The 57,671-nt window shown below is 28.4% G+C and carries 52 protein-coding genes and 1 riboswitch (1 of these 53 running past the window's edge); of the genes, 32 read left to right on the top strand and 20 right to left on the bottom strand.

Features of this window, described 5'->3' with window-relative positions:
• The 3 genes from IC174_RS15740 to IC174_RS15730 all read left to right on the top strand — a co-directional run.
• Positions 1-221: the final stretch of a PRD domain-containing protein gene (locus IC174_RS15740; RefSeq protein ID WP_227483371.1), read on the top strand. The gene continues 628 nt to the left of window position 1, outside the view; 221 of the gene's 849 nt are visible here — the last part of the coding sequence; the start codon falls outside the window, past its left edge; its stop codon occupies positions 219-221.
• A 426-nt stretch (positions 222-647) separates the two neighbouring features.
• Positions 648-1,127, top strand: coding sequence for a GyrI-like domain-containing protein (locus tag IC174_RS15735; protein ID WP_227483370.1), 480 nt, complete (start codon positions 648-650; stop codon positions 1,125-1,127).
• A 312-nt stretch (positions 1,128-1,439) separates the two neighbouring features.
• Positions 1,440-1,796 (top strand): VOC family protein, encoded by a 357-nt coding sequence (locus tag IC174_RS15730; protein WP_227435351.1) that lies wholly within the window; start codon positions 1,440-1,442, stop codon positions 1,794-1,796.
• Between the two features lie 204 nt (positions 1,797-2,000).
• Here IC174_RS15730 and IC174_RS15725 read toward each other — a convergent pair whose 3' ends face one another.
• The gene (locus tag IC174_RS15725) at positions 2,001-3,323 is read right to left on the bottom strand and encodes an MATE family efflux transporter (RefSeq protein ID WP_227483369.1); all 1,323 of its coding nucleotides are present in this window, start codon (positions 3,321-3,323) and stop codon (positions 2,001-2,003) included.
• A 146-nt stretch (positions 3,324-3,469) separates the two neighbouring features.
• Between IC174_RS15725 and IC174_RS15720 the strand changes: the two genes are divergently transcribed.
• From IC174_RS15720 to IC174_RS21435, 4 genes are all read left to right on the top strand, one after another.
• Positions 3,470-4,336 carry a LysR family transcriptional regulator gene (locus IC174_RS15720; protein ID WP_227483368.1) on the top strand — a complete coding sequence of 289 codons (867 nt, stop codon included), beginning with the start codon at positions 3,470-3,472 and terminating at the stop codon, positions 4,334-4,336.
• A 341-nt stretch (positions 4,337-4,677) separates the two neighbouring features.
• Positions 4,678-5,532, top strand: a complete 855-nt coding sequence (locus IC174_RS15715) for a helix-turn-helix transcriptional regulator (protein WP_227435346.1) — start codon at positions 4,678-4,680, stop codon at positions 5,530-5,532.
• 251 nt (positions 5,533-5,783) lie between these two features.
• Positions 5,784-7,901 (top strand): 3'-5' exonuclease, encoded by a 2,118-nt coding sequence (locus tag IC174_RS15710; RefSeq protein ID WP_227483367.1) that lies wholly within the window; start codon positions 5,784-5,786, stop codon positions 7,899-7,901.
• A gap of 114 nt (positions 7,902-8,015) precedes the next feature.
• The gene (locus IC174_RS21435) at positions 8,016-8,294 is read left to right on the top strand and encodes a DUF4368 domain-containing protein (RefSeq protein ID WP_413927197.1); all 279 of its coding nucleotides are present in this window, start codon (positions 8,016-8,018) and stop codon (positions 8,292-8,294) included.
• On the opposite strand, the gene IC174_RS15700 is transcribed toward IC174_RS21435, so the two are convergent.
• The 4 genes from IC174_RS15700 to IC174_RS15685 all read right to left on the bottom strand — a co-directional run bounded on the left by IC174_RS15700 (position 8,278) and on the right by IC174_RS15685 (position 13,013).
• Entirely contained in the window at positions 8,278-8,631 is a 354-nt protein-coding gene (locus IC174_RS15700; RefSeq protein ID WP_227483366.1) for a hypothetical protein, read from the bottom strand. The genes IC174_RS21435 and IC174_RS15700 overlap by 17 nt on opposite strands.
• A 59-nt stretch (positions 8,632-8,690) precedes the next feature.
• Positions 8,691-9,476 carry a type II CAAX endopeptidase family protein gene (locus IC174_RS15695; protein ID WP_227435340.1) on the bottom strand — a complete coding sequence of 262 codons (786 nt, stop codon included), beginning with the start codon at positions 9,474-9,476 and terminating at the stop codon, positions 8,691-8,693.
• Positions 9,477-9,532: 56 nt separating this feature from the next.
• Complete coding sequence (locus IC174_RS15690; protein ID WP_227483365.1) at positions 9,533-10,198, bottom strand: TetR/AcrR family transcriptional regulator; 666 nt, start codon at positions 10,196-10,198, stop codon at positions 9,533-9,535.
• A gap of 571 nt (positions 10,199-10,769) precedes the next feature.
• Positions 10,770-13,013: an excinuclease ABC subunit UvrA gene (locus IC174_RS15685; protein ID WP_227483364.1), complete on the bottom strand. Its 2,244-nt coding sequence runs from the start codon at positions 13,011-13,013 to the stop codon at positions 10,770-10,772.
• A gap of 335 nt (positions 13,014-13,348) precedes the next feature.
• Between IC174_RS15685 and IC174_RS15680 the strand changes: the two genes are divergently transcribed.
• The 4 genes from IC174_RS15680 (at position 13,349) to IC174_RS15665 (ending at position 18,664) form a co-directional block, all read left to right on the top strand.
• Complete coding sequence (locus IC174_RS15680) at positions 13,349-14,065, top strand: hypothetical protein (protein WP_227483363.1); 717 nt, start codon at positions 13,349-13,351, stop codon at positions 14,063-14,065.
• A 28-nt stretch (positions 14,066-14,093) separates the two neighbouring features.
• Positions 14,094-15,029, top strand: a complete 936-nt coding sequence (locus IC174_RS15675) for a penicillin-binding transpeptidase domain-containing protein (RefSeq protein ID WP_227483362.1) — start codon at positions 14,094-14,096, stop codon at positions 15,027-15,029.
• A gap of 294 nt (positions 15,030-15,323) precedes the next feature.
• Positions 15,324-16,007, top strand: coding sequence for an ABC transporter ATP-binding protein (locus tag IC174_RS15670; protein ID WP_227435330.1), 684 nt, complete (start codon positions 15,324-15,326; stop codon positions 16,005-16,007).
• Entirely contained in the window at positions 16,004-18,664 is a 2,661-nt protein-coding gene (locus IC174_RS15665) for an ABC transporter permease (RefSeq protein ID WP_227483361.1), read from the top strand. The genes IC174_RS15670 and IC174_RS15665 overlap by 4 nt, the downstream gene beginning before the upstream one ends.
• A gap of 129 nt (positions 18,665-18,793) precedes the next feature.
• Here IC174_RS15665 and IC174_RS15660 read toward each other — a convergent pair whose 3' ends face one another.
• The 4 genes from IC174_RS15660 to IC174_RS15645 form a co-directional block, all read right to left on the bottom strand.
• Positions 18,794-19,975 (bottom strand): sensor histidine kinase, encoded by a 1,182-nt coding sequence (locus IC174_RS15660; protein WP_227483360.1) that lies wholly within the window; start codon positions 19,973-19,975, stop codon positions 18,794-18,796.
• On the bottom strand, positions 19,975-20,637 hold the full coding sequence (locus tag IC174_RS15655; RefSeq protein WP_227435324.1) for a response regulator transcription factor: 663 nt from the start codon (positions 20,635-20,637) through the stop codon (positions 19,975-19,977). Before IC174_RS15655 ends, IC174_RS15660 begins: the two co-directional genes overlap by 1 nt.
• Before the next feature lie 114 nt (positions 20,638-20,751).
• Complete coding sequence (locus tag IC174_RS15650; RefSeq protein WP_227435321.1) at positions 20,752-20,949, bottom strand: hypothetical protein; 198 nt, start codon at positions 20,947-20,949, stop codon at positions 20,752-20,754.
• A gap of 161 nt (positions 20,950-21,110) precedes the next feature.
• A complete protein-coding gene (locus IC174_RS15645; RefSeq protein ID WP_227483359.1) occupies positions 21,111-21,749 on the bottom strand; it encodes a TetR/AcrR family transcriptional regulator in 639 nt (212 codons plus the stop codon).
• 166 nt (positions 21,750-21,915) lie between these two features.
• Here IC174_RS15645 and IC174_RS15640 point away from each other — a divergent pair, with 166 nt between their 5' ends.
• The 5 genes from IC174_RS15640 to IC174_RS15620 all read left to right on the top strand — a co-directional run bounded on the left by IC174_RS15640 (position 21,916) and on the right by IC174_RS15620 (position 26,009).
• Positions 21,916-22,524 carry an MBL fold metallo-hydrolase gene (locus tag IC174_RS15640; protein ID WP_227483358.1) on the top strand — a complete coding sequence of 203 codons (609 nt, stop codon included), beginning with the start codon at positions 21,916-21,918 and terminating at the stop codon, positions 22,522-22,524.
• Positions 22,525-22,621: 97 nt separating this feature from the next.
• A complete protein-coding gene (locus tag IC174_RS15635) occupies positions 22,622-23,353 on the top strand; it encodes a PadR family transcriptional regulator (RefSeq protein ID WP_413926960.1) in 732 nt (243 codons plus the stop codon).
• A 101-nt stretch (positions 23,354-23,454) separates the two neighbouring features.
• Positions 23,455-24,213, top strand: coding sequence for an ABC transporter ATP-binding protein (locus IC174_RS15630; RefSeq protein WP_227483357.1), 759 nt, complete (start codon positions 23,455-23,457; stop codon positions 24,211-24,213).
• A gap of 3 nt (positions 24,214-24,216) precedes the next feature.
• Positions 24,217-24,957, top strand: a complete 741-nt coding sequence (locus tag IC174_RS15625; protein ID WP_227483356.1) for an ABC transporter permease — start codon at positions 24,217-24,219, stop codon at positions 24,955-24,957.
• On the top strand, positions 24,957-26,009 hold the full coding sequence (locus IC174_RS15620; RefSeq protein ID WP_227483355.1) for an ABC transporter permease: 1,053 nt from the start codon (positions 24,957-24,959) through the stop codon (positions 26,007-26,009). Before IC174_RS15625 ends, IC174_RS15620 begins: the two co-directional genes overlap by 1 nt.
• A 129-nt stretch (positions 26,010-26,138) precedes the next feature.
• On the opposite strand, the gene IC174_RS15615 is transcribed toward IC174_RS15620, so the two are convergent.
• Both IC174_RS15615 and IC174_RS15610 read right to left on the bottom strand, forming a co-directional pair.
• The gene (locus IC174_RS15615) at positions 26,139-26,798 is read right to left on the bottom strand and encodes a CatA-like O-acetyltransferase (RefSeq protein ID WP_227435303.1); all 660 of its coding nucleotides are present in this window, start codon (positions 26,796-26,798) and stop codon (positions 26,139-26,141) included.
• Complete coding sequence (locus tag IC174_RS15610; protein WP_227483354.1) at positions 26,791-27,369, bottom strand: TetR/AcrR family transcriptional regulator; 579 nt, start codon at positions 27,367-27,369, stop codon at positions 26,791-26,793. The genes IC174_RS15615 and IC174_RS15610 overlap by 8 nt, the downstream gene beginning before the upstream one ends.
• Positions 27,370-27,713: 344 nt before the next feature.
• On the opposite strand from IC174_RS15610, the gene IC174_RS15605 reads away from it, so the two are divergent.
• Entirely contained in the window at positions 27,714-29,792 is a 2,079-nt protein-coding gene (locus IC174_RS15605; RefSeq protein WP_227483353.1) for a penicillin-binding transpeptidase domain-containing protein, read from the top strand.
• A gap of 428 nt (positions 29,793-30,220) precedes the next feature.
• Here IC174_RS15605 and IC174_RS15600 read toward each other — a convergent pair whose 3' ends face one another.
• Together IC174_RS15600 and IC174_RS15595 are read right to left on the bottom strand one after the other, a co-directional pair.
• Positions 30,221-32,023, bottom strand: a complete 1,803-nt coding sequence (locus IC174_RS15600; protein WP_227483352.1) for a BlaR1 family beta-lactam sensor/signal transducer — start codon at positions 32,021-32,023, stop codon at positions 30,221-30,223.
• Between the two features lie 2 nt (positions 32,024-32,025).
• Complete coding sequence (locus IC174_RS15595; protein ID WP_227435294.1) at positions 32,026-32,412, bottom strand: BlaI/MecI/CopY family transcriptional regulator; 387 nt, start codon at positions 32,410-32,412, stop codon at positions 32,026-32,028.
• 261 nt (positions 32,413-32,673) lie between these two features.
• Here IC174_RS15595 and IC174_RS15590 point away from each other — a divergent pair, with 261 nt between their 5' ends.
• From IC174_RS15590 to IC174_RS15580, 3 genes are all read left to right on the top strand, one after another.
• A complete protein-coding gene (locus IC174_RS15590; protein WP_227483351.1) occupies positions 32,674-33,351 on the top strand; it encodes a flavodoxin family protein in 678 nt (225 codons plus the stop codon).
• Positions 33,352-33,362: 11 nt separating this feature from the next.
• Positions 33,363-33,788 carry a MarR family transcriptional regulator gene (locus tag IC174_RS15585; protein WP_227435289.1) on the top strand — a complete coding sequence of 142 codons (426 nt, stop codon included), beginning with the start codon at positions 33,363-33,365 and terminating at the stop codon, positions 33,786-33,788.
• A gap of 69 nt (positions 33,789-33,857) precedes the next feature.
• Positions 33,858-34,637 (top strand): EFR1 family ferrodoxin, encoded by a 780-nt coding sequence (locus tag IC174_RS15580; RefSeq protein WP_227483350.1) that lies wholly within the window; start codon positions 33,858-33,860, stop codon positions 34,635-34,637.
• A gap of 155 nt (positions 34,638-34,792) precedes the next feature.
• On the opposite strand, the gene IC174_RS15575 is transcribed toward IC174_RS15580, so the two are convergent.
• Positions 34,793-35,416: a uracil-DNA glycosylase family protein gene (locus tag IC174_RS15575; RefSeq protein WP_227435286.1), complete on the bottom strand. Its 624-nt coding sequence runs from the start codon at positions 35,414-35,416 to the stop codon at positions 34,793-34,795.
• Between the two features lie 372 nt (positions 35,417-35,788).
• On the opposite strand from IC174_RS15575, the gene IC174_RS15570 reads away from it, so the two are divergent.
• Positions 35,789-36,304 carry a hypothetical protein gene (locus tag IC174_RS15570; protein WP_227483349.1) on the top strand — a complete coding sequence of 172 codons (516 nt, stop codon included), beginning with the start codon at positions 35,789-35,791 and terminating at the stop codon, positions 36,302-36,304.
• Positions 36,305-36,658: 354 nt separating this feature from the next.
• On the opposite strand, the gene IC174_RS15565 is transcribed toward IC174_RS15570, so the two are convergent.
• Positions 36,659-39,133 (bottom strand): ABC transporter permease, encoded by a 2,475-nt coding sequence (locus tag IC174_RS15565; RefSeq protein WP_227483348.1) that lies wholly within the window; start codon positions 39,131-39,133, stop codon positions 36,659-36,661.
• 2 nt (positions 39,134-39,135) lie between these two features.
• Entirely contained in the window at positions 39,136-39,804 is a 669-nt protein-coding gene (locus tag IC174_RS15560; RefSeq protein ID WP_227483347.1) for an ABC transporter ATP-binding protein, read from the bottom strand.
• 593 nt (positions 39,805-40,397) lie between these two features.
• Here IC174_RS15560 and IC174_RS15555 point away from each other — a divergent pair.
• Positions 40,398-42,386, top strand: coding sequence for a sensor domain-containing diguanylate cyclase (locus tag IC174_RS15555; protein WP_227483346.1), 1,989 nt, complete (start codon positions 40,398-40,400; stop codon positions 42,384-42,386).
• 342 nt (positions 42,387-42,728) lie between these two features.
• Here the strand turns inward: IC174_RS15555 and IC174_RS15550 are convergent, their stop codons facing one another.
• Both IC174_RS15550 and IC174_RS15545 read right to left on the bottom strand, forming a co-directional pair.
• The gene (locus tag IC174_RS15550) at positions 42,729-43,889 is read right to left on the bottom strand and encodes a sensor histidine kinase (protein ID WP_227483345.1); all 1,161 of its coding nucleotides are present in this window, start codon (positions 43,887-43,889) and stop codon (positions 42,729-42,731) included.
• Positions 43,877-44,551 (bottom strand): response regulator transcription factor, encoded by a 675-nt coding sequence (locus tag IC174_RS15545; protein ID WP_227483344.1) that lies wholly within the window; start codon positions 44,549-44,551, stop codon positions 43,877-43,879. The genes IC174_RS15550 and IC174_RS15545 overlap by 13 nt, the downstream gene beginning before the upstream one ends.
• A gap of 263 nt (positions 44,552-44,814) precedes the next feature.
• Here IC174_RS15545 and IC174_RS15540 point away from each other — a divergent pair, with 263 nt between their 5' ends.
• On the top strand, positions 44,815-45,597 hold the full coding sequence (locus IC174_RS15540) for an EFR1 family ferrodoxin (RefSeq protein WP_227483343.1): 783 nt from the start codon (positions 44,815-44,817) through the stop codon (positions 45,595-45,597).
• Positions 45,598-45,708: 111 nt separating this feature from the next.
• On the opposite strand, the gene IC174_RS15535 is transcribed toward IC174_RS15540, so the two are convergent.
• Positions 45,709-46,536, bottom strand: coding sequence for a carbon-nitrogen hydrolase family protein (locus IC174_RS15535; RefSeq protein ID WP_227435271.1), 828 nt, complete (start codon positions 46,534-46,536; stop codon positions 45,709-45,711).
• Positions 46,537-46,753: 217 nt separating this feature from the next.
• Positions 46,754-46,859: riboswitch (guanidine-I (ykkC/yxkD leader) on the top strand.
• A gap of 72 nt (positions 46,860-46,931) precedes the next feature.
• On the opposite strand from IC174_RS15535, the gene sugE reads away from it, so the two are divergent.
• Positions 46,932-47,252 (top strand): quaternary ammonium compound efflux SMR transporter SugE, encoded by a 321-nt coding sequence (sugE, locus tag IC174_RS15530; protein ID WP_227435269.1) that lies wholly within the window; start codon positions 46,932-46,934, stop codon positions 47,250-47,252.
• A gap of 270 nt (positions 47,253-47,522) precedes the next feature.
• On the opposite strand, the gene IC174_RS15525 is transcribed toward sugE, so the two are convergent.
• Positions 47,523-48,203, bottom strand: coding sequence for a phosphoribosylaminoimidazolesuccinocarboxamide synthase (locus IC174_RS15525; RefSeq protein WP_227435267.1), 681 nt, complete (start codon positions 48,201-48,203; stop codon positions 47,523-47,525).
• Between the two features lie 397 nt (positions 48,204-48,600).
• Between IC174_RS15525 and IC174_RS21430 the strand changes: the two genes are divergently transcribed.
• From IC174_RS21430 to IC174_RS15485, 8 genes are all read left to right on the top strand, one after another.
• Positions 48,601-49,653, top strand: coding sequence for a galactitol-1-phosphate 5-dehydrogenase (locus IC174_RS21430; protein ID WP_227483342.1), 1,053 nt, complete (start codon positions 48,601-48,603; stop codon positions 49,651-49,653).
• A gap of 54 nt (positions 49,654-49,707) precedes the next feature.
• Positions 49,708-50,124 (top strand): PTS sugar transporter subunit IIA, encoded by a 417-nt coding sequence (locus IC174_RS15515; protein ID WP_413927196.1) that lies wholly within the window; start codon positions 49,708-49,710, stop codon positions 50,122-50,124.
• Positions 50,125-50,152: 28 nt separating this feature from the next.
• On the top strand, positions 50,153-50,626 hold the full coding sequence (locus tag IC174_RS15510; protein WP_227483340.1) for a PTS sugar transporter subunit IIB: 474 nt from the start codon (positions 50,153-50,155) through the stop codon (positions 50,624-50,626).
• Positions 50,627-50,669: 43 nt separating this feature from the next.
• Positions 50,670-51,428, top strand: coding sequence for a PTS mannose/fructose/sorbose/N-acetylgalactosamine transporter subunit IIC (locus IC174_RS15505; RefSeq protein WP_227435258.1), 759 nt, complete (start codon positions 50,670-50,672; stop codon positions 51,426-51,428).
• 24 nt (positions 51,429-51,452) lie between these two features.
• Positions 51,453-52,292, top strand: a complete 840-nt coding sequence (locus tag IC174_RS15500; protein ID WP_227435256.1) for a PTS system mannose/fructose/sorbose family transporter subunit IID — start codon at positions 51,453-51,455, stop codon at positions 52,290-52,292.
• A gap of 480 nt (positions 52,293-52,772) precedes the next feature.
• Positions 52,773-53,420 carry a response regulator transcription factor gene (locus tag IC174_RS15495; RefSeq protein ID WP_227483339.1) on the top strand — a complete coding sequence of 216 codons (648 nt, stop codon included), beginning with the start codon at positions 52,773-52,775 and terminating at the stop codon, positions 53,418-53,420.
• Complete coding sequence (locus IC174_RS15490) at positions 53,413-54,798, top strand: sensor histidine kinase (protein WP_227483338.1); 1,386 nt, start codon at positions 53,413-53,415, stop codon at positions 54,796-54,798. Before IC174_RS15495 ends, IC174_RS15490 begins: the two co-directional genes overlap by 8 nt.
• Before the next feature lie 472 nt (positions 54,799-55,270).
• On the top strand, positions 55,271-57,671 hold a 2,401-nt coding region (locus IC174_RS15485), incomplete at its 3' end, for a cell wall-binding repeat-containing protein (RefSeq protein ID WP_227483337.1).

Here is a 57,671-nt window from a genome sequence, read left to right as displayed (position 1 = left end):
AGGCTTTTTCTCAAAGATTTCTGGCTAATGAACCATCAAAAGAAAAGATAGATTTTATATATAATCAAGTGCGTAAAAATTGTAAGGAAGAATATGAATGTGTAAAGAAAATAGGAGCCTATATACACAAGGAATACTCTAGAAAATTGCCTCGTCAGGAGGAATTATATTTAATGATTCATATTCATAAGATTCTAGGGGAGCTAGATGAAAACTGTTAAAATGTTTTAGTATATTAGTAACTTGATAATAAAAATAAGATTTAGTTAAATTTAAATAGTAGAATTATTTTAAGAGATAGCTATTAAACTATCTCTTAATTTTATGTAAAAAATGACTCTAAAAGTAGTAACCTAGAAAATATGTTTAATTCTAATGTTATTTATATATTAGAAGAACTACAAGATTAATATTGATTTTCTTTATGCATTTCAAGGATGAATACTAGTGATTTATAATAAGCAGTACTATTTCTTATTTGAGTTATTCATTATTTTCAATCCATTTGTATTTACTCAAAATAAGAGCACTGTGTGACAAGCATCATAATATTGGTTTTGTTATACTGTTAATATAAAGATGCAACTAAGAATAAAAACTACGAAACAGAGGCTAAGAAATAAAAATAAAGTAATGGAGGATATGAAATGGCTAGAATATCTAATATAACGATGTCTGAACAGCCTTCGTATTGCATTTTAGCAATACGAAAAACTATTGACTTTATGGTAGAATTTTCAGAGTTTTCACAGCAAAGTTTTCGAAAAATTTCCAACTATCTGGAAGAAAAGGGAATATTGTCTGCAGGAGCACCAATTGTATGCTTTCATAACATGGACTTAGAAAAATTAGATGTTGAAGTAGGTTTTCCTGTAGCTAATCATTCTGTATTTAATAATATGGATACAGAAAATGAAATTTTGCAAAAGATTGTTCCAACACAGAAAATAATAACTGCAATTGATTTAGGACCATATGAACTGCAAGACCCTACACTTGAAGAATTATTTTTGTGGGCTAAGGATAGTGGATATGAACTTCATGGAGATATCTATTATCAGTACTTGAATGATTTAAATCGTCCTGAAAGTGAGTATCTCACTAAAATGATGTTACCTATTCTATAAATAACAAAACAGAATAGAAATTCTGTGGATACATAGGTTTAGCTGTAATAAAAAACAAGTTAACTACCATTTTACTATGAATGGTAGTTAACTTGTTTTTTATATGGATTGTTTATGATATGACAGATTGAATTGTTACTTAATGAGTGACTAATAGACGTTTTTATTGAAAGTTACTACCTGTTATGTGATAATAAGGACTTGTTAGGGTAATTATTATAGTTGTGGTTTAATGATTGAGATATTATCATAATATTTGCAAAATGATATAATCGAGAAGAAACAAGACAGATAAATAAAGGAGTAAATAATATGAAGATATATGATGTATTAACACGTTTTTATATTAAGGATATAGAAAATGCAATTCCTTTTTATGAAAATCTTTTAAAAGATAAATGTTCTTTACGTTTTTCTTATAAAGAAGTGGGGTTAGAGTTGGCTCAAGTAGGAAATGTTTTGCTGTTATCTGGTTCTGATACTGCTCTTAAGCCATTTATAGAAACGAAAGCTACTTTTATGGTTGATTCTGTGGATGAATGGAGAAGTCATCTGCTACAAAGTGGAGCAGTAGTAATAAGAGATAAGAAAAAAGTTCCTACAGGATATAATATGACAGTAAAACATCCAGATGGCACAATTATAGAGTATGTTCAGCATACAAAATAAAATTAGCTCAAAATATGGGATTAACTCAAACACAGGATTAACTTTAAAATAGAGTTATTAATAAATAGCTTAGGGTAATATATTATATACTCAAAAGTTTAATTTGTTAATCTTAACTCTGATATATTATAAATTAGATTAATATGTATCAAAATAAAAAAAGTTATTTACATAAAAGGTGAACTTTGGATAGAGTTCACCTTTCTATTTTTTTGACCTACAAAAAATAATATACTGAAATGTCACAACAGAAACCCATCCTATGCCAGTAGCAAATGCAATTGTCTTTAAAGCAAATTGTTGAATAAACAAATAAGAAATAATAACACGAATTGATATATGTAAGACGGTTCCAATTACAGGAATATTTACTTTTCCACTTCCTCTATACCATCCAACAAATGCACTTCCTATAAAACATAAAACATAGAAAATAGCGATAGTTTTCATGTACTCTATGCCATTTACCATAATTCTATCATTGGCATTATTCATCATAAATTTAATACCAGCCTTAGCAGAAAAATACATTATCAAAGATAGCCCAATTCCTAGACACAATAGGATAATCAATCCTGTATAAAATCCTTGCTTTGCTCTTTTTCTATTTTCATTTCCAAGATTTTGTGCGACAAATATAGAGATAGCCTCAGCACCACTATCACCAAAAGAATTAGCAAAGCCTTCAATTTTTGTTGTAGCAGTGTATGCTGTAATCATGTCTGCTCCCATTAGATTTACAGCTCCCTGTACTAGTAATTTTCCAATATATAAACTGGATTGATGAAGAGCTGAAATTAGACTATAGGATAGAGTTAATCTTAATAATTTCCATTCAAACTTCATATCTTCCTTTCTAAACAAAAGAAATGAAATGTTTTTTCTTATATAAATAAAACAAAGAATTGATGCAAGAGTCTGTGAAAGCACAGTTGCAGAAGCTGCTCCTTGGATTCCAAAATCACATACTGCAACAAAAACTATATCCAAAACAGTATTTATTATCATTGAAAGCATTAAGATAATTAGGGTAGCTTTAGTATTCCCAACAGCTCTCAAGGCTGCTGATAATAAATTATAAAAATATGTTGCGATAAGTCCACAAAAAATAATATTTAGGTATGGTATCGCGATATTTGAAACTTCTTGTGGTGTATGAATTAGATTTAGTAATGGAGAAAGCATAAATATTGAACATATACTTAATCCTAAAGTTAATGTAATGCCAAAGATAGTTGCTAGAAAAGATTCTTTTCTAAATGAAGATAAATCACTAGCTCCATAAAAATGTGCAAATATAATTGATATACCTGTACAACTTCCACTTAGTACAAATATAAAAAGGTTCATAATAGTTCCAGCTACACCTACAGCAGCAAAAGCAGTTTGACTTACAAACCTACCAACTATAATAGCATCAATAGTATTGTAAAGTTGTTGGAGTATATTTCCTAAAAGTAATGGGAACATGAGTATGACCAACTCTTTCTTTATGTAACCTTCTGTTAAGTTAGTTGTATATTTCATAATGGCACCTCGTTAAATTTTAAGATACAATTAGTTTACAGTCATATTAAATAATTGTAAAATGCTGTTTTTATCCATATAATATAAATAAATGTTTATATTATGAATTGGGGTAAGATTATGACAGAACTTGAGATACAAGCTTTTTGACTATTATAAAGCTGGGAAGCATTTCTGCTGCTGCTGAAAGTTTATATGTTACTCAGCCAGCTTTAAGTAGACGCATATATGCATTAGAAGCTGAATTGGGATACAAATTAATTAATCGAAAAAAGGGAGTACGAATATCAGAGTTGACAGAAGAAGGGAAGGCATTTGTTCCAATTGCGGAAAAATATAAAACTCTCTTACAAGAAGCTAAGTATATAACTAAGATTGATAGAAGTAAAATTATAAATATATCCTCTATAGGAAGTGTTAGCTCATACATACTTCCAGATGTATTTTCCTGTTTTATGAATACATATCCAGAGTATAATGTAAATTTTTATAACTATCATTCTTATGAAGCATATGATTATGTTTCCAAGGGGGAAGTTGATATAGCTCTTATTTCAGATGATATGTTTTTTAATGACATAGAAACAATACCAATATTTAAAGAAGCCATGTTACTGGTAACAAGTTATGGCTCAAAATACAATGGAGAATTGCATCCATCTGTTTTAGATGTTGCCGATGAAATAAGACTTCCATGGAATCCTGAATATGATTTGTGGCATAATTTTTGGTTTCGTTCAACTCTTCAACCTAAAGTATTTTTAGACCAAATGTCTCTTTTAGAGTATTTTATGAGACAAGAAAATGTATGGGCCATTGTGCCAGTATCAGTAGCATATCACCTTAAAGAAATATCTAATATCGAGATACATTACATAAAAGATGCTCCACCAGATAGGTTTATTTATTATTTAGTTAAAGAATCTAATAAACAGGAAATAATAGATAAATTTTTAGATTTATTAAACGAAAAACTATTGAAAATTAAAGGATTGGAGTCTTTAATTAAATAATAGAAGAGAAGATAGTAAATCTTAAAGTTAAAAGTTTATTTAGAGTTAAATAAATTAAGTGTATATTTAAAAATAAAGAAATATTTATATAAAGAAGAGTATTTCAAGAGAATATTAAGAATCTCAAATGAAATACTCTATTTTTCTTTTTTAATGATTATATTATATGAAAAAATGTATATTATTAAGTTAGAAATATGTAAGAAAATTGAAAAATAGGTTACAAGATGAGATAAACATATAAAAAATAATTTTCACATTATAAAAAATAGCAAGATTTATTAAATATGACTAAGAAGTAATTGATATAATGTCTCATGGATAAAAGGAGGAGAGCTGCAATGTTTTATAAAGTAAATAATGTTATAACTGCTATTGATTATATAGAGGAGCATTTATCAGAAAAGCTGGATTTAGATATAGTTGCTAATGCTGTTCATTATTCAAAATATCATCTACATAGAACTTTTACAACTTCTGTTGGGTTGACAATGCATGATTATATAAAACGAAGAAAACTCACAGAGGCAGCAAAACTATTAGTATTTTCTAAAAAAACAATTATTGAAATTGCATTGATAGCTGGCTATGAAAGTCAACAAGCATTTACTTCTGTATTTAAAGATATGTATAAAAAATCTCCAAATAAATATCGAAAAGAACAAGAATTTTATCCTTTGCAGCTAAGATTTGTTTTGAAAAAAGAAAATCTATTTTCAAAAGATATATCGGAATTAGAAAAAGATATTACACTTGCTAAAATATCTGATATACCATCATGGATGAGTTTAGTGAGATTAGTCATAGATGGATTCCCAAATTTACAGGAGGAAGAATATATCTCTCAATTAAAACAATATATTTTGGAAGAAAGAGCCTTGATATTAAAATTTAATAACATTGCTATTGCAAATATGGTATTTAATAAAGAAACTGGGAGCATTGACTTTTTTGGAATACACCCTCAATATCGTAATTCAGATATTGCACAGGTGTTTCTAAAAAAGGTTATTGAGAATTTTTTGATAGATAAATCTATCTCAATCACAACTTTTAGAGAAGGAGATAAAGCTGATACAGGACATCGGAATATGATAAAGAAGTTAGGTTTTGCAGAAGCTGAATTATTGACTGAATTTGGGTATCCTACTCAAAAATTTATTCTGTCTTCTGAAAATGAAAAAGACACTGAATAGTACTAATAATCTATTGTATTAAAAAATAATTTTACATTTTTAGGTGTATTTATTTTGCTGTCCATGTTTCTCATAACTTTGATTATAAATATAAGAAAATGTATTTTTTATTTAAAAAGAAATATAAATTTTGAGGCTGAAATTTAAAACAAAAACTAAATTTGAATCAAAGAGCAAGAATGATTAAAAAATATAAAATTCAATTCAGTATAATGATTTAAGATAATACTTAATTGGCAAGGAGGATTCAAATGTCTAAAAATCAGCAATTAGAAAGTTGTAATTCTATTACATCCAATCCTAAACATAATATATCTGGACAAGAGATGGAGTTAGCAACATCTTTTCCAGATGAGATTGCATATCTTATAGATATAAATAATAAGCTGGATAATGCTTTGGAGAATGCAGAAAATTCAGTTGATAAACTAGATAAAGATTACATGGATGCTAAATTATATATGGTAAAAAATCGTGGAGAGATAGACCCACATGAAATGTTCCAAAATGAACTGGCACTAAAGCAAATAGATAGTTATGGGGCTTTTATGGTAAAAGTTCGAGACAAGATTGCTAAAATGAAAGATTCGCCATATTTTGCTAGGATAGATTTTCAACTAAAAGATGAAGGTTATGATTCAAAGTATTATATTGGTCGATTTGCATTTGATTATGAAAATGAACTTCTAATACTAGATTGGCGTTCTCCAATGGCCAGTATGTTTTATGATTGTGAGATAGGACCAGCAGGGTATAATGCACCACTTGGATGGATAGATGGAGAAATAACACGTAAACGACAGTTTAAAATTAAAAATGGAATACTGGAGTATGTACTTGAAAGTTCTATGAATATACAAGATGATATTCTTCAACAGGAACTTAGTAATACTTCAGATGAAAAGATGAAATCCATTATTTCAACAATACAAAAAGAGCAGAATCAAATTATTAGAAATGACAAGGCTGACACCCTCATTATTCAAGGAGTAGCTGGTTCTGGAAAAACATCTATAGCCTTACATCGAATTGCTTTTCTTCTTTATCGATTTAAAGATAAGATATCAGCAAATAATGTAATTATTCTATCACCTAATAAAGTCTTTGGTGACTATATTTCTAATGTACTTCCTGAACTAGGAGAAGAGCCTCTATGTGAATTAAGTTTTGAAGATATAGCAGAAGTTCAATTAGAGAGGATTATTGATTTTGAGGGAGAAAAAGATTCTCTGGAAGTAAATGATGTACAATGGGAAAAAAGAGTGCGTTTCAAGTCTACACTTGATTTTTTAAAGCTTATGGATAAATATATAAAGCAAATGCCAAATATGGTCTTTATTCCTAAAGATTACACTTTTGGAGGTTTTATAGCTAAAAGTGACTGGATACTAAAAAGATTTGATGCATATAATAAATATCCAGTTAAGCGAAGACTGGAGATGGTAGCAGAAGATATTCATTATAGATTTGAATCAGATAATATTATGGAAGATGACTTACCAAAAGTAAAAAATATACTGAAAAGTTTAAATAGAATGCTAACAATAAAAAATACTCTAACAGTGTATAAGGACTTCTTCAAACAGATGAATATTCAAGATATGTTTGTAATGCCATCAAAGAATACTCTTGAGTGGGCAGATGTGTATCCATTTATATATCTTCATGCTGCATATGAGGGATTACAAGAAGACAAAGTGATAAGACACATTGTTATTGATGAGATGCAGGATTACACTCCTATTCAATATGCTGTAATAAACTTGCTTTTCAAATGTAAAAAAACTATTCTTGGAGATTTTGGACAACTAATCAACCCTAATCATTTACATACATTAGATGATATGGTACAGATTTATGATGGTGGAGAGTTAGTAATGTTAAACAAGAGTTATCGTTCTACTTTTGAGATTATTAATTTTGCCAAGAAAATTCAAAATATAACTTCGCTGGAGGCTATTGAAAGACATGGTGAGGAGCCTGTTGTGATTAAATGCAGTAACGAATCAGATGAGATAGAGAAGATAAAAATGGAGATTGAGCAGTTTGAGGAAAGCAACAATGCTACCCTTGGTATTATACTAAAAACCAACAGCGAGGCTAAAGCAATATATGATGTTATTAAGCAAGAATATGATGTTAATTTAATATCTCCTGAAAGTTCTAGTTTTATAAAAGGTGTATCAATTACTTCTATTAAAATGTCAAAGGGGCTAGAGTTTGATGAAGTTGTTATTCCTTCAGTAAATAATAAAACATATTACAATGATTACGACCGTAGTTTATTATATATTGCCTGTACACGGGCTATGCATAAACTTAAGCTTACATACACTGGAAATTTAACACAGTTGATAGAACTTAATTGAGATATATAGTTTACATTGTAAAGATTGATTTTTCTAACTTATTATGAGGTATCACACCTTGCCACTCAATTACTTGAAAATCTTATTTCATGTGCTTTTCCGCTTGTGCTCTTAATGGGGGAGCTTATTGACCTCATTGACAAATACAAAAACTTTGACACCATGACAGCAACTATGCTTAATGAGTTTGTTGAAAAAATTCTTGTTGTGCATGAGCGTTACCGCAAGGGTAGCCAAGAAGGTAGTCCTCCAATCCGAGGATATGGCTGGCTAAGGGCGTATATGCCCTTACCAGAAGTTTATCAAGGCAGGAACCCGTGTCGCCATTATTTGAAAGAAACTGGGGTAGCATTTACGCTTCTCCAGTTTCATCAATTTATTTTATCGTGTTAATAAGTTTTTTCGTTGATATTATATCTGTTTGAATAATTTGTGCACTGTGCTTGACGTTGCAAATAATATATGTAGGCAAGTCTTGGGATTTCAAAATTTCTATTTGATTTGAAGTACCTATATTGCTTTTTTCAAGATATTCTAATCGTTTTGTAAGAATATCAACTGCTTCTTTTCTATCTAAGAATTTAATAAAAAAAATAGCAATCATAAAAGGAACAAGGTTATAATTAAAAATTTGAATAAATGATACAAGTGTACCTTTCAACTCAATATAACCTGTCTTAGAAAGCAAATAAACGGTTTTGTCAGGTATATTTGCATTTTCTTTAGCCATATGAACTCCTTACAGCTCAGCAAACTTGCGTTTCGATATGAAGCATTGTATCTTCTGAGTTACTTCCAAGACAAATTCATCTGTATGTAAGCAATCATAGCTAAAATAACTTGGAGACCCAGCAGCACAATTGATTTTGCTTGTATTGGCTGGATAAGAAGGTCCATTGTGAATAGACCACCAATCGCATTGCACCACGCATGAAAACACACACAGATCATGACACTTCCAGTCAGCCTGTATAAGACTGCCAACATAAAAGACATCGCGATACACCAACACAAAAACGAGATGAAGTTCATGGAGGATTGGTTTGCGTTCTGTAGCAACCAGAGCGGAAGATGCCAAATGGCCCATATCACGCCTGTGAGAAGACATGCAGCAAAAAAAGGGAGTTTTTGCTCTAATGCTGGCTGCAAAAAACCGCGCCAGCCAAGCTCTTCCAATCCGCCGCCTATAATCATGAATGGAAACATAAGGAGTATCGTATACCAAGGCTTTCCTAGATATCGATTGCAAAGGATATTGATCACAATCTGGCTGGCAAAGAAAATAGCAACAATCAGGGCGCGAGAGCTGGATATATGATTGGTTCTGACGATACGTTCACAAAGTTCTTTAATCCCGTGAATCTGTCCGCTTTTTTTAAGAAGAATCGTAACAGCATAAGCTGGAGCAAATCCAATTGAGAAACCAACTAGTAAGTAGTATACGACAGTTCCAATCGGTTCTGCAAACCATTCAAGCCGTTCGCCTATTATGACGATTGTTGTAGCACTCCATGCAATTAAAAATACAAGCAATAAGTATTGTAGTATTGGTTTTTTCTCATAATAATTCCACATCAGCATAACCTCCTCATTGTAAATAAACTATGGACTCATTCTTGTTGTCCTTATTTTCAGACTGACTGGTTACTGCTTCCCAACATGAAAAGGACAGATGTACACAGGCTGAACAGTAATCCATCCGTATTCAACTGAATATATTGCATAGCAGGGTAGCACCTTGTTAGAATCAAGTCTCTTTCGATTCCGCTGAGACATACTGTAATGAAAGAATATATTTCATCTAACGTCTGTTTAGGAGAGAAATAGCCTTTTTGTATTTGCTCTTCAATATATTGATATGCTTGCGTTTGTAAATAATCGCTATGGGATGCAACCTTTACATTTGCCCGAAACCTCTGATAATATTGCTGGTCGCTGGCAAGCGTAGAAAGCATTTCATTTAAAATCTTACCGTACCCAGTGATGCCAATCATAATCGCATCAAAATATAGCGAAAACAGCTGCTTTACAACATCTTCTGGAGAATGTCCTGAGTGCAGTATTTCATCAACTTTAGCAGACACGTCAATAATTGATGTGTCTCTGTTAATGAGGGCAAATAGGATATCCTCCAAATTAGTAAAATAACGATATACAAGCCCGTGACTAAAGCCTGTTTTCTCAATAATATCTTTCATTTTAACTGTATATACTGGCTTGGACATGCAAACATCAAATGCAGCATCCAGTATCTGATCCCGTTTTTCCTCCAAATACTGTTCATTTACTTTTGGCATTACATAAACCTCCCTTAAAATGACTTTATCGTCATTATTATATGATATACTATACTCTCTTTTCTATGTCATGTCAATGTTAAAATGACGAATGTGTCATTTTAATATTGTGGATGTGGTCCAGTCAATCGCAGGCAACATAGCTGTTAATAAAACTGCGGCTGGTATCAGGTAGAACGAAGTGGGAATAGGAACCGAAAACGACGTGAAGACAAATGATTGTGTGGTAAAGTAAGTCGGAACATGAAGCTTAGCACTAATTAAAGCAATGTATCCGCTACTATATCAAGGAGGAGGCACTTTAAACTACGCCAGCACTGGATAAAACGATTTTTCCCTTGTTGATTTCTGATAGGGGAAATACTGAGATTTTGTTAATCATTTTGTTAATTCTATAGATTAAAGTGTCTTCTATAGAATTAACAAAATATCAGAAGTACTATTTGAGGTAATTAGAACTGTACAAGCCATAAATAAAATATATAATTATGTGTATTTTTATTCCATACTTTAATAGATATTTTTTAAAATAAAAAGCATTTTTTCTGTAGTTTTATTTACACCATTGTTCTTATTTTTTTATTGATTTTCTAAGAAAGTCTGATGTTATAGTATTACCTTTTTTTAACATTTCTGATGGAGTACCTTCAAATACTACCTGACCACCATTTTTACCACCATCAGGTCCAATATCTATCACCCAATCTGCTTGCTTTAAAACATCTAAATTATGTTCAATGATAATAATTGTATTACCTATGTCTACTATTCTTTCAAAAATCAACATAAGCTTGTCAATGTCAGACATATGAAGACCAGTAGTTGGTTCATCTAGAATATATATAGTACCTCTTTTATTAAGATTTTTTGCTAGTTTAATTCTTTGACATTCTCCGCCAGATAGTGTACTAAGTGGCTGACCTAAAGTCATATAAGATAATCCAACATCTTTCATAGTTTGTAATATTTTACAAAGTTTCTTTTCCGTAAAGAATTCAAGTGATTCATCTACTGTCATGGAAAGAACTTCAACTATATTTTTACCCTTATACAATTTTGACAGGACTTCTTCATTATATCGAGTACCTCTACAAGCTTCACATATATTAATAACAGGGTCCATAAATACCAGTTCTGTAACAAGTACTCCTTTTCCATTACAAATAGGACAAGCCCCTTTAGAATTAAAGCTGAATAAACTTTCACCAACATTATTTTCTTTAGCAAAAAGTTTTCTTATTTCATCAAAAAAACCAAGAAATGTAGCTGGCATAGAGCGATTTGTAGTCGTGATAGGGTTTTGGTCAATTTTAATAACATCTTTTTCATATTTTTTTGCAAAAATACTAGAAATCAAAGTACTTTTTCCAGAACCAGCAACTCCAGTAACAACTGTCATGATTCCAACCGGTATATCTATATCAACATTTTTTAGATTATACAAACAAGCTCCTCTAATGGGAAGAAAGTTTTTTGGTTTACGAGTATTAGATTTTAGAGATAATGACAAATTCATAGCTTTTGAAGTAAGTGTATTTGCTAGAAGTAATTCATTATAGGTACCTTGAAATATAATATTTCCCCCATGTTTACCAGCATTTGGACCAATATCTATAATCTCATCTGCTATAGATATGACATCTTTATCATGTTCTACCACCAGAACTGTATTTCCTCTGTCTCTAAGTCTTTTTAATAATTGATTCATACGATGTACATCTCTTGGGTGCATTCCAGTGCTGGGTTCATCAAAAATATAGGTTAGACCTGTGAGGCTACTTCCCATATAGCGTACAAGTTTTAATCTCTGAGCTTCTCCTCCAGATAGAGAAGTTGATTCTCTATTTAGATGTAAATAAGGAAGTCCAATATCAATCATTCTTTTCAAGCCATCAGTAAGAGTATCTACAACAGTTTCAACTCTATCATCATTTATTTGAGAGAGTAAATTGTAAAGTTCAGTAAATTCCATATTACTCATATCTGCTATAGAATACCCTAAAATAGTGCAGTTAAGAGCATCTTTATTTAATCTTTTTCCATGACATTCAGGACATTCCTCATCAGTTATAAGTCTTTCTGACTTTTCTTTGGTGTGTTTGCTCATATTGCTAATATCTCGATTTAGATATGTTTGATTGTATTTATTAAAAATACCTTCAACTTTTGAATTTTCAGGTTTGCTTTTTCCATCTTTTGAGCCATATAGCAATAAATTATATTCCTCCATAGAATAATCCTTCAGAGGTTTATCTAAATCAAATAGTCCAGATTCAGCATACTGTTTCCAATACCATGAATTAGGTTTAAATAGAGAGTCATTTACACAACCTGCATTCCATGAATTTTCAGGATTTAGAATAGACTCAATATTAATCGCTTTGACTCTACCAATTCCAGAACAGTTTTTACACATACCATTTGGGTCATTAAACGAAAAATATGATGTTGTTCCTATATATGGTTTGCCAATTCTAGAAAATAATAATCTTAGTGAAGAATACAAATCGCTTATAGTTCCTACTGTAGAACGTGCATTGCCACCAAGAGGAGACTGGTCCACGATTACAGAAGCAGTTAAATTATCAATCAGTTCTACATGAGGTTTTTTGTATTTTGGAAGTCGACCTCTAATAAATGCTGAATATGTTTCATTCATTTGTCTTTGTGATTCTGCCGCAATTGTGTCAAATACAATACTTGATTTTCCAGAGCCAGAAACTCCAGTAAAGACAATGATTTTGTATTTTGGAAGTTTAAGTGAGATGTTTTTTAAATTATTATGTGTAAGTCCCTTTATTATGATATCTGACATAAATACTAAGCCCTTTCTTTATATATTTTAGTAGCATAATTATATTATGTAGTTATATTATAATAAGGTTAAAATTTATTTTCATGATATATTCTGCTATATTACAGATATTATTTTTAAATTTACTTACAGTGTAAACAGTATTAATTAGTATGCTACATATAAAAACAAAACTCCTATTATAAAACTTATTTAGAATTTAGTAAAAATAAGCTAGTTTAAAAGATTTAAATAACTTGACTTTTAAAACTTACTATTGTAATATTTTAAATATTACAATGGTAAGTTTTAGGTGTATACTCAGACATAATTTTACTACTTGAAAGGAGAGAACAATGTTACTGATAGTTATAATAGCTGTTTTTATAATAGCTTTAATCAACATAATTATATTAGGTAAAGAAAATATAAAAGGAATAATTATTCCTGTAGCTTTATTTCTTGTAAGTGACTTCTTATTTCTTTGTGGAAATATTATATTGAGAGGAGGAGTGATTTTACTATTCATAGGATTATTTGCAATACCATTAATGTTGATTGCTTTCATATGGATTTGTGTACATATTATTAAGCTACATCTTAGAAAAGATTTAAATAAAAGAAAAGTAATCGGATGTATAGTTTGTACTTTTATAAGTATATCTACTATATTTCTTCCTAGACCAAGTGAAAGTTTTAGATTCCAACTTTACAAAAAGGATTATATAGAGGTTGCACAAGCAGTCTTAAAAGCATGTGATGAAAAAAAGTTAAATTCTGAATATAATCTAAATATTAAACTTGGCAAAAAGGAGTTAGAAAATATTTTTTCCGAAGAAGTAGTAAATAAAATAAATAAGTTAAATAGAAATGTAGATGTAACTAAGATAGTTGGTAATAAAAAATCAGTTTGTTTTTTCTTTGGAGCTGAATTACAATCTGTTGATGGGATTGTATTCTTTAAAGATTTAAAAGGAAATAAGCCAGAGTTAGATTTTACAAATAAACACATTCAAGCTCCACGTTTAGAGTATATGGCAGATGATGTCTATTATTTTAAAGGAGGATTATAAATATACATATATAGGGAAGGAGTAAGATATGAAAAGAAAGACAAGTTTTATTTTAATAATTATTCTATTAATCATTGCATTTATAGCAAAACATTCAATGGAAAGTAATCAAAAGAGTAAAGAACAAGATATTAAGAGTAACAATACAAATTTTAAATCAAATGAATTGGATAGTAAAGATAGTACACAACAGAAAAAAGATAAAGTTAATGTAGTTGATTATAGTAATTGTTTTAAAGATGTTAGTGGAGGGGCTGTTTTTTATAGTAGTAAAAATAAAGAATATAATATATACAATAAAGAGTTAATTGAAACAAGGGCTTCACCTTGTTCTACTTTTAAAATAATTTCAACATTAATTGGTTTAGAAAAAGGAATAGTAAATTCAAAAGAATCAGTTATGGGGTATAATGGCACAATTTATGAGATTGAAGATTGGAATAGAAATCTTAATTTGGAAGAAGCATTTAAAGTATCTTGTGTTTGGTATCATAGAAAACTGATGAATCAAGTTGATGCTAAATTTGTTCAAAATACACTAGATAATCTAAAATATGGGAATTGTGACATTAGTGAGTGGGAAGGAAATTTAAAAAATGGAAGTAAAGATTTAAATGGGTTCTGGTTAGAATCTTCATTAAAAATCTCTCCCAAAGAGCAAACACAAGTATTAACTAAAATTTTTGAGGGTGATACAAGTTTTAAAAAAGAGAATATTAATCTCTTGAAGGAGATTATGAAAATAGATACAAATGATAAGAAAATAAATGTATATGGTAAAACTGGAACAGGATTTGATGAAAAGAAGCAATGTGTTGATGCATGGTTTGTTGGGATGGTAGAAAATGAAGATGATAAATATTACTTTGCTATTAAATCAGATGATTATAATAAAAAAATCGGAGGACCAAAAGTAAAAGAGATTGCAATTGATATAATTAAGAAATATTACAATACTATATAATAGACATAACTTTATACTAAAATATTAGGTAGATTTAAGGAACTATGCAATGAATTGATAAATATATTGCATAGTTTTTATTTTATTTATATTATTTTAAGTATATGTAAAAGGATATGAGCAAAATTTTAATAAAAAATAATCTTATATTGGTTAAAATTTATAAGGTGTTTATGTAAAGTATCATATTTAATTGAAAAAAGTATTTTGAGAGAGAGTCAACATTTAGTTTGAAGTGTCACTATAATGTCATTTTGGATTGCTAAACTTTAACTATAAAGGAGATGATTATATATGGAAATACTAAAATGTGAAAATTTAACAAAGACATATGGCTCAAATCAAACTATGGTGACGGCTCTTAATAATTTGAATTTATCAGTTCAAAAAGGTGATTTTGTATCCATAGTAGGAGCCTCTGGTTCTGGAAAATCTACATTACTCCATATGCTTGGAGGAGTAGATAGACCTACATCTGGAAAAATTTATATTGAAGATACTGAGATAGCAAGCTTAAAAGAAGAAGCATTGGCAATTTTTCGACGCAGAAAAGTAGGGCTTATATATCAATTTTATAATCTTATACCTACTCTTGATGTTAGAAAAAATATATTATTACCAATGTTACTTGATAAGAGGAAAGTGGATGAAGATAGGTTTTCGGAAATTGTATCTACCTTGGGATTAACTGATAGGCTAAAACATCTTCCAGGTCAACTTTCAGGTGGGCAACAGCAAAGAGTAGCTATAGCTAGAAGTTTAATATATAGACCAGCTATTTTATTAGCAGATGAACCAACAGGTAATCTTGATAGAAAAAATTCTGAAGAAATTGTAGATTTACTAAACTTATCAAATAAACGATTTAATCAAACAATACTTCTTATTACTCATGATGAAAAAATAGCATTAGAAGCAAATCGCATTATAACTATGGAAGATGGTATGATAGTTTCTGAAAAGGTGGTGAAGAAATGAATATTCTTCAAGAATACACCTTAGATTTTGTACGTCGTAATAAGCGTAGTAGTATAGCTATAATGTTGGCTATATTACTTACTACAACTATGATGTCTTCTTTATGTGGATTATTATATACAATGTGGAGTGATTTTATAAGACTTTCAGTTGAGAAAGAAGGTAATTGGCATGGAGAATTATTTGATGAAACTCATGGAAGTGACTTATCATTAATTGAAAATTTCTCTTCAGTTGATGATGTGATGATTAAAGGACCATGGTATGTAGGTAAAATTAATGATGATAAAAGGGATTACATAATTTATAGAAATGCCACATCAGAATATTGGAATTCTATGCCAGAAAAAGACACTATACTAGAGGGGCGTCGACCAAATAATGCTAATGAAATTGCACTCTCAAAACAATATTTTGAAAGTAATCCAAATGTAAAAGTTGGTGATAAGATTACTATCCCAATAGGAGATAGGGTTTTAAATGAAAATTATATTGTACCTACAGCACCAACAGCAAAAGGTGAAAGTTTTAGAAAGATTTCAGAAACTGTGTTGACAATAGTAGGGAAAATAGATGTTACTACTTCATCAGTTGTACCTGCATATACAGCTCTTGGTTATCTTGATAGATCAAGTATAAAGCCTAGTGATAATATTACTGTATATTTGCGATTTAAAAATATTAGAGGTACATATAAAGAGCTTCCAAAGCTTGCTAAATCATTAGGATGGAAAATGAATGAATATGGAAAATACAATCTTAAGTATAATAGTAATTATCTTTTAAAAAAGTTAGTCTTTTCTCCAGAACAGAAAGCATCTATGAACAGTATAGAAAAATTTTCAACACCTCTTATGTATTTAACAATAGCAATCTTTACAGTGGCTGTATTTGTAATGGTGATTTATAATGCTTTTGCATTATCAGCAAATGCTAGACTTACTCAATTGGGCATACTAGCTAGTATTGGAGCATCTCCAAAGCAGATTAAAAAGTCTGTAGTTTTTGAAGGTTTTTTATTGACAATTATTCCTTTACCTATAGGCTTATTTTTAGGGTGGGCATTGTGTAATGGCCTTGTAAGTTATATTAATTCAGTAAATATTAATATTGATAATCAACAGGTAATCTTTACTTATGGTATTCCTGCTTTCTTACCAGCTGTTTTACTTACAATAATAACAGTATGGGTTTCCGCACTGATACCAGCACGTAGAGTATCAAAACTAGCACCTATAGAAGCAATCAGACAAGGTGATAGTGTTAAAATTAAAAGTTCCAATAAATACTCATTAACAAGGTTATTTGGTATAGAAGGAGAACTTGCAGTAAATGCGCTTCGTGCCCGTAAAAAATCTTATCGTACTGCAACAATATCTTTAACACTTTCTTTTTTATTATTGACAAGCTTTCTAAATATAATTGCATGTCAAAAAGGTGCAGAGAGTGTTTATGGTAGTGATATTTATGCGAGTCAAAGGGATATATCATTGTATTTGGAAAATAGTGAACCTACAGAAAAACAGTTTTTAGAGCAATTAAACAATACACAAGGTGTAGAGAGTTCATTATATTATCTAAAAATGTCTGCAGCAACTTGGTTAACTGAAAAAGATGCTTCAAAAGAGCTTGCAAAGAGTGGAGGATTTAAAAATATAGTCTCAGCTAAAAAATATTCTCCTATAGAACGTGATGGTAAGTTTCGTATCACTTCAACTATGATTGGACTTGATGATGAGAGTTTTGCAAAATATTGCAAACAACTTTCTATAGACCCTAAACCATATTATGATACAAAAAATCCAATTTCAATTGTATATAATCGTGAGGAAGATGTTGAGCGTAGTACACGTAGGGATAAAGTATATATAGATTATTTAAATCTTTCTGTAGGAGATAACATTACATTGAATGAAAAAGTATATGATGAAGATGAGGGAAATTATACTTTTAACATGAAAGTAGGAGCTATTACAGATACACTTCCACAAATAGCAGAAAGGCTTGGTAGATACACACTAATTCAAGTAGTACCAATGTCTACAGTACAAGATATGTCTAAAAATTACCATGAAAATCGTAGATTAAAATCAAATAGGATAACAGGGCTATTTAAAATAGATAATCATGATAATATTTCTAAAGTAAGAAAAGAGTTTGAATCTATTTGCAACCAATATTATGGGTCAGGTGATTATAGGATTAATGATGTTGTAGAAAATGAAGAGTTAAGTGATAGTGGACAAATAACTATGAATTTAATAGTAGGATTTATTACAGCATTGTTAGCTGCAATTGGCTTATCAAATGTATGGGCGACTGTTTCAGGGAATCTTAGAAGTAGGCGACAAGAATTTGCTATGTTACGTTCTGCAGGATTGTCTCCAAATGGCATGAAAAAGATGATTATCTTAGAAGGATTATTTTTTGGTCTTACACCATTATTACTCAGTATTCCTGTGCAAATAGCTATATTGTATGCTTTCATCCATATAAATGAAATAAGTTTTATGGAGTATTTATTATTTGCACCAATATCCATAGTGACGAGTTTTACCATATTGATACTTATTGTAGTAATAGCATCGTATATTATGGGATGTAAACAATTAAATAATGAAAACATAGTAGAATCTATAAAAAATGAGACAATATAAACAAGATTTATTTGAATATTTTTTAAAAGCAACTTTAAATAATATTGTGTGTAAGTTATAAATAATGTATAAATGATAAATAAGATATAATGTAACTGGATTATAGGTGTTTTCCTATAATCCAGTTTTTTATGTATAAAACTTAATTATGAATTTTGCACCACCATGATGACAATTTTCTGCATGTATAGTACCATTTTGATTTTCGATAATAGACTTTGATAGAGCAAGACCTATACCAATGCTGTATTTGCTAGCATTTTTACCACGATAAAATCGATTAAAAATATATGGCAGGTCTTCTTGAGCAAAACCTTTACCATTATCTTCTATAATAATTTCAATGTATAGAGGATTTTTACTATAATAAGCAACAATCTGTCCACCATCTTCTACATGTTCACTACAGTTTTTAAGAATATTTAAAAGAGCTTCCAAAGTCCAGTTAATATCAATGTTAAATTCTACAAACGAAGAGTCTTCAATAAGAAATGTCTGGTTTTTTTCTTTTAAAATTTCTTCTATAGGTTCAACTGCATGAGTAAGAAGAGAATGGACATCTATAAGCTTACTTTCAAATATTAAAGTACTTGCATCTAACTTTGACAAAGTAAGTAAGGATGACACCAATCTTTCTAATCTTAATATTTGATTTGTAAGTCTGTTGAGGTAATCTATTTCTTCCTTGGGACAACTTTCTGCAAGTAACTGTGCCATGAGCGACATAGAAGTAATTGGAGTTTTAAGTTGATGTGCGATATCTGCAAGATTATCTGAAAGAGTTTGTCTTTCTTTTAAAGCAAATTCTTTTGAGCAACGAAGTTCTCCCACAGTTTTGTATATCTCGTCTTCAAGATGTGAAAACTCATCTTCACAACGTAAAAGTACAGATTCTTTTCCTAAATTTACTTCTTCTAAATAGCTCGTAAGCATATTTATTCTATTCATATTTTTTCTTTTTTCTCTATACTGAATTATAAACATAACTATAGCCATTGTTGACACTATAATAAAGGACACTATCATGAAATAAAAAAAGTTTTTATACCAAAATGTATTTTTAGTATAACCATGTTTTAATAAAATCTCATTTCCCACATTAAAGTCATGAGAATCTGAATTTTTTAGTGATTCTAAAATATGTTCTGTAGATTTAGGATTAAGTTGATAGGATGTACCAATGGTTTTAGCTATCATATTATATTCTTCAGAAGAAGTTACAGTTGTTAGAATTATACTTAACAAAATAGTAATAACTAAACAGAATACTATAAAAATAACAGTATTATTGATATATTTTTTTATTTTCACTAGCTGTCCTCCATTCTGTATCCTATACCTCTCAAGGTTTTTATACAGGATGGATTTTTTAGTTTTTCTCTAAGTCGCTTTATTGTAACAGTAAGAGTATTATCATTTACAAAGTTGCCATCTATATCCCAGAGCATTTCTAAGAGTTTTGCACGAGTAAGTGCTTTATTTTTATTCTCCATTAGACTTAGGAGTAGTTTGTATTCTCCTGCTGTCAAAGAGATTTCAATATTGTCCAAATATACTTTGACTTCATCTTTATTCAATCTTATATTTTCACATGTAAGAGTGCTAGTAGTGTTAGAATGAGTACGTCTAAGTACAGCATTAATTCTAGATTGAAGTACTGAAAGTAAGAATGGCTTAACCACATAGTCGTCTGCACCCATATCCAAACCTTGTACAATATCTTTTTCATCATCGCGCACTGTCAAAAATATCACTGGAATATCTCTTATATTTTTAACATATTTACAAAATTCATATCCAATCCCATCAGGTAAATTTAAATCAAGTAGAATTAAATTGATATCTTTATCAAATTTTTTCTTAGCTTCAGTGATTGTACTATAACAACAAACTACATGGTTTTTCTTTTCTAGGGAAGCTTTTATCCCAAATGCAATTGTATCATCATCTTCTAAAAGAAGTATTTTTGCCATTTATTTTCAGTCCTTTCATTTAAAAGAAATTATAGTGTAAAAATATGGTTATCAGCATAAATAACTAACTGCTTGTGTGATATTGAATATTCAGTTACCAAACTGGAATTTGTTTTAATCTTTACTATTGCTCTTTTCTATAATAGTTCCAAGACCAGCTCCTACTATCATTCCAAATACTAATCCATAACACATAGATATTCCAGTTTTTCCTTGAGAGATACCAATCGCAAAACCGATAGCAATACCAATACCTGCACCTATAAACATAAATAAAGTAACATAACTATTTCTTTTATCTTTTTCTTCCATACACAGCCCTCCAACGTAAATTTCTATTTATACAGATATTATACAGATACACAAAATCATACACAATGGAAATCCTTGTTCTACAACAAAGTTATCATTTTATCCTCTAGATTATCCTGCACAGAAAATAAAATTCCTGTCAAAAAACTTATAAATTAAAACTACGCTTTAAGTGAATCTATCAAAAGACCAAGAGTGGTTTCAATAAATTTTTTTTCTTCTATATTAAAATTGTTGAGATACGATTTTCCTGTTATAGATAATAAATTAAAAAATCCTGTAAGTGTAAATATTGATGAATACATAAGAGTGGGTATCTCAATATCTGACCTAATACTTCCATCAACTTTTCCTATTTCAAATAGTTCTTGTATTTCTTCAAACATAAATTTATTGAAAGAAAAAAACTTTTCTTTAAAAGGTATCTCTAAGTCTGAGTTTTTAGATTGTACAAGTCCAATCATTCCCATTAAAGCTAGTAAAGAAGGCTCTTTACAGTAGAATTTATGAAATGCAGAATATGAAAATTTTAATCTTTCAAATCCAGTTTTACCTTTTGAACTTTCTATTTTAACACTATCCCAAAGTCTTTTATACCCTCTTAGTACAACAGCAAAAAACAAATCTTCCTTGCATGAGAAATATTTATATATAGTACGTTTTGTATATTCTGTTTCCTTTGCTAGTTCATTCATAGAGGTGTTATCAAATCCATTAAGACAAAATAATTTTTCTGCTTTGACAACAATTTCATTTTCTCTTTGGATTTTTTCTTTATCTCTTTTTGATAATTCTGGCATATAAAACACTCCTTTTTACTGATTCCATTGATAAAATAGTATACTAGTGGCATACTTATATAACAACGGTATACTATTGCGAATAAAATTAATGTAAAGCACTATAATTTATTATAACTTTACTAATTAATTATATAGGTAAAATATAAAAAAGGGGGATTTATTTATGCAAATAAAAGAAAATATCTTGTTGTTAGATAGTACTCGTGGTGCAAATTGTTTTATTGTGTTTGATGAAGAGATTACATTGATAGATACAGGACTTCCTTTTATGGGGAATGGTATAATTAAAGAATTAAAAACACTTGGGATTCAACTAACTGATATTAAGCATATTTTACTGACTCATCATGATGTTGACCATATGTCTAATATTAAGTTATTGAAAGAATATACAGGAGCAAAAGTGTGGGCTCATATGGAAGATATCCCATTTATTATAGGAGAGAAGGATAGACCTGGATTCAAAAAATTTATTGGAAAGACAATTGCAAAAAGAATTATTAAAGATATAGAGCCTTATAGAGACAATATGCAAGTTGGAAATATAAAAATTATTCATACACCAGGACATACACCAGGACATGTTTGTATGCTTTTTGAAGATGTTTTGTTTGCAGGAGACTTAGTTAAGAATAAGAACGGAAATATAATTCCATATCCTAATCTGTGGAACTGGGACTCTGAAAAAATGATGAAATCTGTAAATGAGTTAGAAAATTTAAAATACAACTGGATATGTATGTCTCATGGAAGCCCTTGTACTAAAGAATAAAAATAATAACTTATGATACATTATTTAAAATAATAACTATTGACTATATACAACGTTGGTGATAGTATAATATCCAAGATAGAGTATAAGGTGGTGAATTTTTCTGATACGTACTTTAATTTTATATTATTTAAATATTAAGCCAACACATGGATATGAAATTCAAAAATTTTTACAAGTTTCTGGTGCAGATAGATGGACCAAAATACAATCTGGTTCAATCTACTATGCTTTGACAAAGTTAGAAAAAGATGGATTAGTTAGAGTTTTGAGAGAAGAAAAAAATGGTGCTAGAATTCGTAAGATTTATGAGATTACACAAAGTGGTAAAGTGGAGCTAAGAGAAGAACTACAAAAAGAACTGCAAATGCCTATAGTTCCAATAGGTTCAAATAAGTTTTTGTTGTATAATATTTTAGATGTATTACCAAGAGATACTATACAAACCAATCTTGAAAAGCATATAAAGCATCTGATAGAGCAGAAAAAGTATTGGGAAAACTGGAAAGAAATTAAAAAGATTGATAAAAAAAGCCTTCCAACAGAAAGAATTGCCTTTGATATGACAATTGATAATTTGAATTATCAAATACTATGGCATGAGGAAATACTAAATAATATTGATAAGTACATATCTGTTGGTTATGAAACACAGAACGTCATTAAATCTATAGATTTTTCAAATATAGAAGAAGATTTTTTATTTGCAAATGAGGCAACAAGTGAACTATTAGAGGTTCAAAAACTCAGAGATGAAATAATTAATAATCCAGACAAAGCTATAGAAAATATAGATAAAATAATACTAAAATTACAAAATAAAAAATAAGTTTATTCATAATAACACGGGTCAAAGACTCGTGTTTTAAAAAAACAATATATACAACATTGGATATATAATATTTGTTAAAATATTAGGAGGTTTTATAAATGGAAAATGTACTATTAGAGATTGAAAAGTTATCTAAAAGATATAAAAATAAGGAAGTTGTATCAAGGGAGAGTTTTAAAATACTAGAAGGGGACATTTTAGGTTTTATTGGGCCAAATGGAGCAGGAAAAAGCACCTCTATTAATATGTTTACTACGATTTTATCTCCAGATAGTGGCGATATATATTATAAAGGTAAAAGTATCAAAAATCAGCAAAATGTTTTTAAAAGTGCTATTGGTGTTGTGCCACAAGAACTGGCAATATATGAAGATTTAAGTGCATATGATAATGTTAAATTCTTTTGTTCATTGTATGGTTTTAGAGGAAACGAACTCAAATCTCGAACTAAAGAGGCCTTAGAGTTTGTTGGACTTTGGGGTAGACACAAAGAACTTCCATCAAAATTTTCTGGAGGAATGAAACGCAGATTAAATATAGCTTGTGCAATCGCACATAGTCCTAAAATTCTCATTATGGATGAGCCAACAGTTGGAATTGACCCTCAATCGAGAAATAAAATTATGGAAGCAATTAAAACGATTAATAAGAATGGTACAACAATTATTTACACTAGTCACTATATGGAGGAAATAGAAGCTTTATGTAATAGGATTATTTTAATTGATGAAGGAGTAATTTTAGAAGACTTAGATAAGAGCGTATACAAAGATAAGTATTTAAAACTTGGTTTCAAGACCTTGGAGGATATTTTTTTATATCTTACAGGTACAAATTTGAGAGATTCGGAGGAATAATATATGAGATATTTTTTACCATTGTTTAGATTAGGAATAAAGAGAAGAAGTAAAGATTTTTTTATTTTATTTTATAATATTGTTTTTCCATTAATAATCATAATGTTATTAGGATATTTAACATCAAAATCTTATGGAACAGAATTTACATCATATAACTATTATACTATTGTCACAATACCATTTTGTGTACTTATGGGAATTATTAGTGTTTCATATGCGGCACAAGATGAGAAAATTTCTAGTACATCATATCGTTATATGATTTCTCCTATTTCTATAACAGCACTAGTACTTTCAAAACTTTTTTCTTGTACAATTATACTTTCACTGTGTAATGTAATAACTTTAATGATAATAAAAAGTGTTTTTCAGATAAGTTTTGGTGGAAATTTTTTAGTTATTATTTTTCTTTTAGTGTGTGAATCAACTGTAGTATCAGCTATAGGTTTATTTTTAGGTCTTGCATGCAAAACCTTAGATATACTACGTAATATCATTAATATACCAATAGTGATTTTTGGTTTCTTAGGAGGAGTATTTTTTCCAGTTAGTTCATTAAACCCAATTGTTTCATTAGCAATTAATATATCACCATTGACTTGGGTCAATAGGAGTATAGTTACTTGTATTTATGATAATAATTTTCAACCTATTTTTTATATATCATCTATATTTGTAATGATAAGTATTTTAATTACAGTACTTACAGTTAAATTTTTTAAAAAGGAGGCATTTATATAGTGAACCTAATAGGTATTTTTAATAATAATTTTAAAAGAAATATAAATAAAAAATCAGGATTTTTAGTAACACTCTTATTTCCAATAATTATAGTAATACTTGGAGTAATGGCAAACTACATAAGTAAACCACCTTTTAATATTGGTATTTTAAGTGAGTATAAAAATGAGCAAGTTTTAAATGAATCTGAAAAGAATATTTATACAGATATGGTTAAGGCATTAAAAAGTACTCAAGGAATTGATGTTGAAACTGCAGATTTTAAAACAGTTAAAACTGATATTATAACTGGAAAATATTCTGCTGTTATATATTTTAATAAGGGTAATTTCGAACTTTATTCTATAAAAGATAAAAGTACAAATAATATATTAGAGTATTTAATAGAATCATATAAAGAAGATTCAACACCTATAAATATAAGTAAACTACAAGAAAATACATTAGGGGTTTTGCAAAGAATAATTGCTTTTATTGTATTATTTTTAATGATAACATCTACTATTACAGCATCAATGATTATTAAAGATAAGAATTCAGGTACATTTACAAGAATATTATATTCACCACAAAATATAAGAGGATATGTGTTAGGGAATATGCTATATAACTTTGCAATCACATATTTTCAATATCTAGTTTCTATAACTATTATTAAATTATTTAATATTGATATTAGTATCAGTTATATAAATTTACTTTTAATGGGTGTATGGATATCGGCTTTGGCAACTTCTTTTGGAACATTTGTATCTTCCTTGTTTAATAAAGAGATGTATGCAAATTTATTTGCTACTGGTATATCTCTTATATTATCACTTGCTGGTGGTTCATTTATTCCAATTGATAAAATGCCTACTATGTTGCAAAATATGAGTATCATAAGTCCTATACGATGCTTTATAAGTATTTCCACTTACATGGAAGATGGGAAAGGATGGTTTTCTAATATGAACTATATTTATATTTTAACAGCAATAATAGTAGCTTTAATTTTGTTAACTGTGGGATGCACTAAAAGAGTAAAATATTTAAATAAAATTGAGAACTAAATAAAATTAAAGAAAAAATAAATAGTTATAATTAAAATAAGTAAACAATCACATTATCCTATCAGTGCAATGTGATTGTTTATCCTAGATTATAAATATTATAATACATGGTTATAATACAGATGTTTTTTAGAATAGCCATGTATCAGTATTAAAGCACATTTTTTGTATATCATCAATAAAACAACTTACATGGTATCCATCAGTAGCTGCATGATGTACTGTTATAGAAAGAGGGAGAAGTATTTTTTCATCTTTTTGATGATACTTACCTGATTCAACTGTAGGGAAATAATAATTTTCAAGACCATGATTATGTACAGTAAAGCTTTTAAAACTAATCCATGGAAGACATGAAACAGTATAGCAATTTTTTGGAGGATTAGGTTTTGCTAAAAAACCATAATTTTTTCCATATTGTTCAACATCATTTAAGTAACTCTTATAGAATATTGAAAAATCTTTATTGTATTCTGTCCATATTGATGAAAAAGTTTTATTATCATCATGAAAAATTGCATAGAATGGAGTTAAAGTATCCCAATATCCTAGTTCATTTTCATCATATGCAATCTTTAGTTCTTTATATCGATTTAAACAAGTTGTTACTATATATAGATATGCTGGATAAAATTTGATATTTTTCTTTTTCGTTTCATCAAGTAAATGAGTAATATCTATTTCTATAGTTAAATCAAATCCTACATTTGTCATCTTTGAAAAATAATAAAAATGTGTATATCGTTCCCAGTTTTGTAAGTCAATTTTATGGAATTGTTGTTTATTCATATAAAATCACCATATCCTTTATAAGATTTATTTGATTATCAATATCGTTATCTGTAAGTATTAAAACAGGTGCGGATGTCTTCATACTATCAAACAAGAACATTATGTGTGTTGCAAGTATTGTAGAATTACATTTTTTAAATTCATTTTTAGATTGTCCATAATCTATTAACTTCGAAAGCATTGTAATAGCTGAGTTATATCTTTTGTTCATATAATCACGCTGGTCTTTTTCTACAAAAGCAAATTCATGGATTGCAAAATCTAGTCCAGAATATTCACTTTGTATTTCTGACTTTTGTTGATTAAGAAAATACTCTAACATTTGCCTAGCTGATATATTTTCTTTGATACTTTCATCTAATAAATTTTTAGCATTGTCTTTATGAGAATTTAGCATATCAATAAAAATTTCTTTTGTTGAATTAAAATGTCTGTATAGACCACCACGACTTAAATTACATGCTTCACAAACATCTTTCATAGTTACATTACTGTAGCCTTTTTCAGAAAATAACCTTATTGAAGTATCAATAATAAATTGTTTAGTTTGTATTCCCTTTGTTGCCATAGATTTTCCTCCTTTGCGACATGCGTGTCGCTTTTGATTATAAGACACTTATGTCGCTTTGTCAATTTAAATTTATATAGTATAAAACAGTTAGGTGTAAGATAACTTAATTTATTTTAAATTAAGAAAGAAATTTATTAAAGATAGTAATAATAATATTGACTTTTAAAACTTACATATGTAATATATAAATTACTATCAATTATAATATTTAAGATACATATTTTTTATGAGTATATTTAAAAACAATAGACCAATAAAAAAGTATATAATTGATATATTTATGGGCTTATTTTAAATTTAAAGCTTACATATGTAATATATTGAAGAATAAGGGGGTTTGTATGAAAAAAAAGATAAAAACAAAGAAATTACTAATCCTTGGAGCTTTAATCTGTTTAGTTACAGTTATTATTGGTCTTACAATTAATTTTGTATTGAATGGATTTAATAAAATCAAACCAGATGAAGTATTAAAACAGTATATGTCTTTCGCAAATGAAAGACAATATGAAAAAATGTACAATCTATTAGATGAGAAAAGTAAACTAGAAAACAAAAAAGAAGATTTTATCTCTAGAAATAAAAAAATATACGAAGGAATTAGTGCACACAATATAAGTATTGATATTAAGGGCATTAAAAAAGATGAAGATGAAGGTACAAAAATAAATTATGATTCTAAAATAAACACTTTAGCAGGAGAAATCTCATTTTCAAATGAAGTATTGTTGACTAAAGACAAGCAAAAAAACTATAGAATAAGATGGCAGTCAAAAGTTATATTTCCAGAACTTGAAAATGATAATAAGGTTCTAGTATCAACACTTAAAGCTAAAAGAGGAAATATTTTAGATAGAAATGGTGAAGTACTTGCTGGTCAAGGTCTTGCATCTGTTATAGGATTAGTGCCTGGAAAGATGAGTAATAATGTAGAAGACCTAAAAAAACTATCTGATTTACTAGATATACCAGTTGAGAAAATCCAAAAAAAATTAGATGCATCTTGGGTAAAAGAAAACTCAATGGTACCTATAAAAACTATTGAAAAAATAGAAGAAAATCCAGATGGATCTGTAAAAGAAAAAGATAAATCATTACAAGAATCATTACTTAGCATTTCAGGAGTTAAAATATCTAATACAGAGGTAAGAGCATATCCACTAGGTGAAAAAGCTGGTCATTTAACTGGGTATGTTCAAAATGTGAATGCAGAAATATTAAAAGAAAAAAAGGGAAAGAACTACAATGTTAATAGCATAATAGGTAAAATTGGTTTAGAAAGTTTATTGGAAGACAGAATACGTGGTATTGATGGATGTGAGATTATCATAGCTGATAGATATGGAGATAAAAAAGAAACTTTAGCAATTGTTCCAAAGCAAGATGGGGAAGATGTCAAACTGACCATTGATTCGAAGATACAGAGTAAATTATATGACCAGTTGAAAAATGATAAAGGTTGCGCAGTAGTTATGAATCCTAAAACAGGAGAGATTTTATCTCTTGTAAGTAGTCCATCATACAATCCAAATGAATTTATACTAGGTATGTCAGGGGATAGATGGAAGGAACTCAATGAAAATGAAAATAAACCAATGTATAATAGATTTAAAGCCAGACTATGCCCTGGGTCTTCTTTCAAACCAGTTACTGCTGGTATTGGTATAACAACAGGAAAGATTAATCCTAATGAAAATTTTGGACATAGTGGTCTTAGTTGGCAAAAAGATTCTAGTTGGGGAAGTTATAAGGTAACTACATTAAAGGATTATGGAAATACTGTAAATATGAAAAATGCATTGATTTACTCTGATAATATTTACTTTGCCAAAGCAGCATTAAAAATAGGTGAAAATGTATTATCAAAAGAATTGTTAAAACTGGGATTTGAAGAAAGTATACCATTTGAATTTGGATTAGCTTCTTCAAAATTTGGTATTGACAATAAATTTGATACAGAAATACAATTAGCAGATAGTGGGTATGGTCAAGGTAAAGTACTTGTAAATCCAGTACATATGGCATCAATATATTCAACTTTTGTCAATGATGGAAGTATGATAAGGCCTTATCTTGAATTTAAAGAAAATCCACAGGCTGAATTCTGGAAAAAAGATGTGTTTTCTAAAGAGTCTGTGAAAATTATTCGTGATGATTTAATTCAAGTTATTGAAAATCCAAATGGAACAGGCCATAGTGCTAAAACTGAAGGAGTTACTATTGCTGGAAAAACTGGTACAGCAGAAATTAAAGCATCAAAAGATGATACTACTGGAACAGAGCTTGGATGGTTTAATGCTTTTACAGTTGATGAAAATAGTGACAAACAGTATTTAGCATTAGCTATGGTTGAAGATGTGAAACATCGTGGAGGAAGCCATTATGTTATACCTATTATAAAATCAGTATTTGAAGATTAATATGATGTATTAGAGATTATATTTTTGGCTTATTTTTAGATAAAAGTCAAACTAATAAGAGACTTCACTATATAGTGAAGTCTTTTATTAGTTCAAAAAATAAAATAGTGGCAACAATTGAGGATGTGAGGGAGAGTTGCCACTATTTGTATAGGGTATTATATTATGTTTTTAAGCTAGTTTTACTATCTTCTATGTTTATATAATAAACCTTGTATATGAATTTTATAGAGAATTAATTTGAATATTGTATGAAGTTTTTAAATCTTAAAGAAAAAGTATTAGGTTTTATGTAAATAAATAAAAACTTACATAAATATTTAAACTATTTATAAATAAAATCACATATTTAGAGTATTTATATAGATATATGTGAACAAATTACAACCATCAAATTTTTTTATTGTAATTTTAAAAGTATATTTGCATTAATTTGTCTTATATATTTTTTTATCATTTAAAATAGATAATGTTATTTTGGCTGCTGTGATACCATTAGAATAATCTTTACTTTGAATGTTTGTTGCAAATAAATAAGTATTTCCATTTTTTTCTACATAGCCTATAAACCAACCATTTACATCTTTTCCATTTATATTAGCAGTACCAGTTTTTCCATAAAGCGATACTCCAGCTTCTTTAGATATCAATAATGAATCTTTTACAATTTTTATATTGTCATCTTTAAATTCAAATTTATTTGTATAAAAATCTTTAAGTAAATTTACCTGTTCAATAGGTGAGATTTTCAAAGAAGATTCTAACCAATAGTTTGATATCCCAGATGAAACATCACAATTTCCATAGTTAATTTTTTTTAGATAAGTTTGTACTTTCTTCATACCATTTTTTTTGTCTAAATCTTGAAAATACCAGTTAACGGAGTTTTCCATAGCAGAAAATAAGTCATGGTCTTTATTCCAAGAATCATTAGTAGAATACTTCCCATCCCAATGAATGTATGAATTATCTCTTGTTATCACACCATTTTCTAATCCCAACAAAGCACTATAAATTTTATAAGTGGAGTCTGGTGAAATTCTCGTTTTACTTTTTTCTTCATTATAAATATGATACTGATTTGACTCTAAATCATACATTACAAAACTTCCATCAAAACCCTTGAAATACTGACTTAAATCTTCATATAAAGTTTGATTACTTGTAATATTATATTTTTCATTGACATCTGCCATAATGGATAGTGTAGGGCTACTTCCAAATACAATTAAAGCTATTATTGTAAAAATTAAAATACTTTTAAGTTTTAAAGCTTTTGACTCAATTTGGAAATCTGTTATCTTTAATATACGTCTTTTTATTTGCTTTTTTGAACCACCAATATCTGAAGTAAGTGTGAGATTAGATGGCTTTGATAGATTGTCTATAAAATTTATTATGGTATGTCCATATTCTATGTAGCTATTCTCATCAAGTCTTTTTAAAACTGAAATATCACATGCAATCTCACGGTCTAATCTCATTTCTTTAAGTGCATACCAGATAAGAGGATTAAACCAATATAATATTTGGAAAAAACACATTAGATAATTTACTAAAATATCTTTGTTTTTAGAGTGTTGTAATTCATGAAGTAAAATATATCTTATGTCTTTTAAAGATAATTTAGATATAGATTCGCTTGGTAATATAATATGTGGCCTAAAGTATCCAAATGTAATAGGTGTATTTATAATAGATGATTTACATAGTATAAAATTCTTATCTAAACCTATATTTTCTTTACAGTGCTTAAAAAGTGAAAGTATCTCTTCATCTTCTAAAATTTGTACTGATTTTTTTATATTTCCTATTTTAAAATTACAATGAACTGTAATAATTATCATGGTTGTAATTCCAATTATCCATAATGTTAGCAATAAAATATTTAAATTATCGAAATTAGATTGACTCAAAGATACTGAAAAATCTTTTAATGCATTTGAATTATTAATTATACTGTCTGAAGAGTTTTTTACAATAGAAGTATTTGCTGTATTATTTTCAATCTGAGTAAAACTAGATATATAGCTAAATATATTTAAATGATTAATATATTTAAGCGGAATAAATGGGATTATTAACATTATAAGTATCATAAACCCGATATTGTATTGATACATTGCAGAAATATGTTTTTTTAATATTTTTTTAGCAAGCAAAATTATAATAATTAAAAAAGATAAGGTTATTGTGCTAAGCAAGAATCGAATAAAAAATGGAGCATACATACTTACTTATCCTCCTTAGTTTTCCTTTTATCTAAAATATGTCTTAATTCTTCTATATCATCTTCTGATAATTTATCATTCTCTAAAAAATTTAGTACCATAGAATTAAGTGTTCCATTATAAAAGCGATTTAAAAAAGAACTACTTTCTGTAGATACATACTCTTCTTCTTTAACAATTGGAGTATAAACAAAGACTCTACTATTTTTTTCATATGCCAAAGCTCCCTTTTTAACCAAACGCAACAACATTGTCTGAATAGTCTTAGGACTCCACTTACTTGTTTTTACTAGCTTTTCAATCACTTCATTCGTACTAATAGGAGCATATTTCCAAATGATTTTCATTACTTGATATTCTGCTTCTGAAATCTGTGGTAGTTTTTTCATAAGATACCTCCTTATACTTACATTTGTAATACATAAAGTATATTATCATTAGTTCGCTTTGTCAATTTTTTTAAATAGTTCATTTTTAGTCATCTAGAAAGTACATGTATTTAAACATAAATAGTATTAATTAAGCTGTATATCTATGACTAATTAATCTGTATGTATGGTAAAAAATTAAATATAAGGATTATATTGACAGTTAAAAAAATGGTTGATATACTTATTGTTGATATAACAACTAAAATGGAGGTATAAATTATGATAATTACAGTTATAAATGGAAGCCCTAGAAAAAATGGGGCAACATCAAAGGTTTTGACTCAGTTATGCAAAGATATAAAAAAAATTAAACCAAATGTCAAAATCAATTTTTTTAATCTAAGTGAAGTCAATCCATCATATTGCATTGGTTGTTTAAATTGTTATAAAATAGGTAAGTGTATTAATCAAAATGATAAAGTAGAGCATATTCATGATATAATTACTAAGAGTGATGGCGTTATATTTGGTAGTCCAACTTATGGAAGTAGTGTAACTGGTCTTTTTAAGGTGTTTACAGATAGAGCTCATATGATGTTAGAGCGATTATTGTATCATAAACCATGTATAGCAGTTACAACATATGAAAATGCTCGTGGTTCAAAAGCTATTTCTTTTATGAAATCAATGGTTTCAGATTCAGGAGGTTATGTTTGTGGTCATTTATCTGTAAAGGTTGGATTTAATCAAAATCCTATAGTTGAAAGAGTAGAATCAAAGATACAAAAGGTATCTAAAAAATTTGTTTATTGTATAGAGGAAAAGAAAAATCCACCTGTGTTTTCTCAAATCTACGTTTTTATTGCTATGAATATTATTTTAAAGCCAATGGCATTTAAAAATATTGAGCAATATAAAGGAATAATTGATAGATGGGAGGCGCAAGGTATTATTTAGATGGAGGTATTATGAGAGATTTTGAGAAATTATATGAAGTTACAAGTAAGTTAATAAGTACTTCATTGAAAGTAAAAGAAGATTTAAAAAAGATGTTTAAGCAAAATGGGTATGATATAACAACTGATCATTATGCTTTATTAAGATTTCTATGGGAACAAGATGGAATTTCTCAAATAGATTTGTGCGAAAAATCATGTAAGGATAAATCTAATACAACAAGAATTTTAGATGTTATGAAAAATAAAGGCTTGATTGTTCGTAAAGTAGATGTTAAAGATAGACGAAAATTTCAAATATTTTTAACAGATGTAGGCAGAGAATTAGAAGAGCCATTAAATAAAATTGCAGATATATATGCAACAGAGACATTTAAAACTATTTCAGATGAGGAGCTGTCTTTATTTACTGAAGCTTTAGATAAACTCAGTAAATAAGTATAAACTATGTTTTAAGAAGTCTTTTTAACTCATTGATGATACAAAACAATAGAAAGAGGGATAGGGATGAGTTCTAAGATTTATTATTTTTCTGGAACAGGAAACTCTTTAGTGGTTTCAAAGACTTTAAAAGAAATGTTAAATGAAAATGGGGAAGTAATACCTTTAGCTATACATAGAAAAGAAAGACATATAGACGTAAATGAAGATATATTGATAATTGTTTTTCCAGTTTATTTCTCTGATGTTCCTGATATAGTAAAGTTTTTTATAGATAAGTTGAATTTTAATAGTAATACTCATATATATGCTATTGCCACTTGCAATGGGGTGGCTGGACACAGTTTATTTACTATAGATAAATTACTTAAGAAAAAGGGTAAAAAATTATCTGCTGGTTTTTTAATTAATATGCCTGGAAATGCTTTGATAACACCTCCAGATGTTGAAGAGGAAAGATTGAGAAGTCAAACTAATAGAGTAGCTGAAGTTGCAAAATGTATCAATAACTTGGAATTTGGAAATATAGAGGGAAAAAACAATTTAAAGTCACATATAGATAGTGTTGTACTTCATCTAGTAGGTAAAAACATGCAGATTGCCACCACTAAATTTTTTGCAGAAGATAATTGTAATGGGTGCGGAACATGCAAAAGAGTTTGTCCATTAGAAAACATAAGTATAGTTGACAGAAAACCAAAGTGGAGTAATGAGTGTGAAAGATGTTTAGCCTGTTTTCATTGGTGTCCAAAAGAGGCTATTAATATAAAAAAATCGTTTTTGACAGATAGAAAGAAGTATCACCATCCAGATGTTACAGTAAAGGATATATTTTTAGAAAAATAGATAAGTTTGATTTGTTCAATGATGGACAATATTAAAGGTTAGTGATAAATAATATTAAATAAAAATTTAAATTTACTATAAAAAAAGTACTATAATTATAACTTATGATTTGAAAAGTAGAGTGCCTCAAAGCGTTTTTATGAGGCACTTTTCTATTATTTTATAAGTTCTATCATTTTTTGAATATCTTCTGAGGCCATTTCGAATTTTGATTTTTCAATCAATAAGTTTCCACCAGTCATAATATATGATGGGAATATTCGTAAATTGTCATAATAAAGTTCATTATTACGAAGTTTGTATGTTGAAATAGAAGGAACTGCATTCTTTTTTGTATGTTTTTTAGTAATCATATTAAAAGATTTTTTTGCTACATCTCCCATTAACATTATTACCTTTAGATTACTGAATAATTTAATTTCTTCTTCTAAAATAGGCATGTGCGATTGAATAGTGTCGCGAGTTATTGTATATTCTGATTTAGGTAATTTTACTGCATTTGTTATATATATGCCTAGATTTAAGATATCGTTTATGCTAGATACTTTTATACCTGCATTTTGGAATAAAGGGATTGTATTTTTTAAGTAGTCAGCATGCTCATCTAAACTATAAAAATCATCATTAGGATTACTTGGTACAACTTCGTTAATCATTATAGTTTTTATAGAGTCTGTATCTATTGTTATATTGGGAAGATATGATAAGACTTCATTATCCTCAAAAAGATTATTATTTTTAATAAATTCATTTAAAGTTGATTTTATATTTATCTTCATATGTTTAAGCTCCTTAATTTTAAGCCTTAAATACTATAAAAAGTAATTGTAAAGCAAAAGAATTTTAAAAACATAATAGCACAATAAACATGACAACATAATGTCATGTTTATTAATTAATAACTTATATAAAGAATATCCTTTGAAAAGTTCAATTCTATTTAAAAACATAAATATGACCTCCAGAAATAATATTAATCTATTACCATTATAAAAGAAATTAATTCTAAACTGTTATAAACCAAAGATAGCAAAATTACATTGACTTGTAAAGTTTTTAGAAGTACGATGTAAATATTAAAATTAATAAATCAATGTTTTTATAATGAAATGTATTAATAAGATTACATAAAGATTGGATGGAGATTTTATATGAAAAAAATGCCAGAAGGAAAAATAAATATAGATACACAGGAAGTATCACAACAAAAAGTTAGAGAATGGAAAGCTGTATATGAAAAATATAGAAGTACTTTAAATGTAAATGCTAAGTCTATTTTGGAATTAGTAGAATATTTGAAACAAAAGTATACACTAAAAGAAGAAGCTTCGGAAGAATTTAAAAATGTAGTCATTAATAATATTAAGTTAAACAAACCTTTTTCAAAAAAGATACCGAGCAATAAAGAATTGAAACCTATTGTATTTACAATTCAAAATGAAGGAAAAGCAAAGACTTTATATGAAAATCAAGAAGAAGTTTATAGTGGTTGTTCTATTGTTGTAGGTATGGAATTTGAAACAGGTTGTGTTTTTGTGGAAGGTAGTAGTGAACTTGCTGATGAAATAACTACATTTAAAGGATTAGATGAAGATGATATAAATAATTATTATTTATTAGCAAATTATGTTAGATGTATAAAGAAATATAATCTTATAGATGAATAAATACTTTAAATTAGGCAAATTAAATCTAGCTGACATACTGTAGAAAATCAAAAGAAATAGATAACTGTGTATTTAAAAGTCAATTAATGTGATTTTTCTCAAAATCGTTTGATTTTACAAATTGTATTAAACTTATATACTATTTTTGCTAATTTACTACTTTTAAACAATAAAATATATCAAGATACGAGAGTATATGTAAATATACACCAAATGAAAACATAAAAAAAGACCATAAATAAAGGCGATAGCAATATTTGTGGTCATAAAGATATATAATCAAAAAATCTATAGGATTATAGTTTAAAAAAGATAATTTATTATGTTTTATTTATAGATATTAATTTATTATTATCATTCTATAATATCTATACAATCAATAATATCCATTTTTTTAATTCTCCTTAAAGGAATAAGAGTGGCTATAATACATGCAACTATAGAAACAAGTGTAGCTTGTGAAATCGAAACAATTGGGATATTAGTAAAATCAATTTTTTCTATAGTAGCCATGTTTATTATAATAGCACTGGCATATCCTGCAATTGAACCAAATATAGAAGCAGAGATTCCATAATAACAACCTTCCCATAAAAACATTTTGTATAAACTACTGTTACTCATACCAATAGCTCTCTTAACTCCAATTTCATTAATTCTAGTATTAATGTTTGTATGAGTTGTGTTAATAATGTTTAAAGTACCAATCAAACCTACAAATAGTATAATAGTCCATGCTAAAAATTGTATTTGTTTGAAACTTTCTTTAAGTTGGTTGTCTGATTCAATATACGATATCCAACGAGAACCTGGATTGTTTTTGCAAATTTGTTCAATAGATAATTTTATTTCTTCTAAATTTGATTTATCTTTAGCATAAACATTTATCTGACTGAATCTATTTTTATTTGTTAGGGTGTCATATACAGTATCATATACAATAACATCAATACCATTTAACCAACCATTACCCTGCAAATTAATCATTTTATCTACAGTATTGTATACTTTTAATTGTTTTTTATTAATTGTAATATTATCCTTTGGTTTTAGATTTGTAGCCTTAAATTTTGTATCTGATGTAGAAATAGCAATTGGATTTTTTATAAGACATAGAGAGCCATTTTTGAAATCCTCCAATAAAGAATCTTTTACAGAAGGTATTAATTCTTTAAGAGTTTGTTCATCAACTCCAATAACTTTTAACATTTCAGAACCATTTTTAAAGTTAATATCTGTATTTATTTCCCCTTGTTTATATTCAGAGTATTTGATAAAAGAGGTACGATTGATATTTTTCATGTTAACTATTTTATCTAGCGTAGATTTATCAAAGCCAGGCACTTCATTTGTTAAAGAAAAATCTCCTTTTTTTAAGTCACTAACCGATTTGGATACATCTAATACATTAGAAAATTCACTCAGTGCAACAAATACTGTTATACTCATAAATAATGATAGTATAGTTATTATAGTTCTACCTTTATTTCTTTTTAGATTTAGCCATGCTAGATGTCTTTCGAAGTTTTTGATTGGTTTTTCTCGTTTAATCTTAATTTTTCTTTTGATTTTGATAGTGCTACCAGCCATAGCAATTTTAGGAGAAACATGTGAAGCATATATTGCTGATGGTAAAGCCGCAACAAATGAAAATACTAGTGAAATACTAACACTTAATAATAGTGGAATTAAGTATGCTGTTGAATTTCTCTGTATAATCTCACTCATTTGTTTACTGTCATTTACTAAAAATATATCTGGATTTAAAATATTCGTAACCATCTCAGTTATGCTTTCAGAAGAAACAATTCCAATTATAGCTCCAATAGGTATAGCAATAGCGCATAAAAATAAAATTTGTAAGATAATAATTTTATATAGTTGCCTTGGTTCAGCTCCAATTGCTCTTAAACATCCATACTCTTTGATTTTCTTTGTAACAGAAATTTTTAAAATATTATAGATTACAAGTCCAGAGGCCAGTAGTACTAAGAGTGCAACAAATAAAGATATTATTATAATTATAGACATACTATCACTATTGGAACTGTTTTTATCTCCTTCAAAGTTAATTCCTAATGTATTTAAATAAACCCAGTTGTATTGAATTGAACTACGAGAAATATTGATTTTTTTGGCTAATTGATTTATAATTTCCTGAAATTTATTTTGTTGCTTTATTTTAAAATCCAATGATGATAAAGCATATCTTTTAGGTAATAGATTTTCTGATGTACCTTTACCTACAACACTATTTACTATTCCACTTGCATAGCCTGTGTAGTCATTTTCTAAAATACCACTTAGTTTAAAATTGGTTTTATAACCATAGGGTTGTTCTGTATCATTTAAGAGTGAGATATTTAAATCCATAGGAATAGTCATACCAAGTTTTGGTTTTATTCCCATGAGTTGTAATGTATTTTCATCTAAGACAATCTCATTTTTATTTTTAGGAAGATGTCCAGACTTTAATTTCATTAGTTTTGGATAGTTGGAAAGTCCTATTTTATCGTATTCTTTTACAAGTATAGAGATACCTGTATTCTTTATTTTACTAGTACCAAGTGTTGTTGAAAGACCAGCTTGGTAGATTCTATTATCCTTTTTTAGTTTATCAACTTGAGTTTTATTGAGTTGGTGAAAGGATACATGCCTATCACCATTAAAAGAGCGAGCTTGCTCTTTTCTTAAGTTTTGAAGTATGCCAATTGATTGACCTACTACAGTTGTCATTATAGTTGACATTATTATTGCAATAACAATTAATGTAGTCATAAGTTTTTGGTTTTTTAACTCTTTTATTGAAAGTGAAAGGTAATTCTTCATTACTATTTCACCTCCATAAGTACACCATCAATTATTGAAAGCTGTCTGTCAGCAAGCTTTGCAATCCTATCATCATGAGTTATTACTACTAGAGTCTTTTTAAATTGTTTTGATGTTTTAATAAGAAGATTCATAACTTCACTACCACTTTTGCTGTCTAAGTTTCCTGTAGGTTCATCTGCAAATATTACATTTGGCTTTGCAATTAATGCTCTAGCAATAGCAACTCTTTGTTGCTGACCTCCTGAGAGTTCATGTGGAAGATGATGCAATCTATCTGAGATTCCAAGCAATGATGAAATTTCATTTAAGTATTCTTTATCAGGTTGTCTTTTATCTAATAATACAGGCATTGAAATATTTTCTGAAGCTGTCAAAACTGGTAGTAGATTAAACTGTTGAAATACAAATCCAAAACATTTTCTTCTAAGAGTGGAAAGTTCCTTTTCACTATATTTATACATATCTTTCCCATCAAGTAATACCTGCCCAGATGTAGGACTATCTAATCCACTCAAGATATGTAAAAGTGTACTTTTTCCACTTCCAGAAGGTCCAATGATAGAAACAAATTCACCTGAGTTTATTTCTAAATCAATGTTGTTTAATGCAATAACTTTGTTGTTATTAGAACCATATATTTTTGATAGTTGTTTTGCTTTTATAATCATAAAAAACACACTCCTTTTTTGTATAAGAAGAGTGTAAGTCATAAAACTCAATTTTCTCTCAACTTTTATACAATTATATAAATAAAAGTAAATTATAGACAAAAAGGATATAAATATATTTGAAATACTGTGTTAAAAAATAAGATAGATAGACTTATCTATATCTATTATTTTGAATCTCAATAGAAATTATAATTTAATAAAGAAATAAGAATAAAAAATTAAAATGAAATTTCCTTAGAGAAGTTTAATTAGTTTAAAGAAAATATTTAAAGAAAATTTATTAAAACTAGGCAGATTTAAGGGTATTTGTTGAGTACAATTCAATTCGTAGGGGTATAAGGGTTAAATGGATGTAATTTACTATTAAAGAAAAAGATTCCAAAATAAAGTAGGAGTTGCTATGAACATTTTTACTTAATATTTTTATTTGTTCATAGTGGTTGATATAGGAGGAGGATAACTACTAATAAAATTAACTGTAGCTTTGAAATATAAAGCTGTTATGGATTATTATTGTGATATAATAATTGTAAACATAAAATTAAACCAGATATTGGGAGGACTATAGAATATTGGGAAGACTATACAATATGAAGATAGTATTCGCAAAACTGCGAATAGGTGCAGTTCCACTTATCTTGAGCATTGCCCTAATTTTGACAGGTATATTGTCAGTTCGTTCTATCAACAACCTTGAGGGAGATGCACGTGTTATCAATTATACAGGTATTATCCGTGGTGCTACACAGAGACTGATAAAAAAAGAACTTGCTCATGTACAGGATGATAGTTTGATTGCACACCTAGATGATATACTAACAGGGCTTTCTAATGGAAGTGCTGAACTTAATTTAATAAGACTTGAAAGTGAAGAGTATCAATCATTATTAGTAGAAATGAAAAAGGATTGGTCAGATATTAAGGTAGAAATCATGAGTTATAGAGATGGAGGTTCTGGGGACAAACTGTTTGAGATGAGTGAAGATTACTTTAACTTAGCGGACCAGTTAGTAATGGCTGCAGAGGTATATACTGATAAAATCGTTCAAGATGCTCGAAATTTATTGTTTTATATTAATATAGTGTTTATATTGATGGCAGGGCTATGTACTGTTTTTGCTTTCTGCCAAGATAAACGTCGCAGAAGATTGATTGAAGCTGAAAATGAGAATAAACTAAAGAACGAACAGTTATCAAAAAGGTTGCAAGAATTGCTTGTTCCTATAAATGAAATAACAGAACTAATGTATATATCAGACATTGATACCTATGATTTGCTATTTGTCAATGAAGCTGGAAAGAAAACTTTCAATATCAATGACGAAGAGCATTTGAAGTGTTATAAAGTATTGCAGGGATTTGATTCTCCATGTTCATTCTGTCAGAATTCTATTCTAAAAAAGGATGAAAATTATACTTGGGAACATACAAACCCAATCACTAAACGCCACTACTTATTAAAAGATAGATTAATGGAGTGGGAGGGCCGCACAGCAAGAATGGAAATTGCATTTGATATTACTGAAGCAACTAATGAAAAAATTGAACTAGAGAGCCGTTTGAAGAGAGATAATGTTCTTGTTGAGTGTATTCGAGAACTTTATCGCAATCATGAAACGTTAGATGCTACTAATTATGTATTGGAACAGGTAGGAAATTTGTTTTTAGCTGAACGTGCCTACATTTTCTTATTTCATGGTGATAATCTATCTAATATTGCAGAATGGTGTAAAGAAGGTATAATTCCACAAATTGATAACCTACAGGATTTACCACAGTCAGATTTTGCAATGTGGCTCAATGTGTTTCAAAAGCGAGGCAATGTAGTTATTCATGATATAGAAGACTTAAAATTGACTATGGAATTTGAATATGAGATTCTTTTACAACAGAAAATTAAGCGTCTGGTCATGGTTCCATTAGAGCGTAATGGAAAATTAGATGGGTGTATTGGACTTGATAACCCCTCTATAAACTTAACGGAAAATGCAGCTACATTTCTTGAAACTCTTAGTTATTTTAGTGTGATTGCAATGCATAGAAATGAAAATGAGGAAGTTCTTTATCGTTTAAGTTATTTAGACACTCTTACTTCTTTTTATAATAGAAACCGTTATATTCACGATATTGATAACCTTGTGGGCGAAAAAAATTCTATTGGCGTAGTATATTTAGATGTAAACGGACTCAAGGAAATCAATGATAATTTGGGACATGATTCTGGTGATGAGTTGCTTAAAGCATGTGCAAAAATCATTCAAAATAGCTTTGAAATAGGTTCCTACTATCGAATTGGTGGTGATGAATTTGTAATTATTTGCATAGATATAAGTGAGAATGAATTCAATGAAAAAGTTCAAAAATTAAGGAATAATTTTATGAATGATGAATGTAAAGCTGCCATTGGTTCAAAATGGGAAGAAAATTGTGAAAATATTCAATTCATTATAAAAACTGCAGACGAACTCATGTATGCTGATAAAAAAGAATTTTATCATAACCATCGTGCAACAGGACGCTATCGACATAATACTGATGTATTAGAAGATTCAGATAGATTGAAAGAAAAAAATATTTAATAAACAGTTTCAAGTTTATCTGTACATAAATTTATACATAAAGAGTAAAGAAGTTATTTAAGCAGAAGCATTAGTATGTTATTTGAATGATGATGGACTGAGTTAATTGACAGATAAATTTATTATTGTATTATAAAAATTAAATTTAATTAGCGAAATAGATTTTTATGTATTTGAAATGTGTTGTGTAAATCTATCTGATTTAAAAAAATCAGATAGATTATATTTATGTTTAAGGTTGCGTCTTTTTATTAGAATGTACGCTATAGGGTATATTTTAATAAAACTTAAAAGTTTATTATGTTTTATACAAGAAAATCTAGATTAAAAATTAAAGTACCTCTAGTCTTTTGTTGAGAACTTTGTTGTAATTTTAGCACCACCAATTGGATTGTTTTCAATAAAAATAGAGCCACCATGTTTCTCACATAATACTTTAGATATATAAAGACCCATACCAAAATTTAAGTTGTTATTATTTAAAGTCTTATCTTTATAAAAAGGTTTTAATGCTGATTTTATAGATTCTTCACTAAATCCCACACCATCATCTTCAATTACGAAAGTAAGGAATTCTTGCTCAAGGTATATAAGTATAGATATTTTATTTTTTGCATATCTAAATGCATTTGATATTATATTTTCAATAACTCTATGAATAATATTTTCATCAAATAATACGTTTATATTATCCACTTTATTTGTAATTTTAAAAGATTTTCCAGCTTGTTTTGATAGAATAGAGATATTGCTATCTAAGTTTTCTACAAAAGCATTTATACTTGATGTAGATTTTGTAATAACTAGCTCTTCTAATCGTTGAGCATTACTCATACTATTTACATAGTATTCAATTCTGTTGATATGTTCAGACATAAGTTGTGCAGTTGATAAAATTTTTTTATCACTAAGTTTTCCTGTTGGCATGTATTTTATTAAATAATCTGAGTATCCCTTTAGAACAGTCAGAGGATTTCTTAAATCATGAGAAAAAGCAGCATTAAGCTGTTTTCTATCGTCTATCATAGTCCACATTTTTATATTATTTTTATTTAGTTGCAACCTCATTTTCTCAAAGGCACTACACAGATTACCTAATTCGTCATTACTCTTATATTCTAAGTAAAAATCTAAGTTATTATTGGATATTTCGTTTGCTCCTTTATTAAGTATTTCAATAGGTATCTTTAATTTTACCTTATAAAAAATTATATCAGCCAATAATAGAAGTCCTATAAAAAATACGAGTGGGAGTATAAGCTGAAGTGTGCTAATTATATTAATCAATACTTTATCAAAATCACTATATTGATTTAAATTATTTTGCACTATGGTTATAGTTTCTGTGTATAAAGGAGTTTGTAAATATTTGTCTTGTATAGAGTGATATATGTAATTAAGTAAAATGTATGAGACTGTTGTAAGTACTGATGCTATAATTAATGAAGATAGAGTGAGAAAGAAAAAAGATTTTTTTAATGACATATTTTTTATTTTATCCATTTGTAACCAGCTCCCCATACTGTTTCTATGTAATTTTCAAGAGTATATCTTGATAATTTAATTCGTATTTTTCTGATATGTTCCATTATAACATCACTATTTCCATTTTTATCATAGCCCCATATTCTATCATAAATTCTCTCTCTATCAAATACTTGACCAGGGTTCGTAGAGAGAAGTTCTACGATATCAAATTCTTTTTTTGAAAGTGAAACTTGGTTATTATCAATGGAAATTGACCTTTTTTCATAGTCTATTACTAAATCTTTATAAAAATTGACTTTAGTATGATTTGATTTTCTTTGTTCGCGTCTTAAGTGAGCAGAGACTCTTGCCCCAAGTTCCTCTAAATCAAAAGGTTTTACAATATAATCATCAGCACCAACACGAAAACCATTAATTTTATCATTGTTTTCAATTTTGGCTGTTAAAAATAAGATAGGACATGATATATAGTTTCTAATTCTACTGCAAACTTCAATTCCATCTATTTCAGGCATGTTTATATCAAGTAGAATAATGTCTGGATTTTTAGATATTTTTTCTAGTGCTTCTTTTCCATTTTGAGCAGTGTAAACTTCATAATCATTTATTTCAAAATAATCCTTTAATAAAGTGGTGATTCCTTCCTCGTCATCTACAACAAGTATTTTACTGTTCATAAAAATTCTCCTTTCTAAATAAAACTTTTTAAACAACTTCTATTTTAGTATAAAAATCTCAAGAATTTCTCAAATTATTAAATTTACATAAAAATATAATAGTTTTAATGATTAAAATTAGTATATTTTTATATACTAAATAAATCAAGTGTCTAATTATTGGAAAATTTAAGCATGTAGTTAATAGTCTTTATTTGAGTATTCTAATTTTAATATATAAAGATGAATAATTTTCCAAAAGGGCATCTTGGGAGGAGTATTTTATGAAAGATAAAGTTATTTATTATTTTACATCAACTGGAAATAGCCTAAGTGTAGCAGAGAGTATATCGAATAAAATAAATGCAAATATAATTAGAATATGTGAAACAACTGATGTAGATTGTAATAGTGATATGATAGGATTTGTATTTCCACTATATTTTTGGGGGTTACCTAATCTTGTTTCTAAATTTATATCAAATCTAAATATTAAAAGTGATAAACCATATATTTTTGCTGTAGTAACTTGTGGAGGCATGATAGGTGGAAGTGCGCTTCATGATGTGGATGCTTTATTGAAAGAGAAGGGTCATGGACTAAATCTAGGTTCAAGGATACAGATGGTTTCTAATTACATTTGTGAGTTTAAAATAAAAGATGATAAAAAAATTGATAATTTACTTAGAAAAGCAGAAATCAAGGTTAATGAAGTGTCAGAAGATATTGTAAATAAGAAAAGTAATAAAATTGGCAAAACAAATTTTATATACAAGAAGTTTTATAAAAAATATATTTCATCTTGTGCAAGTCAAGATAGCCATTTTTCAGTTGAAAATACCTGTATAGAATGTGGTATTTGTTCAAAAGTATGTCCTGTAAATAATATAGACGTTGAAAAGGGGAGACCGAAATTTTTACACAATTGTGAACATTGTTTAGCATGTGTACATTGGTGTCCTAAGCAAGCGATTCAATGGAAAGATGTAACTAAAAATAAAAAGAGATACCATAATCCAAATATAAAGTTGGAAGATATGATAAGTGAGAAAAGTAAAGATATTTAATAAAAAATGACTACTATTAATCAATTAGTAACTAAGAGTAGTTGGGATAATTACCATAATAAAAACCCCATAAATATTTTAAATAATTAATTTAGGGGGTTTTATAATTTTTTATTTTAAAATATTAAGTTCATATAAGTCTGTTCTTCTATGTTTAAGTAATGGTAATTGTTGTCTTATGTCAGGAATTAAATCTCTATCAATATCAGCATAGATAATGCATTCCTTTTCATCAGCCTGAGCTATAATTTTTCCCCAAGGGTCTGAAATTCTTGAATTACCAAAAGCTATGTAAGAAGCATCTTTATTTCGAGCAGGTGCAGCACCAACATAAAATATCTGATTATCTAAAGCACGCATTCTGATAGATAATTCCCAATGTGCAGGTCCAGTTGTCATATTGAATGCTGCTGGCAAGATAACGATTTCTGCACCTTCAAGAGCCATTAAACGTGATAATTCAGGGAAACGAATATCATAGCAAATAGCAATACCCATCTTTCCATATTCAGTATCTATTATAGTAACATCATTTCCAGCAGTAAGAGTATCAGATTCTTTAAAGCTAACTTTTCCTGTAACTTCAATGTCAAATAAGTGCATTTTGCGATGTTTTCCAATTAAAGTTCCATTTTTATCAAATACATAACAAGTATTATAGATTTTGCTATCTTCTAACTCTGGAATACTACCAGAAATTAGATAAATACCATGTTTTTCGGCTAGTTTACTCAATGTATTTGTTGTTTCACCTGGATATTCTTCTGCAAATTTAGGAAAGTATTTATTTTCATATGGACAATTAAACATTTCCGGTAAAACCACAATTTTAGCCCCATTATTGGCAGCTTCTGTTACCATTTCTACAGCATGATTAATATTTTCAATCTTGTTTTCTGTAGTAATCATCTGACACACTGCAATTTTGTAGGAATTCATAAAAATTACTCCTTTCGATATTTTTATGTTATTATAACATATTAAATAAAAATTAGATATAAATACAAAATATGTAAGTTGAATATGTTATATAACCAAAGAGTACAAATTACTATAGATATATATTTTAATTTATACTCTTATAATTTATATCATATCAATATATTGACTTTTTTTACCTATGTTGATAGTATTATTTTAAAGACAATAAAATAATACTAGAGTTTTATAGGGTTCCGCAATTATTAATGATTGGTCTGGTCCAAGATAAAACCCACAACATAATTTTGTTGTGAACACGGAAGGATAAAAACCTGGGAGATATTTTATAATATTTCTCAGGTTATTTTATTGCTAAAAAAGAGATATATTATTTGAAAAGAGGGATGATTTATATGAAATGGTTATTTTTATTTATTGCAGGACTATTTGAAGTTTTTTGGGCATTTCAATTAAAAAATTCACATGGATTTTCTAAGTTGACTCCAAGTATACTTACTGTTGTTGGGATGATTGTTAGTTTTTATTTTTTATCATTGGCGCTTAAACATCTTCCGCTTGGAACGTCATATGCCATATGGACTGGAATTGGTACAGTTGGAACTGCTATTGTAGGAATTGCTCTTTTAAATGAACCAGTTAATATGGCTAGAATTTTATGTATAGGTCTTATTGTAGTGGGGATTGTAGGATTGAAATTATTATCTAGTAACTAATAAGTATGAATTAGGATAAATAGTAGGAGGTGATAGTTATAGAATATAGAAGCTAATTTATAGGAATTAAGTGCATCAGCAGAATAAAAGATGCTATAAAGTTAGAAATTATAAAATGTTGTAATAATACAATAAAAAAGCTATGAAATTAGAAATTATAAAATGTTTTAAAGTAATTGATATTTTATAGAATTTCTGATTCATAGCTTGTTTTTATTTATAAGTTTATTAGATTTGTATTTGAAAATTATATGTATATATTCTGTATAATTATTTTGCTAATAATAAAGCAGTTAAATCCATAGGGTCAACTATTACACCATCTTTATAAACACGCATATTTCCAGATGCTATCTCATCTATTAATATTACTTCATTATTGTAGAATCCAAATTCAAACTTAATATCATAAAGTTCAAGTCCTTTTTCAGCTATAGTATCACGAACTATGTTAGAAATTTTTTGAGTCATACTCTTCATTGAATCAAATTGAGCTTGAGTCATAATATTTAAAGCTTCTAAACCTTCAGATGTTATAAGTGGGTCACAACGGTCATCATCTTTTAAAGTTGCTTCTACATAACAGTCTAACTTAGCTCCTTCTTCAACACATGAACCATAACGACGTAAGAAACTACCAACAGCTCTATAACGACAAATAACTTCTAATCCATTACCAAAAACTTTTGCTGGTAACACTTCCATAGTTGCATCTTCTAAATTAGCACTTACATAATGAGTTTTAATTCCAGCATTGTTTAGAATTTCAAAGAACTTAACAGATGTTTCTAAATTAGCCTTACCAATTCCATCTATGCTTAGCCCTACAGTATTTTCACCTGGATCGAATACACCATCTTTGCCAGTTACATCATCCTTAAATTTAAGTAAGAAATTTCCATTATCTAATTCAAAAACATCTTTAGTCTTTCCTTGATACACTTTTTTCATAAACAACCTCCAAAATATTAAATTATTATATTGAATAAGGCATTAGTGTCAAAAAAGTTCTGGTATTCGTATAAAAATCTATATTGATGCCTTATATTTAATATTATATCACAAAAATAGAGAATTTTTCCGAACATTTTTATAAAAATAATAAAAAAAGTACATTTTATGAAAAATTTTAGAAAAGTACTCAGAAAGAAAGTGAGTGTCATTTGTATTAACACACATAAGTTTTTGTAGGAAAATTTTTTGACACACTTTGACACACATATAATAACAGTGTGATAAATGGCATGAAAACTATATTTACAAATGTTGGCATAAAAATTGCTCTATATATTTTACATAAAAAAGATGAGTATATATCTAAATAAAATAAACAATAGAGGTGGTTAATGTGAAGTCAGTTAAGTTCTATGGTGTAAGAGATACAAGAGTAGAGAATGCAGATATACCTAAAATATTAGAAAAAGATGATGTAATAGTTAAAGTAAAAGTTGCTGGTATATGTGGCTCTGATATATCAAAATACTCAAAGACAGGCCCTCATATGGTGGGAGAAATCTTAGGACATGAATTTTCAGGAGAAGTAGCAGAAGTTGGTATAGAAGTAAAAGATTTTAAAATAGGAGATAGAGTTGCTGTTTGTCCAGCTATGCCATGTTTTGAATGTGATGAATGTAAAAAAGGGTTGTATTCAAGATGTAATAATGTAGCAATAATAGGCAATAAAGAGCTTGGAGGATGTTTTGCTGAATATACAAAGGTAAAGGAAAGAAATTTGATAAAAATACCAGAAGAAATAAGTTATGAAACGGCTGCTGCTTTAGAACCAGTGTGTATAGCAGGGCATGGACTTTTTAGGTCAGAAACTAAGGTAGGAGATACTGTTGTAGTACTTGGAACAGGGCCAATAGGCTTATTTTCAATACAATGGGCAAAAATATTTGGTTCTACAAAAATAGTGGCTATAGATGTATTTGATGAGAAATTAGAATTAGCGAAGGAATTAGGAGCAGATATTTGTATAAATGCAAAAGAAAAAAATATTGTAGAAGAGATAAAAAAATTAACTAATGGAGCTGGAGCAGACATTGTTATTGAATCAGCAGGAACTCCAATGACATGTGGTCAGGTATTATTATTAGCCAAAAAAGGTGGGACAGTACTGTATGCAGGAGTACCATATGGAGATGTAGCTTTAAGCAGAGAACAATTTGAGAAGATAGTGAGAAGTGAGCTAACTGTGAAAGGAACTTGGTTTGGAAATTCATTTCCATTTCCAGGAAAAGAATGGAGTGCTGGCTTGTATCATATGCAAAAAGGTGACATGAATGTTGAGAAATTGGTGACACACAGAATAAATTTAGATGAAGTGCCAGATTATTTTGAAAAAATATACAAAAGAGACATTTTCTTTGGTAAGATAATGATTAATGTGGCTAATTAAGGTAGAGCAATAAAGATAGTAATTTATAATGTATATAAAAAAGTTAAGAGAGGTATGATTCATATGGCAGGAATAATTATAGCTGCACATGGGAATATGGCTAAAGCAATGTTAGAAAGTGCTGAATTAATAGTAGGGAAACAAGAAAAAGTAGAAACTTTAGGATTAAACCATGGTGACAGTATAGATGAGTTTAGTAGAAAATTAGAAAATGGAATTGAAAAATATAAAGATGAAGGTATTTTAGTATTACTTGATTTTTATGGAGGAACTCCTTTCAATACATCTGCTGTTATAATAAATAAATTTGCTAAGGAATGTGAATTAGAATGTTTAACAGGTGTAAATTTGCCTATGCTTTTAGATCTGTTTTTAAACAGAGATACTATGAAATTAAAAGATTTAAAAAATTTATGTGAAGAAGTTGGAGTTTCAGGAATTAAAGATGTAAAAGCAGCTTTAAATATATAAAATAAATTAAAATTTTGGAGGAATTATTATGAGCAATATAGCATTAACAAGAATTGATGATAGATTAATACATGGGCAAGTTATAACTGCTTGGTGTAAGATTACATCAGCAAAGAGGATAGTAATAGTAGATGATTTAGTTGTAAAAGACCCTTTTATAGTTCAAGTATTACAAATGGCAGCACCTTCAACTGTTAAGGTTGAAGTGCATGATATAGAATCAGGTGCTGAAGTTTTAAAATCATATGATGGAGATGAAAATTTAATAGTATTAGTTAAATATCCTAAAACTGTTTTAGGTCTAGTAAATAATGGAGTAGATTTAAAAGAATTAAATGTTGGGGGTATGGGTGCTGGTCTTGGAAGAAAAAGTTTTTATAAGAATATATCAGTATCAGATGAAGAGAAAGAAATATTTAGGGAGTTAATATCAAAGAATGTTAAGTGTTTTATACAAATAGTTCCAGATGCAAAGAAAATTGATGTAGGAACATTGTTGTAAGACCTATTTTGTAAATATTTAAAATTAAATAAGGAGGAAGAACATGCAAATTTCACTAATTCAAGCAGTTTTAATAGCAATTTTTTATTATCTTTCTTGGAGTCCATGGCTAACTTATGTTGGATTTTTTACATGGAATAGACCTTTATTAGCTGGATTTGTAACAGGAATTATACTAGGAGACCCAGTTCAAGGAGCAATTATAGGTGCAGGTATAAATATGATATATTTAGGATTCATATCAGCAGGAGGGGCTCAAATGGGAGACCCAGCTTTTGCAGGATATGTGGGGACTGCTTTAGCTATAGCATCTAATTTGGATGTAAGTACTGCAATGGCAATAGCTGTTCCATTAGGTACTGTTGCAACTGTACTTTGGATAGGTAAAATGACAGTCAATTCTTTTTTTGCACACTGGGCAGATAGAGAGGTTCAAAAAGGAAATATAGATAAAGTAGCATTTATAAATATAGTTCCACCTCAGATACTATTGTTTGTAATGAGTTTTATACCAGCATTATTAGTTGTTTATTTTGGGCCAAATGCAATAGATGGAATGTTAGAAGTAATGAATGATAATGTGTTACATGTATTCAATGTAATTGGAGCTATGTTACCAGCGTTAGGAATTGCTATGAACTTAAAATTAATTGGAAATAAGTTTACTATGCCATTTTTCATATTAGGTATATTAATGGCTGTTTATTTTAAAGTAGATATAATAGTAATATCTGTTATTGGAGTAATACTTGCTCTTACAATTACTTCAATTAAATATGGAAAAGATGGTGCGACATCTTAAATATATAAGAAAGGGGAAAAAATTATGTCAGATACAAAAAGTGAAGTAGCTAAGAAAACGTTAAGCAAAAAAGATGTGATAAAGTCATGGCTAAGATGGTTTTTCTTTGCACAATCTAACTACAATTATGAAAGATTACAATCAACAGCATTTTCACATTCAATGTTACCAGTACTTAAGAAGTTATATCCAGATAAAGAAGAGTTAAAGCAAGAAGTAGAAACTCACTTGGCATTTTTTAATACAGAGCCTATATGTGGATGTGTTATACATGGAATAACAATAGCTATGGAAGAAGAAAAAGCTAATGGTGCAGATGAAATAAGTGGTGATGGTATGAATGCCATAAAGACAGGTTTAATGGGACCATTGGCAGGCATTGGAGATACTTTAACTCAAGGAGTTATAACACCTATAGTATTAGCTGTTTGTATTGGTTTAACTGAGGGAGGAGCATCAATTGCAGGACCGATATTATTTGTATTGGCTCAATATATAATAATGACCTCAATTTCATTTGGAATGTGGACAAATGGATACAAGTATGGTAAAAAAGCTGTTGAAAGTATACTTCAGGGTGGAATAGTAAATAAAGTTATAGAAGGTGCTTCGATACTAGGGACTTTAGTTATGGGCGGACTAGTAGGTAGATTTATTAATTTATCTACACCAATAAGTTATACTAGTGGAGATTTTAAATTTAGTCTTCAGACAGATTTACTTGATAAGATATTTCCAGGATTAATTCCTTTGGTACTTACTTTATTGGTACTCTTTGCTTTAAAGAAAGGTCTTTCTCCAATAAAAATAATGGGTATATTGATAGTGGTAGGTGCTATTACAGGTATATTAGGATTATTTTAAATAAATGCATATGATGTATTGATGAGGATTTTAGATAAATTGGCTATATCTATAAAATACAATAGCAATTAGGGTAAATTAGATTATTAATAGATTAAGATTTAAGCTTTAAGCTTAGATAAGTAGTGTAGAATATATAATTTTGTAAAAGGTATCTCAAAATGATTTTTAAATCATAGGTGAGATACTTTTTTATTTATGTATAAAATCTTATGGGATTGGATAAAAATATTAATTTTATATAGAAGAGTTATTTTGTAGGTTTCTGCTTTATATTAATATTTAGAGAGTAACAATTATATTTAAAAATTTTGCAGAGTTAACTATGTGTTTAAATTTATAAATTTAGTATTAAAGCTTATCTGTACTCTATTTTATATTGGTATTTAGTAATAATTGTAAACTTCTTGTAACATATATTTTATATAATTGAAACAATGGATATAATATGAAATATAATAAATTTAGGGATGTGAATATATGAATGTATTAATTGCTGATGATGAAGTGAGTATGATTAAGATACTTTGTGCTTATTTTAAAAAAGAAGGCTTCAATGTATTTACTGCAAAAAATGGGGAAGAGGCTTTAGATGTTTTTTATGAAAATAAAATAGATTTAGCAATACTGGATTGGATGATGCCAGTAATTGATGGAATAGAGGTTTGTAAAGAGATAAAGGAAAATAGTAACACAAAGGTACTTATGTTGACAGCTAAAAGTCAAAGCGAAGATGAAATCGAGGCACTCAATATAGGTGCAGATGAATATGTTAAAAAGCCATTTGACCCTAGAGTCTTAATAATAAGGGCTAAGAAATTGGTAAATTATAAAGATACAATTAATATAAGAGATTTAAAAATAGATTTTGAGTCAAATAAAGTTTTTAAAGGTAATGATGAACTACTATTGACTAAAAAAGAATTGGAATTAATGCATTGCTTAGTTAATAATAAAGGAATAGTTTTATCTAGGGAAAGACTTTTAGATTTAGTCTGGGGATTGGATTATGATGGAGATTTTAGAACAGTAGATACTCATATAAGAAGACTGAGAACAAAAGTAGGAGAAGATATAATAAAAACTTACAGAGGATTAGGGTATAGTCTGGAGGATTTTGATGACTAAACTAAATAAGAAGTTATCTATAAGTATATCAATAGTAGTTGTAGTTGTTTATATAATATCTATAGCTATAAATAGTATGTTTATTCATAGGTATTATTTACATGAAAAAAGAAATGTATTGAACAACATTGAAAATGAAATAAAACATAAGGATATTAATAAATTAAAGTCAAATATTGAATTAATTGAAGAAAAAAGTAATACAGCCATTGTATATGTAACATTAGATAAAAATTACAAAAATAAAAATAGTATGGATAAAATAAATCAAGATTTGCTAGACGCTTTTTGGAATAAAGGTTTGAGCTTAAATAAATTTTGGATTGAAGGAAGTGTTTTAAAAGATATTGACAATAAAAGTATTAATAAAATATATAATCAGGGAAAAACCAAATATAGTCTACTAGTAAAGTTTATGAAAAAGGATAATTATTTATTTGCTATATCTATACCAATAGAACATTCAGAAGAAACAATTGGTATAGTAAATAGATTTAATATAATAATGGGGATATTTTCAGTAATTATAATAACTATACTTACATTTATACTGTCAAACAGAATTATAAGACCTATGGAAAAGTTAAAGCTTTTATCGAAGGATATATCTGAGTTAAATTTTAGAACTGAGGCCATAAAAACGAATGATGAAATAGAGGAGTTAGCTTATAGCATAAATATAATGAGTGTAAAGCTTGAAAAGGCACACAATGAATTAAATAAAAGAAATGAAAATTTAAAATCTTTTATATCTGATGCATCTCATGAAATGAAAACTCCAATAGCACTTATAAAAGCATATGCTATAGGTATGAAAGATGGTTTGGATGATGGTACTTATACAGATACAATAATTGAACAGGCAGAAAATATGTCTAATACAATAAATACTCTTTTATATTGGGCTAAATATGAGAAAAAAGAAGTTAGTTTGTGTGAAGTAGATTTAAAGGAAAGACTGCTTAAGAATTTAAAAAATTATGAATTATTGATATCTAAGGATAATATAAGTGTTCAATGCGATATAGAAGATAAAAATCTTATAATAAATTCTGATAAAGATAGTATAGATATGGTACTTAATAATTTGATTAGTAATGCAATAAAGTATACTAGTGATAATGATATAGAGATTAATCTTTTTAGAGATAAGGATAAGATTATTTTATCTATAAAAAATGGAATAGATTATGATAGAGAAGATGATATTGATGATATATGGAAGCCTTTTTATGTCTTAGAGAAGTCAAGAAGTAAAGAACTTTCAGGTACTGGTCTTGGTCTTACAATAGTTAAGACTATACTTGAAGAAAATAATTTTAGATATAAGGTTGAAATTTGTGATGGAAAGATAGAATTTTATATTATCTTTATATAAGCTTTATACTATTTTTATATTGTCTCGTAAAAATACAACAAAATAAAATATAAATATAAAAAATAATTTAAAAAATATCAAATTAATTTGTTTTTCATATGGATAAAATTGGTTATTTAATATATAATCATAATAAGCATAAATAATGAAATTTATTTATAAAACAAGTAGCACTTTTAATTCTAAGAGCTACTTTTTTTTACATAAAACCTACTATTTTACAACAATTCATTAACATAAAAATCAAACTCACCTTAAAATTAAAATTTACTAATTTTTCAATCAATTAGAAAATCTACGCATTCCTTTATAATAACTATAATATAAGAAAATAATAAATAAATTATATATTAATTATAAAATCATTATAGTTAGAAAACCTCTTTAAAATTAGTCTTTAAGTATCCCTTAGAATTAAAACGGGAACAAAACGAAACAATTAGGTACTACTAATGGACAAGGGGGAAATATAATGAAAATACCAAAGAAGATTGCTGCTATGCTTACAGTTACTATGATAGCTGGAAGTTCTACAGCAGGTATAGCTAGTGCACAAACAGTAGCAACAAATTTAACAGGACAAGAGAGATATGAAACTGCTGTAAAAATAAGCCAAGATGGATGGAAAAATGCTGATGAGGTAGTAATAGTAAATGATTCATCTATAGCAGATGCTCTATCCGCAACACCATTTGCAAAGGCAAAAAATGCTCCTATACTTTTAACAGGTAAAGATAAATTAAATGATAAGACAAAAGCAGAGTTACAAAGACTAAAAGCTAAGAAAGTATATCTAATAGGTGGTACTTCTGTACTAAGTGCAAATATAGAAAAACAAATAAAAGATTTAAAAATATCTTTTGAAAGAATATCTGGTGCAGAGAGATACCAAACATCTTTAGAGTTAGCAAAGAGATTAGATGCAGTAAGTGATGTTAAAAAAATAGCTGTAGTTAATGGTGAAAAAGGGCTTGCAGATGCAGTAAGTGTGGGTGCTCCAGCTGCGCAAAATAATATGCCAGTAATACTTGCTGACTCTAAAAATGGAACAGCAGTTGCAGATAAATTTATAAAAGATGCAGGAATAACTCAATCTTATGTAATAGGTGGGGAAAGTTCAGTTTCTGAAGCTGTAAAAAATAAACTACCAAATAGTACAAGATTAGGTGGAACAGATAGAAATGATACAAATGCAAAAGTAGTAAAAGAATTCTATAAAAAGACAGATTTAAAAAATGCATATGTAACTAAAGATGGTATGGCTAAACAAGACCAACTTATAGATGCATTAGCAGTAGGTGTATTAGGAGCTAAAAACCAATCACCAGTAGTTTTAGTTGGAAAAAATCTATCAGCTTCACAAAAAACTTTAGTTAACTCTAAGAGTTTTGATAAAATAACTAAGGTTGGTGGAAATGGTAATGAAACAGCATTTAATGAAATTAAATCATTACAAGAAGTAAGTACATCTGAAGCTAAAACAATTGCTGAATTAAAGTCAGCTGTAGATAAAGCAACTGCTAATGATGTTATAAACTTTAAACCAACTAGTGAAGTTAAAGAAGCATTTACAATACAAACTGACAAAGCAGTAACAGTGAATTTAAATGGTACATATACAAAGACTGTAACTATCAACATGCCTAATGGGGATGTAAACAACTATGCAAAAGTAGATGATGTAGTTATAGATGATGTTAAAGATGGAACTTTCGTTAACTATGGAAAAATAACTAATTTAAAAGTTAATGATAAAAATGGAGCTAAGATAGAAAATAATTCAAAAGGTGAGATTGGTAGTTTAACAGTAGCATCTGGAGCAAGTCAAATAAAAGTAACTAATGGTGGTAAGATAACTACAGTTACAAATAATTCTAAAGGTACTACTATAGATAATAAGGGTACAATAAGTACTGTTAAAGGAGATAATTCTCCATCTATAAGTGGAAATAATCCAAGTTCTAACTCATCAGGAGGAAGTTCATCAAGTGGAGGAGGTTCACATGGAGGAGGTTCTTCTTCATCAAAAAGTAGTGCTAAAGAGCTATTATCTACAGTTATAGGTACCTTAGACAAGCTAAATCACAAGGTAACAGGAATAGATAAAACAACGAAAGTAAGTGAATTAAAATCTGGATTAAAAGTATCACCAAAAGCAAGCGTTGAGATATTAGATAAAATAGGTGGTAGTGAAGTAACAAATCAAGAAAATACGATAGTAACAGCAACTATGATAATTAGAGTAACAGCAGAAAATGGAACAACACAAAATTATACAATTGAATTAGCGGTGGATAATAGTGCAAATGATATAGAATCAACAAGTATAGGAACATTAGATGAAGCGAATAAAAAAGTAACAGGTGTTCCAGTGTCAACAAAAGTAAGTGAACTAAAAAGTGCAATAAAACCATCAATAGGAGCAAGTGTTGAGATATTAGATGCAACAGGTGGAAATGCAGTAGAGAATCAAAGCACTACTAAAGTAACATCAACTATGGTAATAGAGATAACAGCAGAAGATGGAACAACTAAACAAGAATATAAGATAGAATTAGCGACAGCTAGTAGTGCAAATGATATAGAATCAACAAGTATAGGAACATTAGATGAAGCGAATAAAAAAGTAACAGGTGTTCCAGTGTCAACAAAAGTAAGTGAGCTAAAAAATGCAATAACACCATCATCAGGAGCAAGTGTTGAGATATTAGATGCAACAGGTGGAAGTGCAGTAGAAAATCAAAGTACTACTAAAGTAACATCAACTATGGTAATAGAGATAACAGCAGAAGATGGAACAACTAAACAAGAATATAAGATAGAATTAGCGACAGCTAGTAGTGCAAATGATATAGAATCAACAAGTATAGGAA

Source organism: Clostridioides sp. ES-S-0001-03 (genome assembly GCF_020676075.1).
Taxonomy (GTDB): domain Bacteria; phylum Bacillota; class Clostridia; order Peptostreptococcales; family Peptostreptococcaceae; genus Clostridioides.
This window is presented reverse-complemented; position numbering and strand designations above follow the sequence as displayed.

Bases quoted from the DNA above. Each gene is read 5' to 3' on its own strand.
- IC174_RS15735 (WP_227483370.1), top strand. From the start codon at position 648: ATGGCTAGAATATCTAATATAACGATGTCTGAACAGCCTTCGTATTGC.
- IC174_RS15730 (WP_227435351.1), top strand. From the start codon at position 1,440: ATGAAGATATATGATGTATTAACACGTTTTTATATTAAGGATATAGAA.
- IC174_RS15725 (WP_227483369.1), bottom strand. From the start codon at position 3,323: ATGAAATATACAACTAACTTAACAGAAGGTTACATAAAGAAAGAGTTG.
- IC174_RS15715 (WP_227435346.1), top strand. From the start codon at position 4,678: ATGTTTTATAAAGTAAATAATGTTATAACTGCTATTGATTATATAGAG.
- IC174_RS15710 (WP_227483367.1), top strand. From the start codon at position 5,784: ATGTCTAAAAATCAGCAATTAGAAAGTTGTAATTCTATTACATCCAAT.
- IC174_RS21435 (WP_413927197.1), top strand. From the start codon at position 8,016: ATGGGGGAGCTTATTGACCTCATTGACAAATACAAAAACTTTGACACC.
- IC174_RS15700 (WP_227483366.1), bottom strand. From the start codon at position 8,631: ATGGCTAAAGAAAATGCAAATATACCTGACAAAACCGTTTATTTGCTT.
- IC174_RS15695 (WP_227435340.1), bottom strand. From the start codon at position 9,476: ATGTGGAATTATTATGAGAAAAAACCAATACTACAATACTTATTGCTT.
- IC174_RS15690 (WP_227483365.1), bottom strand. From the start codon at position 10,198: ATGCCAAAAGTAAATGAACAGTATTTGGAGGAAAAACGGGATCAGATA.
- IC174_RS15685 (WP_227483364.1), bottom strand. From the start codon at position 13,013: ATGTCAGATATCATAATAAAGGGACTTACACATAATAATTTAAAAAAC.
- IC174_RS15680 (WP_227483363.1), top strand. From the start codon at position 13,349: ATGTTACTGATAGTTATAATAGCTGTTTTTATAATAGCTTTAATCAAC.
- IC174_RS15675 (WP_227483362.1), top strand. From the start codon at position 14,094: ATGAAAAGAAAGACAAGTTTTATTTTAATAATTATTCTATTAATCATT.
- IC174_RS15670 (WP_227435330.1), top strand. From the start codon at position 15,324: ATGGAAATACTAAAATGTGAAAATTTAACAAAGACATATGGCTCAAAT.
- IC174_RS15665 (WP_227483361.1), top strand. From the start codon at position 16,004: ATGAATATTCTTCAAGAATACACCTTAGATTTTGTACGTCGTAATAAG.
- IC174_RS15655 (WP_227435324.1), bottom strand. From the start codon at position 20,637: ATGGCAAAAATACTTCTTTTAGAAGATGATGATACAATTGCATTTGGG.
- IC174_RS15650 (WP_227435321.1), bottom strand. From the start codon at position 20,949: ATGGAAGAAAAAGATAAAAGAAATAGTTATGTTACTTTATTTATGTTT.
- IC174_RS15645 (WP_227483359.1), bottom strand. From the start codon at position 21,749: ATGCCAGAATTATCAAAAAGAGATAAAGAAAAAATCCAAAGAGAAAAT.
- IC174_RS15640 (WP_227483358.1), top strand. From the start codon at position 21,916: ATGCAAATAAAAGAAAATATCTTGTTGTTAGATAGTACTCGTGGTGCA.
- IC174_RS15630 (WP_227483357.1), top strand. From the start codon at position 23,455: ATGGAAAATGTACTATTAGAGATTGAAAAGTTATCTAAAAGATATAAA.
- IC174_RS15625 (WP_227483356.1), top strand. From the start codon at position 24,217: ATGAGATATTTTTTACCATTGTTTAGATTAGGAATAAAGAGAAGAAGT.
- IC174_RS15615 (WP_227435303.1), bottom strand. From the start codon at position 26,798: ATGAATAAACAACAATTCCATAAAATTGACTTACAAAACTGGGAACGA.
- IC174_RS15610 (WP_227483354.1), bottom strand. From the start codon at position 27,369: ATGGCAACAAAGGGAATACAAACTAAACAATTTATTATTGATACTTCA.
- IC174_RS15605 (WP_227483353.1), top strand. From the start codon at position 27,714: ATGAAAAAAAAGATAAAAACAAAGAAATTACTAATCCTTGGAGCTTTA.
- IC174_RS15600 (WP_227483352.1), bottom strand. From the start codon at position 32,023: ATGTATGCTCCATTTTTTATTCGATTCTTGCTTAGCACAATAACCTTA.
- IC174_RS15595 (WP_227435294.1), bottom strand. From the start codon at position 32,412: ATGAAAAAACTACCACAGATTTCAGAAGCAGAATATCAAGTAATGAAA.
- IC174_RS15590 (WP_227483351.1), top strand. From the start codon at position 32,674: ATGATAATTACAGTTATAAATGGAAGCCCTAGAAAAAATGGGGCAACA.
- IC174_RS15585 (WP_227435289.1), top strand. From the start codon at position 33,363: ATGAGAGATTTTGAGAAATTATATGAAGTTACAAGTAAGTTAATAAGT.
- IC174_RS15580 (WP_227483350.1), top strand. From the start codon at position 33,858: ATGAGTTCTAAGATTTATTATTTTTCTGGAACAGGAAACTCTTTAGTG.
- IC174_RS15575 (WP_227435286.1), bottom strand. From the start codon at position 35,416: ATGAAGATAAATATAAAATCAACTTTAAATGAATTTATTAAAAATAAT.
- IC174_RS15570 (WP_227483349.1), top strand. From the start codon at position 35,789: ATGAAAAAAATGCCAGAAGGAAAAATAAATATAGATACACAGGAAGTA.
- IC174_RS15565 (WP_227483348.1), bottom strand. From the start codon at position 39,133: ATGAAGAATTACCTTTCACTTTCAATAAAAGAGTTAAAAAACCAAAAA.
- IC174_RS15560 (WP_227483347.1), bottom strand. From the start codon at position 39,804: ATGATTATAAAAGCAAAACAACTATCAAAAATATATGGTTCTAATAAC.
- IC174_RS15555 (WP_227483346.1), top strand. From the start codon at position 40,398: ATGAAGATAGTATTCGCAAAACTGCGAATAGGTGCAGTTCCACTTATC.
- IC174_RS15550 (WP_227483345.1), bottom strand. From the start codon at position 43,889: ATGGATAAAATAAAAAATATGTCATTAAAAAAATCTTTTTTCTTTCTC.
- IC174_RS15545 (WP_227483344.1), bottom strand. From the start codon at position 44,551: ATGAACAGTAAAATACTTGTTGTAGATGACGAGGAAGGAATCACCACT.
- IC174_RS15540 (WP_227483343.1), top strand. From the start codon at position 44,815: ATGAAAGATAAAGTTATTTATTATTTTACATCAACTGGAAATAGCCTA.
- IC174_RS15535 (WP_227435271.1), bottom strand. From the start codon at position 46,536: ATGAATTCCTACAAAATTGCAGTGTGTCAGATGATTACTACAGAAAAC.
- sugE (WP_227435269.1), top strand. From the start codon at position 46,932: ATGAAATGGTTATTTTTATTTATTGCAGGACTATTTGAAGTTTTTTGG.
- IC174_RS15525 (WP_227435267.1), bottom strand. From the start codon at position 48,203: ATGAAAAAAGTGTATCAAGGAAAGACTAAAGATGTTTTTGAATTAGAT.
- IC174_RS15515 (WP_413927196.1), top strand. From the start codon at position 49,708: ATGATTCATATGGCAGGAATAATTATAGCTGCACATGGGAATATGGCT.
- IC174_RS15510 (WP_227483340.1), top strand. From the start codon at position 50,153: ATGAGCAATATAGCATTAACAAGAATTGATGATAGATTAATACATGGG.
- IC174_RS15505 (WP_227435258.1), top strand. From the start codon at position 50,670: ATGCAAATTTCACTAATTCAAGCAGTTTTAATAGCAATTTTTTATTAT.
- IC174_RS15500 (WP_227435256.1), top strand. From the start codon at position 51,453: ATGTCAGATACAAAAAGTGAAGTAGCTAAGAAAACGTTAAGCAAAAAA.
- IC174_RS15495 (WP_227483339.1), top strand. From the start codon at position 52,773: ATGAATGTATTAATTGCTGATGATGAAGTGAGTATGATTAAGATACTT.
- IC174_RS15490 (WP_227483338.1), top strand. From the start codon at position 53,413: ATGACTAAACTAAATAAGAAGTTATCTATAAGTATATCAATAGTAGTT.